At 57.0% G+C, this 41,124-nt stretch carries 44 protein-coding genes; 9 read left to right on the top strand and 35 right to left on the bottom strand.

Going from position 1 to position 41,124, the window contains the following annotated elements; all coding sequences use genetic code 11:
* Positions 1-1,136 (bottom strand): PQQ-dependent sugar dehydrogenase (locus KGA88_RS23155; RefSeq protein ID WP_110661825.1); only part of this gene is annotated, 1,136 nt, incomplete at its 3' end.
* 67 nt (positions 1,137-1,203) lie between these two features.
* The gene (locus KGA88_RS23150) at positions 1,204-1,551 is read right to left on the bottom strand and encodes a hypothetical protein (protein WP_223594539.1); all 348 of its coding nucleotides are present in this window, start codon (positions 1,549-1,551) and stop codon (positions 1,204-1,206) included.
* A 192-nt stretch (positions 1,552-1,743) separates the two neighbouring features.
* Between KGA88_RS23150 and KGA88_RS23145 the strand changes: the two genes are divergently transcribed.
* Positions 1,744-2,604, top strand: a complete 861-nt coding sequence (locus KGA88_RS23145) for a Ku protein (RefSeq protein WP_223594537.1) — start codon at positions 1,744-1,746, stop codon at positions 2,602-2,604.
* A gap of 125 nt (positions 2,605-2,729) precedes the next feature.
* Here the strand turns inward: KGA88_RS23145 and lpxO are convergent, their stop codons facing one another.
* From lpxO to KGA88_RS23130, 3 genes are all read right to left on the bottom strand, one after another.
* The gene (lpxO, locus tag KGA88_RS23140) at positions 2,730-3,629 is read right to left on the bottom strand and encodes a lipid A hydroxylase LpxO (RefSeq protein WP_110661828.1); all 900 of its coding nucleotides are present in this window, start codon (positions 3,627-3,629) and stop codon (positions 2,730-2,732) included.
* 822 nt (positions 3,630-4,451) lie between these two features.
* Positions 4,452-5,561 carry a hypothetical protein gene (locus KGA88_RS31460; protein WP_263296225.1) on the bottom strand — a complete coding sequence of 370 codons (1,110 nt, stop codon included), beginning with the start codon at positions 5,559-5,561 and terminating at the stop codon, positions 4,452-4,454.
* On the bottom strand, positions 5,561-6,472 hold the full coding sequence (locus tag KGA88_RS23130; protein ID WP_223594524.1) for an endonuclease/exonuclease/phosphatase family protein: 912 nt from the start codon (positions 6,470-6,472) through the stop codon (positions 5,561-5,563). The genes KGA88_RS31460 and KGA88_RS23130 overlap by 1 nt, the downstream gene beginning before the upstream one ends.
* A gap of 317 nt (positions 6,473-6,789) precedes the next feature.
* Here KGA88_RS23130 and KGA88_RS23125 point away from each other — a divergent pair, with 317 nt between their 5' ends.
* The 5 genes from KGA88_RS23125 (at position 6,790) to KGA88_RS23105 (ending at position 11,466) form a co-directional block, all read left to right on the top strand.
* Entirely contained in the window at positions 6,790-6,999 is a 210-nt protein-coding gene (locus KGA88_RS23125) for a hypothetical protein (RefSeq protein ID WP_223594522.1), read from the top strand.
* Positions 7,000-7,308: 309 nt separating this feature from the next.
* A complete protein-coding gene (locus KGA88_RS23120) occupies positions 7,309-7,518 on the top strand; it encodes a hypothetical protein (protein ID WP_223594520.1) in 210 nt (69 codons plus the stop codon).
* 113 nt (positions 7,519-7,631) lie between these two features.
* Positions 7,632-9,002 (top strand): ATP-dependent nuclease, encoded by a 1,371-nt coding sequence (locus KGA88_RS23115; RefSeq protein ID WP_223594517.1) that lies wholly within the window; start codon positions 7,632-7,634, stop codon positions 9,000-9,002.
* A 412-nt stretch (positions 9,003-9,414) separates the two neighbouring features.
* The gene (locus KGA88_RS23110) at positions 9,415-9,780 is read left to right on the top strand and encodes a helix-turn-helix domain-containing protein (RefSeq protein ID WP_223594515.1); all 366 of its coding nucleotides are present in this window, start codon (positions 9,415-9,417) and stop codon (positions 9,778-9,780) included.
* 282 nt (positions 9,781-10,062) lie between these two features.
* Positions 10,063-11,466: a restriction endonuclease gene (locus tag KGA88_RS23105; protein WP_223594513.1), complete on the top strand. Its 1,404-nt coding sequence runs from the start codon at positions 10,063-10,065 to the stop codon at positions 11,464-11,466.
* Between the two features lie 151 nt (positions 11,467-11,617).
* On the opposite strand, the gene KGA88_RS23100 is transcribed toward KGA88_RS23105, so the two are convergent.
* Positions 11,618-12,412, bottom strand: coding sequence for a DNA adenine methylase (locus tag KGA88_RS23100; RefSeq protein WP_223594511.1), 795 nt, complete (start codon positions 12,410-12,412; stop codon positions 11,618-11,620).
* A gap of 265 nt (positions 12,413-12,677) precedes the next feature.
* On the opposite strand from KGA88_RS23100, the gene KGA88_RS23095 reads away from it, so the two are divergent.
* On the top strand, positions 12,678-13,040 hold the full coding sequence (locus KGA88_RS23095; protein ID WP_223594509.1) for a hypothetical protein: 363 nt from the start codon (positions 12,678-12,680) through the stop codon (positions 13,038-13,040).
* 89 nt (positions 13,041-13,129) lie between these two features.
* Here the strand turns inward: KGA88_RS23095 and KGA88_RS23085 are convergent, their stop codons facing one another.
* The 29 genes from KGA88_RS23085 to KGA88_RS22945 form a co-directional block, all read right to left on the bottom strand.
* Complete coding sequence (locus tag KGA88_RS23085; protein WP_223594507.1) at positions 13,130-13,324, bottom strand: hypothetical protein; 195 nt, start codon at positions 13,322-13,324, stop codon at positions 13,130-13,132.
* Positions 13,325-13,409: 85 nt separating this feature from the next.
* Positions 13,410-13,835: a cell wall hydrolase gene (locus tag KGA88_RS23080; RefSeq protein ID WP_223594505.1), complete on the bottom strand. Its 426-nt coding sequence runs from the start codon at positions 13,833-13,835 to the stop codon at positions 13,410-13,412.
* Between the two features lie 118 nt (positions 13,836-13,953).
* Positions 13,954-16,188: a hypothetical protein gene (locus KGA88_RS23075; protein WP_223594503.1), complete on the bottom strand. Its 2,235-nt coding sequence runs from the start codon at positions 16,186-16,188 to the stop codon at positions 13,954-13,956.
* Between the two features lie 12 nt (positions 16,189-16,200).
* Positions 16,201-18,738 (bottom strand): phage tail protein, encoded by a 2,538-nt coding sequence (locus KGA88_RS23070; RefSeq protein ID WP_223594502.1) that lies wholly within the window; start codon positions 18,736-18,738, stop codon positions 16,201-16,203.
* The gene (locus KGA88_RS23065; RefSeq protein WP_223594501.1) at positions 18,722-19,180 is read right to left on the bottom strand and encodes an NlpC/P60 family protein; all 459 of its coding nucleotides are present in this window, start codon (positions 19,178-19,180) and stop codon (positions 18,722-18,724) included. The genes KGA88_RS23070 and KGA88_RS23065 overlap by 17 nt, the downstream gene beginning before the upstream one ends.
* Complete coding sequence (locus KGA88_RS23060; RefSeq protein WP_223594500.1) at positions 19,177-20,040, bottom strand: DUF2163 domain-containing protein; 864 nt, start codon at positions 20,038-20,040, stop codon at positions 19,177-19,179. Before KGA88_RS23060 ends, KGA88_RS23065 begins: the two co-directional genes overlap by 4 nt.
* Positions 20,037-20,687 carry a DUF2460 domain-containing protein gene (locus KGA88_RS23055; RefSeq protein ID WP_223594492.1) on the bottom strand — a complete coding sequence of 217 codons (651 nt, stop codon included), beginning with the start codon at positions 20,685-20,687 and terminating at the stop codon, positions 20,037-20,039. The genes KGA88_RS23060 and KGA88_RS23055 overlap by 4 nt, the downstream gene beginning before the upstream one ends.
* Positions 20,688-20,696: 9 nt before the next feature.
* On the bottom strand, positions 20,697-23,501 hold the full coding sequence (locus KGA88_RS23050) for a hypothetical protein (RefSeq protein WP_223594490.1): 2,805 nt from the start codon (positions 23,499-23,501) through the stop codon (positions 20,697-20,699).
* Positions 23,502-23,528: 27 nt separating this feature from the next.
* Positions 23,529-23,852, bottom strand: a complete 324-nt coding sequence (locus tag KGA88_RS23045) for a hypothetical protein (protein WP_103393078.1) — start codon at positions 23,850-23,852, stop codon at positions 23,529-23,531.
* Between the two features lie 318 nt (positions 23,853-24,170).
* Entirely contained in the window at positions 24,171-24,521 is a 351-nt protein-coding gene (locus KGA88_RS23040; RefSeq protein WP_103393076.1) for a hypothetical protein, read from the bottom strand.
* Complete coding sequence (locus KGA88_RS23035) at positions 24,518-25,273, bottom strand: hypothetical protein (protein ID WP_223594488.1); 756 nt, start codon at positions 25,271-25,273, stop codon at positions 24,518-24,520. The genes KGA88_RS23040 and KGA88_RS23035 overlap by 4 nt, the downstream gene beginning before the upstream one ends.
* Positions 25,274-25,285: 12 nt before the next feature.
* Entirely contained in the window at positions 25,286-25,738 is a 453-nt protein-coding gene (locus tag KGA88_RS23030) for a hypothetical protein (RefSeq protein ID WP_223594486.1), read from the bottom strand.
* 4 nt (positions 25,739-25,742) lie between these two features.
* Positions 25,743-26,030 (bottom strand): hypothetical protein, encoded by a 288-nt coding sequence (locus tag KGA88_RS23025; protein WP_223594484.1) that lies wholly within the window; start codon positions 26,028-26,030, stop codon positions 25,743-25,745.
* Positions 26,023-26,211 (bottom strand): hypothetical protein, encoded by a 189-nt coding sequence (locus KGA88_RS23020; protein WP_218495645.1) that lies wholly within the window; start codon positions 26,209-26,211, stop codon positions 26,023-26,025. The genes KGA88_RS23025 and KGA88_RS23020 overlap by 8 nt, the downstream gene beginning before the upstream one ends.
* On the bottom strand, positions 26,201-26,443 hold the full coding sequence (locus KGA88_RS23015) for a hypothetical protein (RefSeq protein ID WP_218495644.1): 243 nt from the start codon (positions 26,441-26,443) through the stop codon (positions 26,201-26,203). The genes KGA88_RS23020 and KGA88_RS23015 overlap by 11 nt, the downstream gene beginning before the upstream one ends.
* Before the next feature lie 35 nt (positions 26,444-26,478).
* Positions 26,479-27,423: a Mu-like prophage major head subunit gpT family protein gene (locus KGA88_RS23010; RefSeq protein ID WP_103393070.1), complete on the bottom strand. Its 945-nt coding sequence runs from the start codon at positions 27,421-27,423 to the stop codon at positions 26,479-26,481.
* A gap of 39 nt (positions 27,424-27,462) precedes the next feature.
* Entirely contained in the window at positions 27,463-27,876 is a 414-nt protein-coding gene (locus KGA88_RS23005) for a hypothetical protein (protein ID WP_223594481.1), read from the bottom strand.
* Between the two features lie 41 nt (positions 27,877-27,917).
* The gene (locus KGA88_RS23000) at positions 27,918-29,273 is read right to left on the bottom strand and encodes a S49 family peptidase (RefSeq protein WP_223594479.1); all 1,356 of its coding nucleotides are present in this window, start codon (positions 29,271-29,273) and stop codon (positions 27,918-27,920) included.
* Between the two features lie 2 nt (positions 29,274-29,275).
* On the bottom strand, positions 29,276-30,886 hold the full coding sequence (locus KGA88_RS22995; RefSeq protein ID WP_103393067.1) for a phage portal protein: 1,611 nt from the start codon (positions 30,884-30,886) through the stop codon (positions 29,276-29,278).
* Entirely contained in the window at positions 30,883-31,104 is a 222-nt protein-coding gene (locus KGA88_RS22990) for a DUF6148 family protein (protein WP_103393066.1), read from the bottom strand. Before KGA88_RS22990 ends, KGA88_RS22995 begins: the two co-directional genes overlap by 4 nt.
* 3 nt (positions 31,105-31,107) lie before the next feature.
* Complete coding sequence (locus KGA88_RS22985) at positions 31,108-33,240, bottom strand: phage terminase large subunit family protein (protein WP_223594475.1); 2,133 nt, start codon at positions 33,238-33,240, stop codon at positions 31,108-31,110.
* On the bottom strand, positions 33,146-33,643 hold the full coding sequence (locus KGA88_RS22980) for a hypothetical protein (RefSeq protein ID WP_223594474.1): 498 nt from the start codon (positions 33,641-33,643) through the stop codon (positions 33,146-33,148). The genes KGA88_RS22985 and KGA88_RS22980 overlap by 95 nt, the downstream gene beginning before the upstream one ends.
* Positions 33,644-33,832: 189 nt before the next feature.
* On the bottom strand, positions 33,833-34,564 hold the full coding sequence (locus tag KGA88_RS22975) for a hypothetical protein (RefSeq protein WP_223594472.1): 732 nt from the start codon (positions 34,562-34,564) through the stop codon (positions 33,833-33,835).
* Positions 34,561-34,908, bottom strand: coding sequence for a phage holin family protein (locus KGA88_RS22970; RefSeq protein ID WP_103393062.1), 348 nt, complete (start codon positions 34,906-34,908; stop codon positions 34,561-34,563). The genes KGA88_RS22975 and KGA88_RS22970 overlap by 4 nt, the downstream gene beginning before the upstream one ends.
* A gap of 526 nt (positions 34,909-35,434) precedes the next feature.
* Complete coding sequence (locus KGA88_RS22965) at positions 35,435-35,800, bottom strand: hypothetical protein (protein WP_223594470.1); 366 nt, start codon at positions 35,798-35,800, stop codon at positions 35,435-35,437.
* On the bottom strand, positions 35,793-38,009 hold the full coding sequence (locus tag KGA88_RS22960; RefSeq protein WP_223594468.1) for a VapE domain-containing protein: 2,217 nt from the start codon (positions 38,007-38,009) through the stop codon (positions 35,793-35,795). The genes KGA88_RS22965 and KGA88_RS22960 overlap by 8 nt, the downstream gene beginning before the upstream one ends.
* Positions 37,999-38,226: a TraR/DksA family transcriptional regulator gene (locus KGA88_RS22955; RefSeq protein ID WP_223594466.1), complete on the bottom strand. Its 228-nt coding sequence runs from the start codon at positions 38,224-38,226 to the stop codon at positions 37,999-38,001. Before KGA88_RS22955 ends, KGA88_RS22960 begins: the two co-directional genes overlap by 11 nt.
* Complete coding sequence (locus tag KGA88_RS22950) at positions 38,219-38,737, bottom strand: phage regulatory CII family protein (RefSeq protein WP_223594464.1); 519 nt, start codon at positions 38,735-38,737, stop codon at positions 38,219-38,221. Before KGA88_RS22950 ends, KGA88_RS22955 begins: the two co-directional genes overlap by 8 nt.
* Positions 38,738-39,063: 326 nt before the next feature.
* Complete coding sequence (locus KGA88_RS22945; RefSeq protein WP_223594462.1) at positions 39,064-39,321, bottom strand: hypothetical protein; 258 nt, start codon at positions 39,319-39,321, stop codon at positions 39,064-39,066.
* A 76-nt stretch (positions 39,322-39,397) separates the two neighbouring features.
* Between KGA88_RS22945 and KGA88_RS22940 the strand changes: the two genes are divergently transcribed.
* Both KGA88_RS22940 and KGA88_RS22935 read left to right on the top strand, forming a co-directional pair.
* Complete coding sequence (locus tag KGA88_RS22940) at positions 39,398-40,120, top strand: LexA family protein (RefSeq protein WP_223594461.1); 723 nt, start codon at positions 39,398-39,400, stop codon at positions 40,118-40,120.
* Between the two features lie 313 nt (positions 40,121-40,433).
* Complete coding sequence (locus KGA88_RS22935; RefSeq protein WP_223594460.1) at positions 40,434-41,021, top strand: hypothetical protein; 588 nt, start codon at positions 40,434-40,436, stop codon at positions 41,019-41,021.
* The last annotated feature ends 103 nt before the right edge of the window (positions 41,022-41,124 follow it).

Genomic DNA, 41,124 nt, shown 5'->3' with positions numbered 1-41,124 from the left:
ACCCTGTACAACCCGCCCGTCTCCTCATCGGTCAACACATACAGATAACCATCGGGCCCTTGGCGCACGTCGCGAATGCGCTTTTTAAAATCGCCGAGCAAGCGCTCCTCGTGTATCACCTTGTCGCCATCGAACTCCAGGCGGATCAGTTCCTCGCTGACCAACGCACCGATGAACACGTTGTGCTGCCAGGCCTTGAAACGATCGGCATCGTAGAATGCCATGCCACTCAGGCCCGGGGACTTTTCCCAGACATGATTCGGAGCAACGGTGCCTTCGGCGGTATCGCCCTTGGCTTCGGGAATCGGTTGGCCGGAGTAGTTGACGCCATGGGTCGCCAGTGGCCAGCCGTAATTCTTGCCGCGCTCGATGATGTTGATTTCATCGCCGCCCTGGGGACCGTGTTCGTTTTCCCACAGTGTACCGTTCCACGGATTGAGCGCCGCGCCTTGCGGGTTACGCTGCCCGTAGGACCAGATCTCCGGACGGACGTTGGCCTGGCCGACAAAGGGGTTGTCCTTGGGCACCGTGCCGTCCGGGTAGATTCGCACCACTTTGCCTTGCAGCTTGTCGAGGTCCTGGGCGGTCGGGCGATCGTTGTTTTCCCCCAGGGTCACGAACAGGTAGCCGTCACGGTCGAACACCAGCCGCGAGCCGAAATGGTTGCCGACCGAGAGTTTTGGTTGCTGACGCAGGATCACCTGGAAATCCTTGAGCGCCGTCATATCGTCGGAGAGCCGGCCGCGACCCACGGCAGTACCGGCCTTGTTACCCTCACCACCCCCTTCGGCATAGGACAGATAGACCATCCGGTCCTGCCTGAAGTCCGGTGACAATGCCACGTCCAGCAAACCGCCCTGCCCCTTGGCCCAGACCGTCGGCACGCCATTGAGCGGTGCCGACAGTTTGCCGTCGGCAGTGACAAGGCGCAGATTGCCGGGCCGTTCGGTCACCAGCATGTCTTTACTATCCGGCAAAAATGCCAGCGCCCAAGGATGTTCCAGTCCCGTCACGACAGGGGTGACTTCAAGGGTGCCTTCTTCGCTTTTCATCGTCTGGGTGGACGCGGCAAGCACAGGGACAGTGGTGACCAATGCACTGGCGCAGAGGGTTGCCAATAAGGTTTTACGCAACATGCAGGATTCCTTTTCCGATGAACATGAGGTCTGGTGAAAAATAGCGGACCGACGTGATGCCCGCTAATTAACGGTTGCCGGTGCCCGTATCTCTTGGGGCAGGATTGGGGATGAATTTCGGTGCGCTGGCGGGTGCTGTCCGGTCGGGATAGCGATTGCCGATGCCGCCGTTGTCCAGGGTCGGCGGGCGCGGGACCGTCACGGTGTTCGGCCCGCGAATTGCCGGGGCGCTGGGTCGAGTGCCTTGCATGCTATTGGGGTTGGCCCGGTTGATCGGGCTGCTGTAAGGATTGTTGTTGGTGCTGCCCGGCAGGTTCTGGGCCAATTGCCACGAAGCAGAGGTGTCGGCCTGCACCAGTGGGCCAAGTCCGGCACTCAAGGCCAGCGCAATGGCGCCAAACACGTATCGGTTCATGGGGTGCCTCTCTACGTCACGTGGATAAGGACTTCGATACCACGCTACGCCCGGGGTTCGTATTTGTTAACAAAAACCTCCCCGGCAAGATGTAACACGACGTTGAACCGGGCAAAGGAACAGCCACGCAGACCACGGAAACTTTTGCCCAAGGCCGCAGGTCACCTGAACATCACTCGCGAGTAGACGACCATGGCACGGGCAATCTGGAAAGGCGCAATCAGCTTCGGACTGGTGCACATCCCCGTGGCGCTGGTCTCGGCAACGTCCTCCCAAGGCGTCGATTTCGACTGGCTGGACAGCCGCAGCATGGATCCGGTGGGCTACAAGCGTGTCAACAAGGTCACGGGCAAGGAAGTCACCAAGGAGCACATCGTCAAGGGCGTGCAATACGAAAAGGGTCGGTATGTGGTGCTCAGCGAAGAGGAGATACGTTCCGCTCACCCGCTATCGACCCAGACCATCGACATTTTTTCCTTTGTCGATGCCCAGCAGATTCCCCTGCAGAACATCGACACGCCTTACTACCTGGCACCCGACAAACGCGGCGGCAAGGTCTATGCACTGCTGCGCGAAACCCTGAGCCGAACCGGCAAGGTCGCTCTCGCCCAGGTGGTCTTGCATACCCGCCAACACCTGGCCGCGCTGATGCCGCTGGAGTCGGCGCTGGTCCTGGTGATGCTGCGCTGGCCGGCCGAGGTGCGCAGTCTCGATGAGTTGGCGCTGGGCAGCGAGGTGACCAGCCCGGAACTGGCCAAGGGCGAACTGGACATGGCCAAACGCCTGGTGGACGACATGAGCGCCGAGTGGGCGCCGCAAGACTATCGGGATGGTTTTGAAGACAAGATCATGGCGTTGGTCGACAAGAAGGCCCATGAAGGCAAGATCGAAGACGTCGAAACCGCCACTGGCGAGGATGAGCGCAAAACGGCGGACGTCATTGACCTGACCGAGTTGCTCAAGCGCAGCCTTGGCAACAAAGGTGCTGGTAAAGCAGCGGCCAAGCCAAAGGCGAGCAGCAAACCGGCAACGAGGAAGAAAGCCAGCAAGTGATTGGCTGGATGTTCCGGCCTCTTCGCGAGCAAGCCCGCTCCCACAGTGGAATGCATTTCAATGTGGGAGCGGCGGTGCGGCGATCCGACTTGCTCGCGAAGGCAGATTACGCCCACACGCAAAAATCAGATCAGAATGAACACCGCCAACAACCCGGCAAAGACCGACCACTTTTGCAGGTAGTAAAGCTTGCGGTTGCGCTTTTTCAGTTCCTTGCCGCGCAGGCGAACCTTGTAGACCTTGCCGAACAGTCGGTTGAGCCCGCCGGTCCTGTCGCCCGCCTCGTTCGGTGCACCCGCCGCCGACATGACATTGCGACTGAACCAGCGATTGAAGGCCGCCGCCCACCGATACTTCATCGGCCGCTCGACGTCGCAGAACAGGATGATGCGATTGTGTGGCGTGGTGTTTTCTGCGTAATGAATGTAGGTCTCATCGAACATCACCGCTTCGCCATCGCGCCAATGATAGTCCTGGCCATCGACATTGATGTAGCAACCGGCGTCGTTGGGTGTTTCCAGGCCCAGGTGATAACGGTACGAACCGGCGTAAGGGTCGCGGTGACGCACCAGCCTGGAGCCAGGAGGCAGTTCGGCGAACATTGCCGCCTTGATCGAGCCAATGCCCTGCACCAGTTCGGTGGTGCGCGGGCAAAGCTTCATGGCCGACGGATGGCTATCGCCGTACCACTTGAGATAGAAGCGCTTCCAACCGGTCTTGAAAAACGAGTTGAAACCGACATCATCGAATTGGTTCGAGCGCTTGATCTCGCCGGCCCGAAGCAAATTCTGGCCTTCGGCACGAATTTCTTGCCAATGCGCCCGCAGTGGGCTCAGGTCGGGGAAGTCGGCCGGGTCGAGATAGGCTTTGTTGGGGATTTTCGAAAACAGATAAAGAAAGCAGTTGATCGGCGCCAGAAACGTCGAGTGATCACTCAACTGGCGACCCAACTTATGGCGCACTTGGCCACGCAGATGGACATACGCGATAGAGACAAGGTAGATAACGGCAATGATCAGTTTCACGGAAATCGTCACACGTCAGAAGTAAACACACTGCGCCCTCCCGGGTCTTGTGCAGCGACTGATTACGAAACAGCGGCCCCCTAGTGCCTTCGAGCCTTTCCGATGGTCGGTGTCCGGCTGACGGACGACATTTTAGCCACGGTTTGTAACCAATAGTTAACCTGTAACTGTGACAATGTGTCCACAAAATCCGTCGGAACCTTGCTCTGGCCTCAACGCTCTATCGCTTGAAGAGCCAGACCAGTACAATCGCCGCCAAACTTTACGCGCCCCCAGGTTGAGAGCGGGAAAAATCCCCTTTCAGCGCACGTTGACTCGGGCCAAGCGCGCCACATGCTGCTGTCCACTTAATGCCAGATGGATCTTCCACTGCCGATCGGGATGAACGTCCCGGGGTCCGATCAGTGGAAACGGGTACTGAACCGGTACTGCCGCAACCCTAGCTACTCTGAATGCTTCGCAGGAAAAACCTTTGATTTCTACAGCTAACATCACGATGCGATCTTAACGGCGCGACTGTGTAGCTCCAAGTGTAGAAAAATCAAGACATTGAATCGCATAGGATCGCACCAACATCCGTGAAAATACGCCGATTGGTATCAGAATTGGTATCAGAGTCCCTCCTTGGACCCGGTGTTCCTCCCCCCAGAACAAGGCCGAACTAAGTATTGAATCGATCGGCGGAATTCACAGAAATCGGCCACCCAGGTTCCAACCCCTCCCCATAGACGTAACCCGCTCGGAATTTCCTTTTAGATCGAGCGAGCCACATCAACGTATCTAGGCCAAGAGTTCCCACAACGGCGACGTTCAAGGCTATTCCTACCTGGACAGGTCGCCGGCTTCATTTTGCTGAGATTCTTGGCTAGCTTTGCCAGTAAAAGGTACTGCGGCGGTAGCGTTGGCAATGGCAGGTTTTGCAGGGGTTTTGGGAACAGCAGGTTTTGCAGGAGCTTTAGCAACAGCAGGTTTTGCAGCGGTTTTAGCTGCAGCAGGTTTTGCAGCGGTTTTAGCTGCAGCAGGTTTTGCAGCGGCTTTAGCTGCAGCAGGTTTTGCAGCGGCTTTAGCTGCAGCAGGTTTTGCAGCGGTTTTAGCTGCAGCAGGTTTTGCAGCGGCTTTAGCTGCAGCAGGTTTTGCAGCGGCTTTAGCTGCGACAGGTTTTGCAGCGGTTTTAGCTGCAGCATGTTTTGCAGCGGCTCTAGCAGCAGGTTTTGCAGCGGCTTTAGCTGCAGCAGGCTTTGCAGCGGCTTTAGCTGCGACAGGTTTTGCAGCGGCTTTAGCTGCAGCAGGTTTTGCAGCGGCTTTAGCTGCGACAGGTTTTGCAGCGGCTTTAGCTGCAGCAGGCTTTGCAGCGGCTCTAGCAGCAGGTTTTGCAGCGGCTCTAGCAACGGGCGTTGCAGCGGCTTTAGCTGCAGGCCTCTTTGCTGGCTTGTTCACTAAGGTTAAACGGGTAGATTCACCATCCTTCTGCATGTTTAGTTTCTTCTGCTCAGCAGATTCTGACGCCCACTTGGTCAACCTATTTACGGTATTACCAAATCCAACTGAAGCTAGGAGCTCGGACATCCCACTAAGGAGATGCGTAGCGCTGCCACAACTTAGCTCCTGGCCATCAAACTTAAGTATGCAGGGATATCCTGTAGCGCGTTGCTTCCAACCCGCTACCTCCTCAGCGAATGTTCCATAACTCGTCTTAAGCGACAGAAAAACCCTATCGTGCTTGAGATAATCAGACTCGACACCTGCAACGCCATCGGTGAATGACGTGATGTGCGCAATTGTAGATATCCTGCGATCTAGTTTGAGCTCACCCGCTGTATACCTCTTCAAATCGGCATTAACCTTATCGAAGATCTCATCGACTTCAGCGATGGCCGCTAGGGACTTGTTGGATTTTTCAACGCCCTTTTGAACAAAATTGAGAAAATCCATTAAACAACCCTCTTCAAATTACAGGTGATGGGATAGTGGTCAGAGAGATCAGCCCATTTCAAGGTACTGCCTGAAATGTTCAAAGCGCTCATGATTTCGACGCCGCTTCCTACAAAACTCCAGCCATCCTTCAGAAACCCCGACGACAGAATGATTTGATCAAACGTCCTCCAGTTCGTCATGTGTTGACCGTCAGTGCTAGCGCACGTTCCTGCTGGCAAGTGGGTTCCTGTTACGAGATCAGTCATTCCAACCAATCGCCAGAAAGGATTGAATAGAGCGTCGCTACGCGACTTCACGTAACTGATGTCCCTGCTCGCCTTGAGTGCCATCTGAATTGATCTACTGAAAGGCTCGTCGTTGAAGTCGCCGCAAATGACAATTAGTGCATCTGGATCATCATCATATATATCCTTGACATACCCCCTGAGCTCTGTAGCGATCTCCGTCCTAATATGTGAGTCTTCAGAGTACGTGCGCAAGCTCTGCCAGTGACACAGAATTACCCAAAGATCGACAGCGCCATCCAATTTGAAGCCTAGCTTCCGACCAACCTTGAGGTGCTTAGCAGTCACATCTGACTTGGCATTGAGATCCACCACCTCGCTCGCTGCAGCGAGTTTCTCGTGCCTGTATACAATGCCATAGTCGTCTATTCTGTTGCCGTCTTTTGAGTAAAGAGAACGAACGGTATAGGACGCATATTTTTGATCGGTTAGTGCGGCGGCGAGGATCTGGCGTTGCAGTTCAAGGCAATTGTCTTCATTTACTTCGCAAAGGCAGAGAAGATCGACGCCGGAGTCCAACATGCTGAGAATTACTGTAACGAATTCCGCCGTCACCGTGCCGGGCTTCGCTTTGGATGCAGGTGCAGATAAATGGCAATTCCACCATGCGATTTTTAGATCCATGACCCTTCCCTACTGCTAATCCCTTCAAGCCGTCGATCTACGGCCATCAAGGTCAATGCGAATCACTGGTTCTATCCAGGCATGAAGGAGATTGCAATGCTTTCTACGACCGATGTCAATTGGCTATATGGCAAGGGTTGACGCTGGGTCACCGCAGATGCATATCTCGCAACCGTTACCAGTATCGTTGATGGTGGGACGGACTATCTATACTGGGTTGATTGTGAACCTTGGGAGACCATTGAAACACCATCTGCGCAGACCGTCACAGCATCGATTTTAGACTGCTAGGCAGAGCTCTCCACGGAAAATTCGCGATGCCAAACTCTGACCTGCTCCCTTCCCTGCTATTCAAGCTCAATGAGAACCAGCTCGCCCTTGAGGCTGCCATCCTGGAGCTTTCGAACTGGGTGGAGATGCGCGGATCGGCCGAAGTCGCCGACAACGTCCGCGGCGCCCTGGACACGATCGACCGCAATGAGGAGTTCATCAAGATGACACTCGCGGTACTCATGACACCTGAGTGATTTCCCGTTACCAGCTCTGGGCCCCGAAGCCGTACCTGCTGAGCGAGACCTGTTGCGAGCCGAGTGAAGCTGGCCCAATGATGGATTGGATGTAGCCAACCACCGCAACCCCAACCCGTCTATCCCATCTCGTTTTATTGCTGCTCTTTGTAGCAACTTTTAAGCAAGCTGTGAGGCAGGCCTGTCACGGGCACTACCGGTTCTTGGTGTGTCGTCCGGGGGAAGTCGCCCCTTGCTTGGGAAAAGGCGGCAGCAAGTCCCCCTGCCAACATTCGACTGCTACGCTGAATGCTTCACGGAGGATTTTTGATGCCACACGCTGACCTGCTCCCTTCCCTGCTGTATAAAATCAACGAAAACCAGCTCGCCCTGGAAGCCGACATCATTGAGCTTACTCTGTGGGTCGAGCAGCGCGGGTCGGGAGACGTTGCCAACAACGTTCGTGGTGCCTTGGTTGCAATCGACCGAAACGAAGAATTCATCAAAATGACTCTCCCAATGCTAATGACGCCCGAGTGACTGCCATCGGCTGTGTCGAGTGCTACCTCGGCGCCTCCCAACTAAGATCGACGTAAGCCCATGCTTATACGCAAAAAGGTCAGGTAGGCGAACCCAATACAAGGATCTTCCGAATGCCATTAGAAAGAATCGAAATTCACGGCTATAGAGGTTTTAAGAACATAGGTTCTCTTGATTTTGCAGTTCCTAATGGAGAATTTGGTAGCGGACTTACAATAATCACCGGACCAAACAATTCTGGAAAATCTTCAATATTAGAATGCCTAAAGGCACGATCCGGTTATCAACCACCTAGCTTCACCACTGGCACCCGTAACATTGCAACCGATTCAGTTGAGATAAAATTCACGATCAACGCAAAAACAGAGACAATTAAATCGATAACCAAAGGCGCTAGCGAAACAACAAAAGAAAACCCAGACCAAGGACTTCACATTTTCATCCTGCCGTCCAGACGCGCATTTGAACCTTATTTCGGAAAAGGTGGCGAGTGGACACGAGAGCAACTAGCTCAAAACACAATACTCGGCCCCCAACGCTCATCAACTTTAACTGGATTCTCAAATAGACTTTTCAACATACTAAAACAACCGGAAGAATTTAACAAAATCCTCACTGAAGTGCTTGGGTTCAGCCCCACATGGTCCATCGACCAAACAGACCAGGGCTCGTACTTTTTAAAGTTTTATAACGGAGAAAACTCGCACTCTAGTGATGGAATGGGAGAAGGGATTGTTAGCGTATTCGCTATAGCGGATGCTCTATATGACTCAAAGCCTGGCAATGTTATTGTAATTGATGAGCCCGAATTATCACTACATCCGAGCCTTCAGAAAAGGATGGCATCTCTTCTTTTTAAATATTCAAAAGACAGACAAATCATTATCTCTACACACTCACCATACTTTATTGATCTAAAGGCGCTAGCTTGTGGCGGTCACCTGGCAAGAGTAACAACAGGGGATGACGGCACAAAAATTCACCAGATCACCAATATATCAAGAACATCAATCGCCAAGCTATCCGGGGGAAACATCTTTAACCCGCATGTATTTGGCCTCGACTCGAAAGAATTATTCTTTCAAGACGATCAAATCATTCTTACCGAAGGTCAAGAGGACGTCCTTCTACTACCTGAAATTGCACATCAACTTGAAAAGAGAATCACTGGTAGCTTCTTTGGGTGGGGCGCAGGGGGGGCTGGCAATATAAAACACCTCTGCCATATCCTAAAGGACCTCGGCTATAAAAAAGTTGCAGGGGTTCTAGATGACGACAAGCAAGAAGACCGTGATTCCTTACAAAAAGAGTTCCCTGAGTATTTTTTTGCGTGCATCCCCGCAAAAGACATTCGCACAAAACCTGCACGGGAAGCAACTGAAGAAGTCCTAGGACTACTTGATTCAAAAAGAAAAATCAAACCTGAATATACAAACAGCACAGCACTTCTTTTTGACGAATTGAACAACCATATGACTTCTTAGCTCATTTAACACCCCCTAAGTCATGAGCCCTTAATCTACGCCCTCCCCCCAGTTGAATAGTTACTCGTTATTAGTTTCCCAAGCTGATAACGAGGGTTCGATTCCCCACCCGCTCCACTATTTTCAAGGCTTCCAGCCTTCCCCGCTTCAACTTGGTGTCTGTTAAGGTGTCTGTTTCTGTTTTTCGCAGATTCCGCACGAACCCAAACAGACACTCGCACCTCGACGATCATCAGCCCTTTTTAGAGCATCCCAAGCCCTAGCGGCGAATTAAAGCGCCACATTTTTAGACGCCCCCCCGGTCTGCTGTCCTTCCGTACCCGCGATTTGTCCAGCCTTAGCAGGACGCACTTTCCTCGTCCGCACCCCTGTGCTTTACTGTATGAATAAACAGTATAAAAGGATTCGTGTGATGTCCGGAAAAATCATCGACCTTGAGCAGATCAGAGCGTTGAAGGCGCTGGGAATTGAATGGGGAGGATTCTCAATAAATGACCTGCCGGTCTCTTTTTCGACAGAACACTGCGCCAAGGCCCGCGCCATACTGAATTGGTCAGTTGAAGCACTCGCATTCCGTTCAGGCGTTTCAGTTCGAGCGATTCGAGACCTTGAAGATAATCGGCGACCATTGCGAAAGGTCACGATGCAAGCCTTGTCATTCGCCTTAGAAGCGGAAGGCTTGGTTTTTCTTCCAGGCATGGAGCCCATGCGCGGACAAAACTGCCGAGGTGGCACCCTGGATCCTAGGACGCGCGACGATTTCCATTTAATCGATTAGCTGCCTTTGCGCCGATCTATACAGTTTGAACGATAGGGATTCGACCCCTTCCGCATACGCTGTGGGCCGCTTAGGGCCTAAAAAAATTGGGCTATGCAGCAACCTCGCCGATCTAAAGCGGCGTCTACCGGTCTACGCCTGCTCTAAATTTACCCTAACCATTTTTTTCAAAAAATGGAGCCGGGCACTCCCCCTTTGAGATTTTCAATCTACGTCTAGATCCGATCAGACAAACATGGGATAACTTCCAAAACCGGCTCTACACGAAAGGAAGTAACCAATATGCAACTACAAAACCCAGAAAAGCTGCAAAGCCTGATTACAGAATACGGAAAAATGAAGAAGCGTGATGGCTACACCCCACAAACTAGGGGTCAAGCGTTCAATGGACTTATCGCAGAGATGTTCACTTGCTGGGGATTAGAAGCCGAACCAAACAATCTTCATGGAGACGGAAAGGGCGAAATCGATATAATCACAACTATAAACTCAAAACATTACATAATAGAGGCTAAGTGGGAAGGAAAAAAAGCTGACTCCAACCATATTGCAAAACTTAAATATCGCCTCGAGCAACGCTTCGAAGGAACAATTGGAATTTTCATTTCAATGAGTGGTTACTCAGCAGAGACCTTAAAAGGATTACCTAAAGCTGGCAGAGTTAATGTCATATGCCTCGACGCAAGCCATTTAGAGGCGATGCTAAGCGGATTCGTACCACCCGAAGAAATGATAACCAAACTGCTCAAAAAAGCATCGCACGAAGGTATCGCGTACTCTGCTGTTAAAGATCTATACCGAAACCAATCCTCGGCAAGTAATGAAATCAAATTTACAACGCCACCAGAGCTAGAATTAGTAACGGAGGCAACACCTAGCAACTTCGGCGTACAGACGGTTCTTTCAAACATTCCATTCGGACAGTATGGCTTAGCGACTCAGAAGGAAAATGAATTAGTAATAACTACCATGGATGGAATCCATCTTGTAGACCTCAACAAAAAAAGCCTTCACACTTTATTAAATTTCCCACTTTGCCAAGGAAGCACACTACTTGACAACGAAGGAAACATATACATCCGTCGTTATGCAGGAATAGCAAAGCTATCAGATGAAAAATTGACCTTTGTTGGCGGTGGTCTGCTACACGGCGCCAACCTAATGCTTCATCCTGATAATACTGTGCGCCTATTTTCATATACATCTGAAAACGACAGAATAGCCAAAGCAATAATTTCCACCCTGGGCGTTGAACTGGGATTCCAAACAAACAGCCACATCGATATAAAACCTTATGACTTCAGTGCTGGATGCTACGCACCCGATGGCGAATTAGTTATTTTTGGAAACGGCGGCACCCTGATGTTTTCGGAAGACACTCGAGAAGTCATCCGTGATTACCAAACCAGCTCAATTATCAATCCTCACGGGATCACCAGGCTTGGAAATGATATTTTTGTTTGCGGAAATGACACAACAATATTTAAATTCAACTCAAAAACAAAAGAGCAAACTCCAGTTTTAGATCTAAAAATCAATGGTAGCTGCCACGCACTTTGCCATAGTACGAATGACGACTTCTACTACTGGGGACACTACCAAACCGCTTCGCAGGATACCAAAGGTTGCGTGCTCAGATGGAGGCTTCCTGAAACCGAAGCTCCATCTACAAGCGAATCCCCATAACTAAATACCCTGAAGAGTTAAACTAGGTGCGTTTCGTATGAAAGCACCTAGATACTTCGAGACCTAGGGTCAATTAATTTCAGGAAATTAAGTCTGTACGGAAGATTTTCATAGATTGCGCTAAACCATACTCAGACCAAAGTTTCTGAATTCAGAAAAGCCCGCCAAGCTCCAGTGGCTTCCAGTTCATAATAACTAACTCTCCACTCACCTCGTTTTTTTTATGGCGCTGATTGCTGTTGCAGTAGCGTATGTCCAGAGTCTCGAAATGGAATCCCTCAAACACCTGCCGAATGTCCGGATGGTCATTGATGCTCACCATCACCTTGCCTTTGCAGCGCCGCATGAAGTCGGCCATCCGCTGGTAATTCTCGAATGAAAAGTCCACACCATAGCCGGCTGTTTGCCAGTACGGCGGATCCATATAGTGGAAGGTGTGGGCACGGTCATAGCGTTCGGCGCATTCGAGCCATGGGAGGTTTTCGACATAGGTACCGGACAGGCGCTGCCAGGCGGCCGAGAGGTTTTCCTCGATTCGAAGCAGGTTAATCGCCGGACCGGTGGTCGCGGTACCGAACGTCTGTCCAGTGATCTTGCCGGCGAAGGCATGGTGCTGCAGGTAGAAAAATCGAGCGGCGCGCTGGATGTCGGTGAGGGTTTCCGGGCGGGTCATTTTCTGCCACTCGAACACCTGACGTGAACTGAGCGCCCATTTAAATTGGCGCACGAACTCTTCCAGGTGGTTCTGCACGACGCGATAAAGCGTCACCAGGTCGCCATTGATGTCGTTGAGGACTTCAACGGGCGCAGCCTGGGGTCGCATGAAGTACAGCGCGGCACCGCCGGCAAAGACTTCGACATAGCATTCGTGAGGCGGAAAAAGTGGAATGAGGCGATCGGCCAGGCGGCGTTTGCCGCCCATCCAAGGAATGATGGGTGTGGACATAGATAGCAAGACCTTTACTGTGTATATAAACAGGTGCTAGGCTCGCCGCGCTTTGTGCACGGAGCAAGAGCCTTGGCTGGACTTGCAGGGACAATCTGCAGGGACGGCGGCCTGGCTGGGTGTTGACGCACCCAGCTCGGTCGCTCTTTTTTCTTTACTGTTGAGGCTACGAAACCGGAACGGCCCAGCAGTTCGTCACCTTGATCTCGCCTAATCGTCACGCCTAAACTACTGTATATAAAACCAGCATGCGTAAGGTGTGACCGTGGACCCGTACGAAACCGAAGACACCTCAGACTGGCTCGGCTGCCCGACTCCGCTCGAAACCTGCCGGCATCAACTCCGGATGTATGAGAACGAATTTGAGGAACTGACTCTGCAGCTGCGCCAGGCCAGGGAAAAGATTTTCAAGCTGATCGAGATGCACGCCGAAGCGGTAGGTGAGCGCGATACGCTGCGTGCACAACTAGCCGCAGCCAAGGCCGAGGTTTCCCGTCTCCACGTCGAAAACTCCGAGCTATCTGGAAAAGTCGGCAGCCTGTTACTCGTTTCCGATCAGAGGGATCACCTCTTTCGTGAGAACCAAAAGCTACTCATGGAGAAGAGGGAACGGCCCTCAGCGCGTTGATGTACGCCTGAAAAGCCGCGAGTGCGATCAGTCCTTGGTCACCGGCGTCGGTGATAGTGCCAATTCTTTGAGCTTGCGCCAGTCCTTCACTAGTTACTCAGCTTGGGCTGCAGGATCACGCGTGCCAACATCACCAGAATGCCCAGAATTCCGTAGGCTGCAGGCGGCAGTACTGCCTGCAGCTGAGGCAGCAGCTGCTCTGCAATACCCAGCGCTGCAATCGCACCGCCTGCCTGAACACTGGACATCTTCAAAGCATCTTTCCAATTACTAATCAGTTGCATAGTTTGTTGCCTCGGGTGTTGGGAAAGGTTTAGGCCAGCGTCTTCAGCGTGACCTGGTAATACGCAAACATCAGTACCGCGGGCCTCACGGCACATCCTTGAAGAAGATGTGGTGGCCGAGCTTCAGCGTCTGCTTGGCGCCTTTCACCCAGGCCGGCGGCTTGGGCATGGTGGTCGCGTAGTAATGGGTGGCGCCGCCGGTGGGGTCCGGCACCTTTCCATCGATCACCTGGTCAGCGGCAATCCGCGCCTGCGCGAGCTCGCGGAAAGGAATCTGCCTCGCACCACTCAGGTAGGCGAAGTTCGGGTCGTTCCTGTTCCAGCAACTGAACTGGTAGGGCTTCTGGCACACACCGGCATAGCCCTCCCCCCACCACGATTTGGCCTTGCCGTCGTTCACGCGGTTGCAGATGGTCCAGGCCACGGCGATCTGGCCGGCCAAGGATTCACCGCGGGCCTCGCCCCACAACGTGCGGGCGAGGATGTCGCGGTCTCTTTCAGTGATGTCCATAGGTTTCTCCAGGCGAAAAAAAGCCGGCAACAGGGCCGGCATTAGGAGGATCGGCAGCCAGGGCTGCAAAGGGGATGGCTTTTCGAATTAGGTGACTCTGGCCCAGTTCGCCGGACGCTTATCTCATCGCAAAAAAAAGTGGTGTCACGACCTCTGCAATCCGGGCGATTGCGGAGCCGCTGTAGTCGTTGCCGGGATGCGTGTTATCCGGCAGCCATCGCTGCGTGAGAGTGATCGTCTGCGACGGCCCACCACTGGCGACCCAAAGATTCGACGACCAATAACCGGTGGTCGTGATCGTCTGCTGCGACCAGCCGAGTACTTCCCATAGGCGCACTATCGGCCGAGACCAATAAGCTGCCGCCGCTTCCTGCGCCACGGACAAACTGGAGTACAGCTGGTTTTCAAAGTGCCCCATGAAGATGATGCGGGCCTTCGGGTTGTCAGCCATGATGAGATCGATCAGAAAACTCACTGCACCGAGATACGTCAGCCGGTCACGACTGTTCGCACCAGCGGTGGCGATGTCGTTAGCCATCGCCCTATCGTTGTATGGGTTGTCGAATACATAGACGTCTTTGCGATTTGCGCCCAGGTGATTAGCGACCAACTTATTTTCGTAACAACAGGCCAGTGCCTGGCTCTGCTGCGTCGGGGTGAGTGTCAAGGGCGGGCTACTGGTGAGCGTCGGCCCTATCGTCGCCCAGTTGTCGATCAGGCTCTGCTTCTCAGCGAGGTTCATCGACAACGAAAACAGCACCGCTTGCCACGGGCTGCCTGCCAAACCAGACGTATCGCCACCCGTCACTTTTGAGCGAACACCTGCGCGCCACGCCGAACCTGAAACAGCTTCATTCGTGACCGTTGCCCCTAGCGCCGAAGCGATCAGCTCCGGGTATTTGCCACCGGCCGTCGTCCCTGCCGGGATTGAATTGCCGAACCATGCGATGGTTTTTCCATGCCAGAATCCTCCAGCTCCCGTTCCAGCCTCAAGGGCGCTGATGCGGTCGGGAAGCCCAGGAACTATCGCCATGCGGCGCAAGCCAACGGGGTTACTGTCATGTCGCGCCGGGGGCTGGCAGAGCGCAACCTTAGTCGCCCCTGCCGGGACTACAACGGGATAATTAACGTAAATGTCTGGTGTTGCACCCGTCGGCGCGCGATTCGAATAACCGATGTAGGCGCCCGCCGAGTCGGTGAAAACGGCCAAGGCCGTGGCATTGCCGATCACCGCGCCGCTCAGGTAGACCGTCTCTCCGGGCGTCACATTGTGCAGCTCATAACCGTAGCCCGCATTGGGGGTAATGACGCCTGTGTTGTAGGCCACGTAATACCCAGTCGTCCACGCGAGCGAAGGTACATCCAGCGAACCCGGCTGGCTGATGGATGGAAGTACGCTGTTGTTGATCGTCGCGGCGGCGGCCGCAATTCTGGCCGAGACGCCGTTGATGTTGCGACGGCGCATGATCGCAGCATCGCTCGGCAAGATCGTGGACACGCACAGCTTTGTGGCGCCTGCTGGCACATCGACGCGCTCATTCACATAGCTGACCGCATTGGCCGACGTGCCCGTGGGACCGAGCAGGTAATAACCGAGATAGCCACCACCCGCATTATAAAAGGTGGCGAGCGCCGTACTGGTACCAAGAATCTTGGCGGTGAGATACACATCCTCCCCGGCCGTCACGGTAAAGCTGTACGTTGTATAGGACGCGTTAGCAGTCAGCCCCCCCGTTGCGATGTTGACGAACTTACCGATATCCGTGGCAACCAATGCTGATGGCGCTGTGTAGTCTGCGACGGCTTCATAAACAGCCCCGTAGCGCCCCATTTTGCTGAATCCGTCATTCAGCAATGAAACCAAGGCGGTGGACGGGTATCGCTTCTTCTCGACCGCCGCGCCCGTGACGTTTTGGTACAGGATCAGGTATTCGGCCGACTCGGGAGACGGCACGCTGAAATAGCGACCGAATGCGGTGTTGCTGATGCCCTCTGAAGTATTGGGGTAGATCCCCGACGACAGCAGGGCCGCATCTCTGGCGACCTCCGCACGGTCGGCAGCGGAGACCGCCGAGCTCAAAACGTCGCCGGGGTCGGTGGTGACGATCTCCCGCAACAACGGCGCCACATACCCCCCGCGACTGATCGCAACGTCTATCTTTCGCTCTTTCGTATAAAAGAACACTCCCGCATTCGCATCGGCATACGCCGGATTCGCCAGCGGCACATTCGTGTTCTCGTCACTGTACAAATTCGCCAGCGTCGAGGTACCGCTGATGTACACGTTAATCGTTGCACCAGGCAGCAGAGCACCGTCCTCAGACCTGGCGGCGAAGAATTGAATGGGTTGCATATTGAGTCTCTATCAAGTGTTGAAGGTAATGGCCGGGGCAAAATTGAGCTGACTGCGGGTGCTGCTCCAGGTGTCGTAAGCAGCGGCGCAAAGGTAGTAGGTAGTGCCGGCGGTCAAGCCAGTGATCTGCCCCGCACGGGACACGCCTTGGTAGCCAACGGTTCCGGCGATGGTCGGATCAAAATCGGCGGCCGTTGAGTACACAAACAGGTAACCGGCAGTGTCTGCAGCGTTGCTGGCATCGCAACTCACATCCGCCGTGGTACCGCTCACGGTGGCCGTTGTCCCACTCACGGCCGCCGGTGCCGTGTTGGTGACCAACAGCGAGGCCAACGGAGCGCTGCCAGCGGCGTTGCGCTCGATGATCTCGACGCGGTAACTGCGAATCAGCGCACCATCGACCAGCGCGTCGTCGCGCTGGTAGGTGAAGGCCGTGCTGGTGGTCGTCACCTGACGCAGCAGCGCACCGCTGCCCGCGTGGCGGATCCGCACCAAGCGATCCTCCGCACGAACCCCTGCCGTCCAGCTGACGGTGAAATACGGCGCTTCGAATGCGCCGACCAATGCCAGGTTCTGCGCCGGCGCAGGTACGACGCGCGCTGGCGACAAGGTGACGCTGTACGCCGTGACGTCCGCCAGATCCTCCAACGCCCGACCGTACACGTTGAACGAGCGAAACTTGACCCACACGGTGCTGCCGATCTGATCCCAGGCATAGCTGTATTTCCAGACCGCGTCGTCCAGGCGTACAAACGGTGATCCGCTTGGATGACTGGTCACCGCCGAGCTCAGCCGCCCGCGTCGCAGGTAGCCCAGCTGATAGGCCCCCACGCCGGTCAGCGTGGCATCGCGATAACTGAGCAGTTCTCCGTCCACCCAGCACAGGGTGGCGCCGCTGTCCGCCTCGGCGGTCGTCGCGGCCGCCAGTTCGTCCGGTGCCGCCAGTTGCACGGACAAGGTATTGACCGTGTCCGGATCGTTGCCGGCGGCCAGGGCGGCTGAAAGCTGTCCCATACGCGCCCGACCATAGATGGTTTCAGCCATCCGATAGCTGTCACCGTCGGCACTGATCCAGATCTCACAGCCACCCCAGTTGGGGTTCGCACCGGCCACGGCGCCCCACACTTGCAACTCACCGGCGAGCAACAGGCTTTCGGGTGGGTTGAACATGATCGGCGCCAGTACCGGACCCGGTGCGGCATTCTGATTGCTTTGAAAACCACTTTTGCTTTGCACCGGGTAATTGGGCGCGCTGCCGACACCCAACAACGCATCCTCGGCGACCACCGCCAACTTGCCCTCTTCGTCCTCCTCGACCGAGATCAAACGGACCAAGCGCTGCTGCAGGTTTAAGCCTGGTTCGGTGATGGTGACCAGATCCATCGGTTCCAGCAGCACATGTTGCCAGCCCAGGGAAAACTGGTATTCATTGCGCACGTACAGCTTGCGCTGCACCAGCAACTGCGCGGCATGCGCGCCGATCGCCACATCGCAGATCTCATAGGCCTTGATCGTCTCCATCGGTCGCGAGCCGAACTGCTCGATGGCCGCCTGATCGGTGCCGCGCACCACATCGGTGTTGTACTCGTGAGCGCGATCGAGGATCTCCAGCGAGACTTCGTTGTAGCTGTCCGCCTGGCTCTTGATCTTGAGTGAGACCGGTGGCTCGCCCTCCTCGGCCAGAAAATCATCATCGGTCAGATCTGCCACTGGCGTGACATCCGGGTACCAGGTGACGCCGTTGCCCGTCACGACCTGATCACCATAGGGAATGACCTTGAGCTGACCGGCCGACCAGACCAACTCGCTGTTGGTCAGTTGCAGCCAGCGAGCGATCGCTTCACTGGCCGGTGACTGCTCATCGAGCACCGGGCTCAACAACAGGTTTTCAGCCAGACAGTAATTTCGATAATTGCTCAGGTCGGCAACCCACCATGGGTTGAATCCAATGCCGTCCAAAGGATCGAGCAGTAACCCTGGCAAGAACTCCCCGGGATTGGCGTCCGGTAACCCCGGCACTTGATAGGGACCGTCCACCTCGAAGGTGTGGTTCTGCACCCCGGCGCTATCGTTGAGCAGATACCGACCGGCATACACATAGGCCGTGTCCGCGTAGGCGATGGCCTCGGCGGGATGCTTGGTTTCGAGAAAGCCCCACACCGGTTGGTCCCGATCACCTCGGGCAAAGCTGAAACCCGCCTGAGCCAAGGCCGACTGAGTCACCCCGTTGATGACCTTTTCGGTAAACACTTCCTTGTCACGGAAAATTCGGTGAACCGCACCCAACGTCCCACGACCGATCGCAAGGATCAGCGCCGCGTAGTAGGTGTAGGTGGTGTCTTTTTGGGTCGCCCCGCCGCCGCCCTTGCCGCCTGACTTCTTCTTCGTGGTCTTCGCCACGGCTTCGAAGTCGGTGTAGTAAATCAGGTTGGGGCTGATGCGATTTCGGCCGGCGATCCAGGCAATCGGCTTGCCGCTGGCACTGCTCTGAATTTGCAGCGCATTGATGCGCGTGGCGCTGGTGGAAATGGTGCTACTGCTGCCCCCCATCGCTGACTCCATATAGGTTAAGTGTGTAATAACGCACCAGCTGGCTGGCCAGCCGTTCCTCGCGCATGTCTGCGTATTCCACGCCGATATCGCGGTAGGCATGGATGACCCGGTGTTCATCGATCACCACCGCACCGTGGCTGTAGGTGCGACCGAAACGCCACACCGCCATGTCGCCGCGTTGCGGTGTCTCCACCGGGTGGCCGTACCGGTCGAGCCAGTCCAGGTAGCGCTCCTCGCTGCGATGCAGGTGCCAGTCCTGGGCATAGGGTCCTGGGTCAATCAAGGGCATCAGTCCGACCGCGTTGTAGACCTCGATCAGTAGCCAGGCGCAGTCGACACCAACACCCAGTAAGTGCTGACGGTGCTGGTACGGTGTGCGCAGCCAGCGTTCGGCCTCGGCCACCACAGCCGCGCGCTGTTGAGCTTCAAGCGCATTCATATAGACGTCTCCGCGACCGGGATGAAGGGCATGCCGCGATAACGTGCGCGGTTGCCGAACTTGTTGGTGCAGGCGTCCAGCGTGCGCGGGCAGCCCGGATAAATCAGGAACTGGTCGCCCGGGACGGGCACCGCGGGCACGCTGAGGATCATCGTGACCGCGCCGTCTCCAGTCTGCCGGCGCACCGTGCGAGCCACACCGGCATTGGCCCCGTTGACGAAGCGAATCACCCCCTGGTCGAACCAGCCTTGCTCCGCCACCACGTTGGAGTTGATCCGCAGGGCGGTATTGCTGCCGGGCTGGACCACTCCCGCTGTTTGGAACAACGCCCGATTCACCCCGCAATCGGCGCTATACACCGTGCGCAGACACGCCGGCTGATACACACCCCGGGGGACTTTGGTATCCAGCAATTCCATCGGCGACTTGACTGTCACGGTTGCTTGCTCACGATCGACAGGATCGACCTCGGCCACCCGGCCGATGAAGCGCGTCACCGTTCCAATCACCGGCTTACTCCAGTCCACCATGAAGGCCCGGGCCAGACTCAACGTAGCACCATCGAAGCCGCCGCCGGCAATGAAGGGCAGCACCGACTCCCCCAGCACCGTATCGCTCAGGCCGGCGGTGAAGGTGACGTTCAAGGTATCCACCTCGATGCCGCGCACCGCCCGCACCCCGGTTCGCTTGATCAGCGGGCCGCTGGCCGAGTAGTTCTGTCCGGCGTGGTAAATCTGCAGGCCGGCATCGGTGTAGCGCAGCACTTGGCCGCTGGCCAAAGCAATCGTGTACAGGTCGGCCATCACGAAGCTGCGCGCCGTGGCCAGGAACTGTTTCAACTCTGGGCTGGCATCGATCATGGTTTGATACTCGTAAAGGCGATGTTCTTCATTTCCCAAATCGTCCGGAACGGCTGTGCGCCATCCAGCGAGTCGGCATCGAAGGCACAGCGGAAATAGAACGCGCCGCTCCACACCAGTGACGCCCCGTTGGGAGGTGGCACGGCAAAAGTGATGCGCCCCAGCTCGTCCACGTTGTAGCTCGAAACCGGTACTCCACCGACCGTCAGCGCATCAATGTTGACGACGCCATACACCGGCTCAGCCCAACTGCCGATGGCACGCGAAAGCTGAAAGGTGACGGTGGTACCGTCGCCGGTACCGAATTGATGAAGTTTCACCAGGTGGTCGGAGCGATCGAAGTACAGGAACTCGCCGAACTGGCCTTTGCGGCTGTTGAAGAAGTCCATCAGCCGCGTCCACTCATCCAGACCCGGCCGTTTGCGCACCGCGTTGTAGCTGATCTGGAACGACCACAAGGGCGCCGAGTAATACGCGGTGGTGCGACGCCGACCGCTGGCCGCCCTTTGCACCCCTGTACTCCACTCCGGTGCCTTTTTCGACAGCAGTGTTTGCCCCGGCATGCGCGGCAACACCCCGGCGCTCACCTCACCCACGTCTGGATAACTGGCGATCCAGCGTGGTGGCCAGAACGGACCTAATGGCATGATTTCCCCCTATGCCTTGATGGCACCGTTGCGCCGCATTTTTTGCATTTCTTCGGCAAACGCCCGGGCATTGCGCCGGATGTCTGCCGGCGTCATCCGACCGCTGTAATCGTTGTAGTGGTAGGTGCCACCGCCACCCAGTTGCCCGTCGCCATTCGCCGCCTGGCGGATGACGTTGGCGTACTGCTTGGGCAGTACCATTTCCTGTTCGTGAAGTTGGGTCATCGGGTTGGTACCCGCCGGAATGTCGTAGCCGCCTTCGGCTGACGCCACGTTTTTCACCAGGCCAAACACGAAGGCGCCGGCCGCAGCAGCGGCAGCGACACCCAGCACGGGACCGATGATGGGAATTGCCGACATGGCCGCGAAGGCGCCGGCCATCGCCTGCCAGGCGCTAGCGATAATGTTCTTCATCGTGGCTGCACCCCAGATCGCCACGGACATGGCGGCACCACCCGCCTCCGCCGCAGTACGCACCCCAACGCCGGCCACCGTCGCACCGGTCTTGGCGGTTTCCCCGAACATCCAGGCCATCACAGGGGCGGTGACCATGTTCTCGATGAACGCGCTACCGATGCTGCCAAATATTCCGTTGAGCAAACCTTGGGTGGACATAGTGCCGGTCAAAATGCCATTCAGGCCGCCAGTCCAACTAGAGCGAACACTGCCGACCATCCCGGTCCAGTTACTCTGAGACTCCATCGTTTGCTGACGGCCGATGACCGACATGCTGTTGCGATGTGTTTGCTCGAGTGCAAGGATCTGTTGTTGCACCTGCTGCAGGGCCACCGGATTGCGATCAGGATCTTGCTCAAGCAATTTCTTGCGCTGCTCCAGGGCAGCCGCTTCGATTGCGTATCGCTGTTGCTCGAACTCGGCCTGCGATTGCAGCAGTTGCCCCTGAGTGATCAGGTTGGCTTGCAGATCCAGTTGGGCCATCTGCTCAGCGTGTGAGATGTCCGCAAGCCGCGCCTGTTGATCAGCCGCCAGCTGTTGCTGCTTCATATTGGTAATTTGCTGCTGCTTCTCGCGCTCAATCGCAACCACTTCAGAGGCCGCCTTGCGATACTCCTCACTGTCCTGCCCGTACAACTGGCGACTGCGATCCAGCACTTGCTGAGCGATCTGCAATCGGGCGTCCATGTTGTTGCGGTACATCTGAGCCTGCGCCTGCAGGTCCGCAAACGCTGAACCTTCGTCCTGCTTACGCAAATTGGTCAGGGCGCCCAAATAATTGCGCTGCACGCTCAACCGCTCGGCAGCACTGAGATCGGTGCGCTGCAGAACTGCCTGCCAATAGTCGACTTCTTTCTGTAGGGAGAACTGCTGGAACGTCCCCTGCTCAGCCTGCTGCTGGGTATGCGCAACCTTCTGCGCGTCCAGGACTTCCGCCCACTGACTGACCCGCGACTTCGAAGCTCCCCCAGCTGTCGGCGAGTCCAGCTTGGCCGGAGGTGGTGGTGTGCTCCCCTTCTCCAGCTCTTTACGGTGCTCAATGGCAGCCGAATAAGCTGTTTCAAGTTTTGTCAGACGCATTACCTCCAGGCCGTAGGCCGTCGGGCGTTGCTGCGCCTGCTGCTGGGTAGAAAGACGGGTATCGCCCGTGGCTGCCATCTCGGCGACTTTACGTCGCTGCTCTTCGATTCGAGCCAAACGCGTCTTCATGCCGGCATCGACCTGATCGATCTTATTGGAGGTCAACTGCATGGCTTCCAAGAGCAACCGCTCTTCCTGCAAGGAGCCCTCCAACTGCGCTTTACCGCCGCCACCGCGCGCACCTTTGTTACCCAGGTTGTCCAGCATGGCCTCAAGACGCTTGACGTTCCCGGCCACCTCATCAACCGTCACGCCCGTGCCCGTCAACCCCTTCAACACACCGGTGAACCAACTCGCTGTCTCGGCCAAGGTTTTGTTCAGGCTGATAAACGCCGGCTCAAGAATGGTACCGAGGGTGACTTTGAGTTCGTTACTCTTGGTGTCCAGTTCGGCCTGACTGCCCGTCAACCCTTTGGATGCCTTGTCGGCATTACCCACCTGGGCTTCGGTCTCTTGGAGGATTCCGTTTATTTCGCCAAATCGTTTTTGAGCATCCGTTAATTTGTCGCGGGTGGTACCAATGGTTTTCGCGTATTCCTCCCACATTTTTGCAACGTTTTTCGTGACACCGGCATTGTCGACCAAGGCAGAGTTTTCATTCTTGAGACCTTCGGTAGCACCGACTACGGCCTCAGACATGCTGAGGTTCGCCTGCCGGTTAAATGCAGCTGCATCTTTCAGACGGCTGATCACTGCCACCGCCTGATCAATGTTGTAACCACGACTCAGCAGGTTCTGCAGCGACTTGGCCGCATCACTTACGCTGATCAATCCGTCAGCCGACAGCTTTTGAGCTTCCTCCATTGCCCGACCGATACCGACGCCAGCATGGTTGGCCACAGCTTCCAGGCCGCGATAGGCCGACTGCTGTTCGAGCAGCGCCGCCTTACTGTCACTGACAAAACTCTTGATCGCAACCGCCGAAAATACCGCAGCCATTGAAGCGCCCAAAGCCAGCATGTCATCTTTGATTTTGGCTCCGACAAAGCCAAAGGCATCATTGGCCGCCGAACCCAACCGACTGATCTGGGTCTGACTGCCCACCATATCGGTGTTGATTGCCCTCAACTCGCGATTGAAGGTACCTCGCGCATCACGCATGTTGCGCTCGATGCTTTCTACCGCACGATCAAAACCCTGAGTACCAGCAGTAAACTGGTACGCGATGTTCCTATCCATACCGGCACCCAAAATGCAGACAATAAAAAACTCCGCCATGGCGGAGTTTGTTGGAACAGCTTTAAATCACTTACTGCAAACTGCCTGATAAACACCTTCAAAGGTTGATGGCGAATCGGCTTTAAAACGAACACTGCTCCCGGTGCTGAAGAACTTTTCAAACCCTGCGTAACCGCCATAACCATTTTTAGAATTCACTTCACCGCAGATAATCGTGGCGCCGTTTTCCAGTTTATGCGGTTCAAGTTTCTGAAACTTCGCAGCATCAGGATCCTTCAAGCGTGCACGCACCAGTTCGCGCGCTTTCTCCTTAAGCAAATACACTTCCGCGGTCTCGGCCTGGGCCGCTCCAGCTGCTAGCAACAACAAAAACAAAACTCCATTACGCATAGGTAGCCTCCCTGTTAAAAGTCGGAGAAGGCTACCGATAGCTGCTATCAGGGTCCAGTTTCTAACTCAATGGACAAAACGCATCCAAAGCACCGCGCAAGTGCTCTGGCAGTTCGCTACGCATATCCGCGGCGAGTGCCGCCATGTTGGTAGCCAAGTCTGGGGCACCGGTGACCGACTGAGTCGGCTTGTACCCTAGGTACCCTGCCACCAGCACATGAACGGGCGGATGGTGATTCCAGTAGTCCGTCATGTGGCCCACCATGACCATGTCCCAATCACGCCGAAGCGTGACCGGACTCTGGCCTGTGCAGGCGATCAGGTGTGCGTAGAGCTGGCCCCAGTCGAGGGGGCCAGAGCTTCCCCCGACTCGTTCACGGGTTGCGCCTCCATCCCTGAGGCGCTCATGACCGCGTCCAAGGCGGCACGCATATTCTTCAGGTCCAGAAGGCTCGCCACTTCAGAACGATCCATGTCCGGGTAGTTGCGGCGTAAGGCGGCATGCGTGGCGTCAATGACGGTGGCGATGCTGTCCTTGTCCATTCGACCGGACATGACGTTATTGATGCGATCGAGCAACTGTTCCAGATCCCCCAGCGCCATTGGCGGTATCACCAGTGTTTTGCCCGGAAACGGGAACTCAACACCAGGTACGTTGACGGGCGTCATTCGCTGGCACTCCAGTAAACGACTTCACCGAACTCATCGGCGTAACCGGTGAATTCGAAGTCGGGGATGGTGTAGTCATCCTGCTTGGTCGCAATCCCCAGCTTGTTGCTGACGAAGTTCGGAACCCGGACATAAATCGATTTGCCCTTGTACTTCAGGTACAGCTCGCCCTGAAACACTGGCATATCGCCCATCGGCAGGTTACGCACGGACAGACTTTTGCCGGTGGCCACCGAGTAGCGATAGTCGATAAACACCGGGGTATTGGCGTCCGCCACCGCAAAGCCGTACTCACCGGTCGTGGCGTTGTAGGTGTACTGGCCTGAGACTGGCGCAGTCAGGACGCGTTGAAAAGCCACCGCCCCACCACCGCGTACACCTAGGTCACCGGCCAACAAACCATCCGCTGGTGGATCGACAATGATTTTGCCCGCTACGGGAATCGGCGTCGGTGTGGTTGCGTGATGCACCAACACTTGACCGGGCTGCAACTGCTGGCCAAACACCAGGGCATTCCATTGCGAAAGACTGATCTGCGCCGCCTTGGCCTTGCCGGACAGCTTGCCCTGACCACGCGCCGCATCGACCGCGAACTGCTCGCCGCCGAACAACTCTTTCGAATCGAAGGACAGGTCAATCGACGCTTCTTGCATGATGCCCAGCAGGATGGGGGTTGGTGCTGCCAACGCATTGCCATAGGCGTCCATCAGCGGGGTGGCATAAAACAGCCCGCTACCGAATGCAATTTGCATGAGAGGTATTCCTCAATAAATAGTGGGTCCCGACAACAAGTCGCCGGTGTTGCACAGATAGGTGAAGCGGTAGCGCACCATGCAGTTGCCCGCGGTGTTGTCGCCGTCGTCCTCGATCCAATCGATGTAGAAACGTTGAATGCGGTCAGCCTCGGGAAAAGCGTCCTCCTCCATCAGGACCGCGTGCACAGCAACCTTGACCAGATCCGCGACCTGGTCCCAGGCATCGCCCGTGGTGGTGTCCTCGCGAGCGAGGATTTCCACCGACAGCTCAAACTGGTTGCGGTCCACCGACTGGCTTTCGCGTTCGGTGGTTTCCAGGTTCGGACGAATCACAATGGCCGGCGACATGTCCCGGGTGATCGCTTCCGTACGACTGCGAAACACCCGGTCGCCGGCCAACGTACCGCCGCCAAGAATCAGCACCTTCGCCCGATCGACGATGCGCTCTTGAATGGAAGGCATAGGGTTAGACCTTGGTGAGTGAAGCGAGACTGAATGCCCCGTCATCGATCATCAGCCGGTCGCGCACCCTGTAAGACACGCCACCCACACTGATTAACTTGCCGTTGACGATGCACAGGCGCTCAGCCTCGGCGGTGATGATCAGGATTTCGTAGTAGGTCGACTGACTGTTGATACCGGCCATGGTGCGGATCTCATCCGGCATGTCCCGCACCGCCAGGAAGGGCTGGCCGTCGACTAGGCCACCCACATTGAAATCCTCGAGGAAGGCCGAAAGGTCTTCCTCAAACATCGCCTTCAGCCTTGGCCGGACCGGCTTTTTTGGTCGACTCGGCGGGAGAAACTTCGCTCAGCTGGTTACGGAAACGCTCCGCAACGTCGACCGGCAACTCGATCGTCCCACCGACTTCGACCAACTCGTCGTTGGGCTTGCGGAATGAACCGCTGAGCACTCGGTAGGATTTATTCGCCATTGCCGCCCCCTGCATCCTTTTCGACCTTGGTGACCTTCTGAGCCAGCGCCTTGTCCGGCTCACCGGGGATGACAATCACCTCCCCCTTCTTGAACTGGACCGGGCTGATGATCTCGTAACGGCCTTTCTTGAGCTCCTGCAGGCAGTGCGCTCGCGCACCGGCCTGAGCAGCCGTCAGGATCAGTTCGCCACCGAACAAGGTGATGTTCTGATCGACTGTGTATTTCGGCATGGTGATGTCCTCGAATGAGGTGCAAGCCCGAAGGCTTACACCAGTTGGTTCAGGACGGCGTACTGCCAGCGCCCGAAACCGACGTTGCGCCAGGTGTCGACGCCGTATTGGTGCGCGTCGTTGTCGAACTCGTACTCCGAGCCTTCGGCCTTGGCCTTCATCACCACGTCGGTTTCCTGCTGACGAATGAACGACTTCAGGCGCCCATCGGTGCGGAAGGTCACGAACTTGTCGGTCCAGGCATTCAGGCGGACGTTACCAATCACCCGCACGTTGACGTTGTCCGGCATGACGATCTCGCTGATGTTGGTACCGCGCGGTACGGTCAGCGCCGACTGGGCCACGCTCAGCAAACCGAAAGGCACCATCACCAGGAACTCGCGGGCCAGTTCGTTGATTGGCTCGCCCTGATCGTCCTTGAGGCTGGTCAACTGGGTGACCGACTTGGCCACTGCCTGCTGAAACTCTTCAGGGCTCGGGCGCGAGGGGGTACCGTGCAGCGTGGCCGCCAACTCGCTGATGTCCGTGGTGATCTTGTTCGACTGCGGGCCGCTGTTGCCCTCTTCGTGGTCGGTATCGAAGAAGTACTGGCCGTCGTAGCAGATCTGGCTTTCGCCGTTCAGCACCAGAGCCGACAGCAGACGGGCCCAGTGCGAGTTGGTGCGATCGGCCAGTTCACCGAGACGAATGCGCAGCTGCCCGGTTTTGTCGCGGCGCAGCTCCTTGACCAGGACCTCGATCGTCGCTTCGTAGTGCAGGTTTTCAATTTCGAGGTCAGCGCTCACAAAGCCCTTGGCGTGGCGACCGCCGATCCACTCACGCAGCGTCGGTACCGCGCCGATCCACGGATAAGTTTCCTTCGCCTGGTCGGAGTCAAAGAGGTTGGAGATCAGATCGATCCAGGTCGCTCCGGCGTTTTGTTCGAGCAGCTCGTAAAACGTGCCAATGACGGCACGGCTGGAAAGTACTTCAGCACCCATGGGTGTATCTCCTGATGAAAGACTTGGTAAACCGGCGTGTTACGCGACCGGGACGTCCTGCGCGGCGAACTTGACGATGCCCGCACCACCGCTGACAAAGCGGTGCACGTGGCCGATCCGGCTATTACCCGCAGCAGTGAGGACAAAGGTGCCGCTGTCACTGGCGTACACGGCCTTACCGATATCGGTGATGGCCAGGGCCGCGACCGGCAGTTGCACCTTGCCCGCTTCACGCAAGCGAACGCGCGCCTCGCCGGCAGCCCCAGTGCGGTTGTCTACGCCGCGGTCAGCGAAGCCGACGAACAGGTCAGCAGCCGTCAGCGGACGCGCTAGGCCATTCGCCGAATTGATGCCAACGGCCGAGCCTTCGAAGATCTGCACGCCGGAAGCGACAGCCAGATCATTGATGTCGCCCGTCTCGTAAGCGCGGGGAGTGTCGAGAGTAAGAGGCATGAGGATCTCCAAAGCCTAAAGGGTGGTGGGTGTGGTCCGGGTTACTTCTTCAGGACTTTGATCAGGCCCTTGTCTTCGGCTTTGCGGTACGCGTGGTACGCACCGAAGTCGCCGAACTCAGCCCGCAATTCCTTGTTGCCGTCCCAGGTCGCCTTGGCTCGCTCCTCGAGCGGCGCCTCGGGATCTTCCTGATCAGCCGCGGCCGCCGGGGTGTCCGGTGCGGCTGCGGCAGGGACTGGCTTGGTCGCCGTGCTGCGGATATCCGCCAGCGCGGCAGTGCGCTTGGACTTTTCGGCGGTGATCACCTGGCTGGCTGCTTCAGCACCAGAGGTCTTGCCGTCGAACTTCAGGGAGGCGATCAACTCTTCATGACCGGGAAGGCCGGCAGCCTCGACCGCCTGAATACGTTCACACTCAGCTTTCGCACCGGCGGCGTGAGCGGAATGCTCCAGCGTCGCCAGCAACTCGGCGTGGTTGGCCGCCAGGTAAGCGCGATCGATGGTTGGCTTATCGGCAGCGGTCGTACTTGGCTGGGTTGCGGTGGTTGTAGTCATAGAACGATCTCCGGAGTTGCTGCCGTTGAGTTCGGCAATCAGGGTTTCAAGGGTGGATTCACGGTCTGCCATGCCCAGGGCAACAGCGTCGGAACCGATCCGCATGTCGCCCTGGCCAAAGTCGGAAAGGACGGTATCGACGTCAACACCGCGATAGTTCGCGACGTCCTCGACGAAAATGGTGGTCAAGCGATCGACATGGTTCTGGGCCAACGCACGGCCCTGCTCTGTCGCAAAGTCGGGACGCTTGTTGGGGCTCTGGCTGCTGACGATCTCGACGCTGCCGTCATCCTTGTTCGTGCGCACCGAGAGCACCGTGCCGATGGAGCCGACCGCGCCGGTGCGACTCATGACGATTTCGTGGGCTGCCGCCGCCATCCAGTAACCCGCGCTGGCGGCATTGCCCGACACGTAGGCGACCACCCGTTTCGGGGATGCCCGGATCATCTGGGCGAACTCGGCGATGCCGCTGGCTTGGCCGCCGGGCGTGTCCATCACCAGGATGATGCTGTCGGTGCGCGGGTCATCCACCGCCGCGGTGAACTCCTTCGCCAACACGTCAAGCGAAGTCGCGCCGGACATGGCGGTGAACAGGTTCGCGTAACGAAACACCGGCCCGGTGACCGGGACCAGCGCGACACTGCCGCGCTGGGTCACGTTGCGGGTGTTCTGAAGTGGCCGCCCCTGCCTGGCCTCTACAGCCTCGGGGCCATCGTTTTCACGACGGGCGATCGCCGCGATGGTGTGCAGCATGTCCGGGGTGATCGCCCAGGGCTCGCGCGACACCAAGTCGAACGCCGTCACCCGATGCGCCGGGGGAGCGTCGGTTGGTTTATCGGTCATGGTCAGGTCCGTTCGGGTAAGTCGGGGTTTTGCGGCAACTGGTCTTCAGGTTGAGAGGCCGGCGTGGCAGATAGGCCGTCTTCCATTCGACGTTTCACTTCCAGCGCGCGCTGTTCGTGGTTTTCTTCCCAGTCGCTGCCGTCGTAGAGCATCGATTCCTTGGCCAGCGTGCTGACGCCAAGATCGACACGCGCTTTGGCCGCGTTGATGTCCTTGAGCGGATCCACGGTGCCCGGACCATCGCCGACCCAAATCGAACCGCAGTAGGCATACCGCAGCAACGGATGGTCGAAAAAGCCGGGAGCATCGATGTCGCCCTGAGCAACAGCCTCTTCCAGCCAGTGCTCGTACACCGGCTGACAGAAATCGTTGCCCAGAAAATCACGACAGCCACGGATGAACTGCCAGGCCTCCATGACAGCGGCGCGCGCGGCGGTGTAACTGGCCGTGAAGTGCTTGATCAGCACTTCATAGGGCAGCTCCAACGCCATGCCGATCTGGCGCAACATCGCCAATACAAACGGATCGAACGCCAGGTTCGGACGCCCGGGCGCGGCCGAATCTATCGATGCGCCTTGATCCAGCTCGGCGACAATGCCGCCGCTAAGCGTGCCATCCCAGCCACCGGCCGCACGATCTGCAGGACGATCACCGCCAACCGGCGTGTTGCCGGTCGCAGCGGAGGCCAACGGGCTGAGATCCCCGCCAGGCCCGGGCTTGATGAACACCGCGAAGAACGCCGACACCACGGCGGCTTCCAGCTCTGCATCGGTGTAGCGATCAAGCTGCTTGAGCTTCTCGATCACCGGTGCCAGGTACGGGACTCCGCGAGGCTGACCGACACGTTTGCGCCGATACAAATGCAGCAGCGCCCGACCACCCCGTTCATTGAAGAAGGGTCGCTCATCCCACTTCCGCTCTCTCACACCCAATGCACCCGGGTGGCTGCGTAGAATGTGAGCCTTGATCGGCTCCCCATCGGCATCACGCTCGATGCCGGCGGTCAGCGTTTCGGTATCGGCCTTGTTGTCCGGGTTACACACCCGATCGCCTTCGATCAACTGGATGCACGCCGAGTAGTGCTGACCCGGGCGTTCTTTGTGGGTCAACAACGGAAAGACATCACCGCTGCTCAACACCGAACGCCACGCCAGGTCCTGCAAGCCATAAAAGTTCTGTTCGCGGGTGATGTCGCACGCCGTGGTTTCGGCCCATGACTTGAACAGCGACTCGGTGTTGCGCTGCCAATCACGTGCGGTGTCCTCATCCCAGCCGAGGATCTGCCGATTGACCACCGACTTCAGGGCCAACCCAGTGCCGACCGTTTTGGTCACCACCGTGTTGATCGCGCCGCCGCCGATGGGGTTGTTTCGCTCTAGGTCGCGGCAGCGTTCCCGAAGAGTCGGCAGATCGGGGAGTAGATCGGCAGCTGCACTTCCTGCCGATGGATTCCAGGCACTGAGTGAGCGTTTGCGTTTGGAGGCGCCGCTGTAACCCCCCATTGCCGTCATCGTCATACGCGCCTGCATACGCTTGGCGCCGCTCTCGGGGCTAAACCAACTGATTGCCCGATCCAGCAACGTGGGCTCGGGAGCCTTGAGCGAACGACTCATAACGGCGTGATCCCGCGCAAGACAATGCCGCGAGGGCGACCGCTGGCCAGTCGATCCACCTGGAGCTGCCAGTAATCGATCATCTTGGTGATCTCTGCCGCGTCGGCGTAGTTCAGCTGACGGGTGCCGATGCGATAGCTCTGCTTCTGGCTGACCTTCATGCTTGCGTCGAGCCAGGCTTGAAGCTGGCTTTGCGCCTGTTCCAGGGTGATGGCCATAGATTAATTCCTGCGTTGAGAGAGCACGCGCATAGCAGTGCGGCGCCCAGAAACAACTCTCCCGCCAGAAGGCGGGAGCTCGTTGGGTTCAGCGGATGGTTTCGGTACCGGGTTTTCCGACACCGGTGCGGGATCTGAATCCGGCTCGATGTCCGATTCCGGTGGTGGCGAATCAAACAAACCGCCTTGGCGGATCTGAGCATCCAGAGCCGCCCAGTCGTGCTCATTGAGCAGGTGCGTTTTCAGCGAACGGGCCGCATGCAGCGCGTAGGTTTCGCAGTCCGTGGCTTCGTTCCGCTCGCCGGCCTTTTTCTGCCAGACCTTGCGGTAGTGGTGCCGCCGGCTGGGAGCCTTCACTTCGGCGGTGATCTGCCGGAAGTAGTCGGGACGCACTGTCTTGTAGAAGTGCATCCGACCTGGACCGTCTCCAGTCAGCGGCAGTCGCCCCTCAATCCACAGATCCTTGGCCCGGGACGTACCGACGATGTAAGGACGCAGGCCGTACTTCGAGGCCTTTTGCTCTTTGTCGGTGTCCACCCCCTGACGAGGCGCACTGAAGATTTCTTTTCGTTCATCATCCCGGCTGTTGCCTCGCTCGCTGGCCCCCTTGATTGCCGTCACGCCGCGTTGCTGATGCTTACGGCAAAACGCATAGGCTGCATCTTGTGTAACGGTGCCGTCCGAGGTGTCCAGCGAGACCGCCAGGATTTTCAGCTTCGCACCACAGGCATGGGTGATCGGCGAGAACAGCAGCTTTTCCAGGTCCAGCCAAACGCCCTGCCCTGGCAACACCACCTCGCCGTAGATCTCACCCCAGTAGAGCAACCATGACTCCTCGCCACGGCCCCAGGCGCGAAGAACGACCGCCAGGCGATCGTGCTGCACGTCGACACCTGCGGTGATCACCAGCCCACCCATGGGCACGAACAGCTCCGGGTAATCCTCGGCCCGCTCCGCCAGCTTGTCGGCTTCGGGCAGATCCGATTTGTACTCGTAGGCGCGACCCTGTTTCTGGTTGACGAACTTGATCAGCAGCGACAGGTTGCCCATGGCGGCCTGGTGCTCGGCGTTGAGCTGCTCGCGCACGATGTTCGCCAGGCTGGTACCAGGCAGGCACGCATAGAGTTCGTTCAGTTCGATGAACCCGGCACGGCCGGCAAAGGGTTTGGTCGCTACCCAACCGCAGAATGGATCACCCGCCTCGACGGCGTTGAACACCGTGTTGCGGATGTTCTCCTTGCGCTGGTAGTCGTCCCAGATTTCCCCGCAATGCGGACAGGCATAACCAGCCGTGTCGGGATCCGCACGACCATAGATTTCGTGCGGCTCGACCCCTTCATTGATGTCCAGGTATTTGATATGGGCGAAGTCCAGCACATGAGCCTGGCCGCAGGTATGACAGACAATCGGCAGCACTCGGCAATCGGTCTGTGCTAGGCGCGCCTCGGTCTTGCTCGCGCCTTTGATCGCAGGGGTTCCACCGACCAGCATTTTCGAACCCGGGTAGCGTTTCCCACGTTCTTCCAGCAGGGCGATCGCATCGCCCTGCCCCTTCACGTCATCACTGGTATCGTCCGGTTCTTCAACCACCGACAGTCCCACGGATGAGGTCGACTTCACGTTGCCGGGGGAATTCGAAGCCACCAATTTGAGGAAGCCGCCCGGGAAGCTCTTATGGTCCCAGCGGTTGCCGGAGGACCGGCTGGTGTCGACCGGCATCAACCGATTGACCTCGCTGTTCGCCATCACGCCGTGCTTTAGCTTCTCATCGTGGAAGTTCTTCCCGTCCTTTTCCTTGGCAAACAGGATCATGATCGGCCGGGGCAGGAACTGGACAAACTTGAACAGGTACCCAATCAGGAACCAGGTCCAGCCGATCTGCGCGGCTTTCATCAGGTCTACTTCGCTTACACGCGGATCATCCAGCGCCGCGGCCACGCCGAGGAAGTACGGCGTGTAGTGGAAGTCGTACAGGCCGTGCAGCACACCGCTTTCAGCGGGCAAGTAAAACTCCGTGCTCAAGTACTCCGCCGTGGGCACATCACGCGGCGGGTTGAATTTCCCCGCTGCTGCCAACAAGCTCCGCGCCAAGTTTTCGCGCGTAGCCTGCAATTCGCTCGGTTGTAGGTCCAGCAACTTTGGCCACCACAGATCGATCAACCGTGAGTTTCTGCACGTTCTCGATTTCCTGAATTAATCGTTCAACGCCGCCCAAGTATTCCCGATTAGCAAAGGCCGCCCAGTCGGACAGCACTCGCTCCGCTTCCATGCTGGGGATCAGCGACCGCAATTTCTCGTGATACAGCAGACGCCCGTTCGCCGCCTTGACCCGCCCTTCGTCAATTCGCACGGCGTTGAGCTCTTCCAACTGGCTACCCCCTCGCCCCGCTGCCTTGTTGCGCAGGTCGCGGATGTACGCGGTCCGGATCTCATCCAGGTTGGCCGCCTGCCAGTCATTGATGCCCAACCCCTTCAACACATCGCGGGCATTGCGCTCGCTCATGTCCAGGTGATCGGCTATCTCGCGCTGTGTTGGCATGGTCATCTCCAAGGACTGGACAGGAAGCGGAACCCCCTATGTCGGGTTGAATCTGCAAAAAGATCGGGGTTCGAATTACCCCAATCTCTCAGGTCGCCGGAAGGACCCATTGAAAAAGGGGGTGAGGCCTCGATCCGTTGCCGAATCGCCCCAAAATCGGCCGAAAACGCTGAAAAATCGACGAAAGCCTCAGTCGCGAGCCATCTCGCGGGCCAATGCCCGGCGAAACAGCGGTTCGAACTCGGCAGCGGCGACGCGGTTGGCCACACCGTAGAAGTCGAAGCGACGACGATAGGTCGGACGCTTAACGAAGATCAGGATGGGCCGCGCACCGTTGCCAATGCGTTGCCAGATACCCAATGGGCCAGTGCCATTGCCTGGGCGACCCGTAAAGTAGTCAGGGGCATTGCGATTGCGGCGTTTACTGCGAGCCGTGCGGTTAGCCATGAATCCCGATACACGTTCGGCAGCACCGAGGGCGGAGAGTATTTGGACGATCTGCCCACGACTGATGTTGCCGTTGCCATCCATTCGAGCGCGTCGGCCTGGCACTGCGTACATGTCAGCAGGCATCAGGCCATAGTGGATCAGCGCTTTCTCGAATCGCTTGTGCGGACGATTACCGCCGTCCATATGCACCGGCAAGTACTTCGATGCCGCAACACCCGAACTGGCCTCATCCTTGACCCACACGCGGGCGAACAATCGGGTGGCTGTGGCACTTCGCTTATAGATCGAGTTCAACGTCCAGCGAGTAGGACGATCAAACACACGGGCAATCTCTTCCTTCTCTGCGATCTGCACCCGTTCGGCGGTGAAGGTCAACGCCTTGGCAGCAGCGAGCGGCACCTTGGACCGACTCAATCCGCGCATGCTTTTCACGATCTTGTCGATGTTGTCGCGCATCTCAAGGCGCATCATTGCCCTGGTTCGCCGCCAGTGGTTGACGACTCGCTGACGCCCAGGCGCTTAGCAGCCCAGCGCTCGTACAACCCGATAGCGACATCGGCGCCGGCCATGGCGGTCAGGCAACCCAAGCTACCCGCCGCCCAGATCGACATGCCTGCTGCGATCATTAACATCATCGCCGAAACCCCGCAGGCAATGCAGGCACCCGACCGAAGGGCCAGGCGTCGCAATAACACCCAGCCCCGCGCCCCATCCTTGTCCGCCCGCCACATCTCGCCCGACACGCCACCGACCAGGGCCAGGACGATCACTAACCAGATGGGCATCTCTGCCAGCGCTTGCTGCTCGTTCGTCATCGCCCTACTCCATAAACGCAAAAACCCGGCGCAATGGCCGGGTTTGGTGTGTGGTGCCTGCCGCTCTCTGCGGTCGCACCTATCGAAGATGGGTACTTTTTACAGGTGGATTCCGGTGGCAGCAACCCCACTTTAATGCCACCCGGTGAATAAGTGGGTAACGCAGGGTGAACGCCTAGCGAATGTCGGCGAATACAACACCTCGGCTATCGCTTCTGTTGTACCGTCCTACCTGTCCCACCATTCAGAGTGGAAGTAGGACAGCTACAACCCCTTAAATTCGGGGCTCTGCCCTACTGTCCTACCTTACTTAACTTTTCCTTGTGTATAGAGAGAAAGCTAAAAGCACGCGTGCGCGCCATGGGCGCGACTACGTGCCCGCTATGCTTACGTGTGCATGGTGCGGGCAAAGGTTGGACAGTAGGACAGCCCAGCAACGGCACGGTCTGTACTTGTCCGACCGCATTAAATGGCAGTCGGACAAGGCCGGACAGTAGGACAAGGGTATGCGGAGTGACACCAGGGGTCATGCAGCCTTCCCTATCAACAGACCTGCGATGTGCAGGTGCGCTTCATGCAGACGCTGATAATAGGTATCGCGACTGCAACCGCAGTGGGTGTACTTCTGCGACAGAAAGCTTTCGTGGTTGCAGTAGTGCTCCCACACCACCACCGACAGCTGCGCCGGCAAATGCTTGTTGACGATCAACTCAATATCCGCCGACTCGTCCAGCAACACCCGACTACCCCGTGTGCCGCGTATCAGCTCCCCCTTGCACTCCATCAACATGGCAATCATGTTGCCGCCACTCGCCCCACCATAGGCTTCGGTCATCGGCGAATGCAGATCCTGCGCCCAGAGCTTGAGCATTTCATCAATTCGCTTAATCAAAGCAAGGCTCCTCTATCACCGTCTGCTGCAATGCAGCCGCACGTGCCCACGTTGCAGGCTTCTGATAGGCCCACTGTCGGACACCGCTTTTTGCCAGCGCCGGCATACGCTTCTTCCGCCAGCCCAGCCGGTGCATGATCGCGCCGACTCGCATCTGTTCAGGCTTACCCCAATGCCCGAAATCGAGCTTGAGCGCCTGGGTCAGAATCTCATTGCCGGTAGCGGTCTCGCCGATCTGCGATTCTTCCAACCAGGTCAGGATTGGCCCTTCCCACTCGTCCACCACAAAGCGCTCGTCCTGTGCCTCGGCGAACATCCATGACTCGTCCTTCGTCACCCACCAGATATCGCCAGCCTCGAAGCAAAACACCGCCTCGGCCCACAACTGGTCACGTATCTCGCGCAGTTGTTCCAGGTCGACCTTGTTGCAGAACACCGGCCAGTAACGGCGGTTGCCGGTGGCGTCCTTGAGGTATTCCTCTTGGTTGGTGGTACCCACGAACACACACTGGCGTGGCACATCGTTTGTTCTGCGGCCGTAGCTCTCGCGATAGGTGTCGGTGGACGCCGAGAAGAACTGCTTGGCCTTGGTGCTCTCGGCCTTGTTGAAACTGTCCAGCTCCCCCAGCTCGACAATCCACTTACCGCGAATCGCCTGAAAACTGTCCTTGTCGCCGAGGGCAAAAGGCGTGTCCATAAACCACTCGCCGCCGAGAATACCCATGGCCGTGGACTTACCTTCACCCTGCCCACCTTCGAGGATCATCACCGAGTCAGCCTTACAGCCCGGGCGCATCACCCGAGCCACAGCCGAGATCGGCCAGCGCTTGCCAACTTTGGCAGAATACTCACTAGCTTGAACGCCCAGTACATCGGTCAACCAGCCTTCCAATCGAGGCACGCGGTCCCACTCCAGCTTCTCCAGGTACTCGCGCACCGGGTGAAAAGAATGGTCATGGGCAACCACGCTGACCGCTTCTATCACATGGGACGCTTTGACCCGCAGGTTGTATTGCTGCGCGAGCCACTTCATCACCCGCATGTCATCGATGTCGGCCCAATCGCCGGCACCGCCGCCAAAGGGTGCGGACCGCAGTTTGACGATTTTGGAACTGAACACGCTATAACCGATAACGCCGGCCCAACGTTCGTCATTGCCCAGGATCAGCTCGACGTTTTGCATGTGTGCGATCAGGGAGCCGTTTTCGGTGCGGGCCAGTTGATCCTTCCAACCACCAGCTGCAGGAGGTTTGACCACCGCCAACACCTGGCGGCGGACAGCCTCCAATCCTTCGGCAATATGCAAGTCGTTGAAGTCGGTCCACTTGATCTCACGCTCGCCCGAGAAGACGGGCCCGACCACCTGGCCACCGACGATTAACGCCGCGTTGTTGGCCTTTTCTTCACCTGGGTTCCAAGGCTCACCGTTGGGGCGTTTGGTTTTCCAGTCATCGTCCCGGCAGAGAATCAATGGGCAACCGGGGAAACGCTCGCGCATGGCCTTGGAGACCGAGAGTAAGTTGCCCGCGTCGAATGCGATAGCGACTGTCAGCGACGTTGCCATGTGCAGGCTAGCGCCCGTGGCGTAGCCCTCACATACCAGCACCGGCTCCCCCGGTTCAGGGTGCGGACCAATCAAATGAAAAGCGCCCTCTTTCGACATGCCGTAGGGCCAGTAGACCTTGTCACGCCCTGTATCTTCTTGGACTGTCGGGAAGATCACCTGCAGACCGACGATCTGATCCCGCACGTTGCACATAGGCACTAAAAATGCGCCGGTACGAGGCGCATAGCGGACCTTGAAGCCAACGATTTGCTTTCGATCCAGATAAGCGCTCTTGCCCTTCTCAGGCATGCGCTTGAACAGCCCCGCAGCACGGTTGGCCGCACGCCGTGCAGCGTTGGCCGCGATCTCAGTAGCCTTGCGCTTTGCCTCTTCCTGACGAGCGCGCATAACTTCGCGCTCTTCGGGGCTCATACGTCCAGCCTTTACCTTAATTTTCTGGGTCTCGCCGGAACGCCAATCACCGAAGCTGCCAAAGATCAGCGTTTCGTTTTTCTCGGTCCGGTGCTCATGGACTACATACCAGCCGTTCTTTTCCTTACCCTTGTCCTGGGAGGTTTTGCAGCGGGTCAGTTTGCCGAATACCAACGGTTGCTCAGGTTCGAGGCCGTAATCTCCGAATTGCCCTAAAACCTCATCGAGCATGGCGGGCCTCCCGCGATTCAACAGCGGACTGACAAACAACACACAGATCGCAACCCAACAGGGCAAGTCGGCGAGCCTCTGGGATAGGATCGTCGCAATTTACGCAAAACAGGAAAGAATGCGCCGCCAACACAGGTTTGGCGGCGTTACGTGCAGCGAGGGCTTGATCCAGACGCTCTTGCACCAGGTCATTCGCAAAGTCAGCAATATCAGCCATGGTCAACACCCCGCGTTGCCTGATTGACGTACGTGGCGCGGTTGAACATCCCCAGAAGCCCTTGAATCCCGCGAAACACCTGCAGGCGAATTTCGGCCAGTTCGCGATCCGTCACAACGCCGTCGCCAATGCTCTTGGCCCAGGTATCAGCCAGATCGGCGACCTGTCTGAAGTACTCTGCAATGCCCGTAGTCAACGTCTCAGGCATATCGTTGGTATAAGCCTCGGCCAACTCCTGCCAAGTCGTGTCGCCGACCAACGCATGCACTGCATCGAGAATGCGGCGATCTTTGGTCAGTTCGAGAATCTCACCAAACTCCTGGATGTTCACAGAGTGGCTGGGATGGGTGGGAGAGAGTTTGTGTTGCAGCGTGGTGGGGTTCCTGCCGGTGGTGACGGCAATAGCAGCGGCGCCACCAGGATAGTCCCGGGCAGCATGGTAAAGCGCTAGATCGAGCGGCAATATTTCCCGCTGTGCCCGGTCGACTGAACTCAGAGCGATTCGGCTCATGGCATTAATCCTTGTAAGTTGCCAGTGCCGCGCGACATGCAGTGGTGATACATTTGCCGCGTGGCTTGAAAGGGCCCAAACGCCGGCTAGATCCGCAAGATCGATACCGGCACTGTGCCGAGGCAAACGATCCGTCGTTCACCTCTGGCGCAACAGCTGCCCTATCTGTGGTGGAAAAGGCAGCAACCCGAGGCATCCATGCCTTGGCAACGCGATAAAGATTGGCGGTTTTGCATGTGGTGTGCCCGCCTACCTTTATTGCGACCCGACAGCACTGTGGTGGTGTGTGCCGGGAGGAACTGGGCGGCCCTTGGGTCGCCTTTTTTCTAATCCGCTTTTTGTGGAGCGGACTTTCCCAACAACCATGCAGCCTCAAAGGGGTTACCTTTTTCAACCGCAGCAGCAGCTAAAAGCTTTGCGTACTCTGTTTCACCGGTGTAATCCGTGCGTGGCAGTGAAGCTGCCAACCGCCATTTGTTAAGAGCTTGATAGCTCCTACCGCAAACTTTGGCCGCCGCACCGATTCCTCCTACAGCCTCAAAGGCGAACGCAATAGCGTTAGGGAAGTTTTTCGGGTCGAGCATATGGACCTCCTTTCAACTGTCGGTTGATATTAAAGTTCAACTGACAGATTAGCAACCCTCGTGTGATCATCAACCTATGATTGATAAAGAAACCATGCGCGACATGTTCGCCGAACGCCTTCACGCAGCCCTTGACTCTAAAGGCGTCCGCCAGCGAGGTAGAGGCGCTGACATCATTCAGCAATTGAAATCTAGAGGGGTCACTAAAACCGCTCAGGCCGTTAGTAAATGGCTTAACGGGGCCGCTATACCGGAGCTAGACAGTCTGACCGTATTGGCGGAATGGCTTGGGTGTCGTCGGGAATGGCTTGAACATGGCGTGATGCCAGTTTTCCCTAATCAAGTCGGCTCTGTGGGTAATGAGAAAGCAGGAAATGTCAGCCCTGTTGTCTCTGATATGTCCAAGGTTCCACTTATTTCCTGGGTTCAAGCCGGTGCTTGGTGTGAGGTTCCACCCAGCATTGAATCTATTCATGCAGAGCAATGGCTTCCATGCCCCGTCAGCATCAGCAGTTCGGGCTTTGCATTGCGGGTAGTAGGCGACTCCATGACAAATAACGGGCCAGGACGAAGCTATCCAGCAGGTTGCATCATTTTTGTCGACCCAGACCTTTCGATTAACAATGGTGATCGTGTGATTGCTACGTTACCGAGCAGCAATGAAGCAACCTTCAAAGTCTTCGTGAAGGACGCAGGAAAGCATTATTTGAAGCCCATCAACCCTCAATATCCAATCATCGAAATGACCGAAGAGATGCAGATATGCGGGAAGGTGGTCGGTGCATTCACCCCAGAATGACAAGTACCATCACTCCTCGCCTAAAAATCTGACTGGTTTTCACTCAAGGAAACCAGATAATTTCACCTGATGGTTGTTGACTTAATTCAACCACTGGTTGATATTTGCCTCACTCTCCCACCACAGAGCGAGGCAATACCATGCACACCACAGCCACCCTGCACGTCCATCCGGCCGCTGCTAACCCATCCCGCATCATGGAAGTCCGCCGCCTAGCGCAATACCTCGGATGCGCGTTCATTCCCCACAAACCCAAGCTTGCGACCCGAGCCGCACCCGCACCGTTTGATCCGAACGGCGGAGGGCACGCAGCATGAGCAAGTTCAAACTCGACAACCGCACGCTGCAACTACTCAATGCCCAAGTCAATCTGAGCGAGACCTTCAATCACACTCTGCGGTCGACGCCACAGCGCGAAGCACTGGCGTTTCGCCTGAAGGTTGAACGCAGCACAACTGACACCCTCTTCACCGTAGAACTGGGCAGCGAGCGCCACACGCTGACCTTGCAGAACGAAAAGAAGATGCACCTCAAGCTGGCCGACTTTATCGAAGAGATTGCCAACGGCCCGCTGGATCCCAGTAACACAGCCGATCAAGTGAGTATCCCTCACGCTAACCGACAATATGCGCGGTTTGATGTCGAGAACAGGCAGAAGGTGTTCGAGCTTGTGCGTACCGGCGGCTCACTGAGCCTCGACATGGGCTTCGAACTCCCCTTGCATGTCGCTATCCACCGCACGCAAACCCGTCCCGGTGTCACCACCATCATGAGCATCGGCGTGAAGCGCCCGCGTACCAAGTGCTTCACCGTGTGCGGCACCGATGTCGAGATCTACGAGCAAGTAGCCGAATCCATCAACCACCTGGCTGCTGTGGTGTCGGCGCTGATTGAAAACTGACCCACCCTGCCGATTGAAAATTGACCCAGGGCGGATTGCTGATTTTTGCTTCAGCAATTGTGGATAAGCTTAGCAGTCGTGTCCCAGTGCAGAGGCGCCGAAC

Source organism: Pseudomonas sp. A-R-19, from assembly GCF_019956575.1.
Taxonomy (GTDB): Bacteria; Pseudomonadota; Gammaproteobacteria; order Pseudomonadales; family Pseudomonadaceae; genus Aquipseudomonas.
Note: the sequence above shows the minus strand (reverse complement) of the source record. Positions and strands in the feature narration are given on the sequence as shown.

Coding starts and splice junctions, on each gene's coding strand:
- KGA88_RS23150 (WP_223594539.1), bottom strand. CDS start 1,551: ATGAACCGATACGTGTTTGGCGCCATTGCGCTGGCCTTGAGTGCCGGA.
- KGA88_RS23145 (WP_223594537.1), top strand. CDS start 1,744: ATGGCACGGGCAATCTGGAAAGGCGCAATCAGCTTCGGACTGGTGCAC.
- KGA88_RS31460 (WP_263296225.1), bottom strand. CDS start 5,561: ATGGATTTTCTCAATTTTGTTCAAAAGGGCGTTGAAAAATCCAACAAG.
- KGA88_RS23130 (WP_223594524.1), bottom strand. CDS start 6,472: ATGGATCTAAAAATCGCATGGTGGAATTGCCATTTATCTGCACCTGCA.
- KGA88_RS23125 (WP_223594522.1), top strand. CDS start 6,790: ATGCCAAACTCTGACCTGCTCCCTTCCCTGCTATTCAAGCTCAATGAG.
- KGA88_RS23120 (WP_223594520.1), top strand. CDS start 7,309: ATGCCACACGCTGACCTGCTCCCTTCCCTGCTGTATAAAATCAACGAA.
- KGA88_RS23115 (WP_223594517.1), top strand. CDS start 7,632: ATGCCATTAGAAAGAATCGAAATTCACGGCTATAGAGGTTTTAAGAAC.
- KGA88_RS23110 (WP_223594515.1), top strand. CDS start 9,415: ATGTCCGGAAAAATCATCGACCTTGAGCAGATCAGAGCGTTGAAGGCG.
- KGA88_RS23105 (WP_223594513.1), top strand. CDS start 10,063: ATGCAACTACAAAACCCAGAAAAGCTGCAAAGCCTGATTACAGAATAC.
- KGA88_RS23100 (WP_223594511.1), bottom strand. CDS start 12,412: ATGTCCACACCCATCATTCCTTGGATGGGCGGCAAACGCCGCCTGGCC.
- KGA88_RS23085 (WP_223594507.1), bottom strand. CDS start 13,324: ATGCAACTGATTAGTAATTGGAAAGATGCTTTGAAGATGTCCAGTGTT.
- KGA88_RS23080 (WP_223594505.1), bottom strand. CDS start 13,835: ATGGACATCACTGAAAGAGACCGCGACATCCTCGCCCGCACGTTGTGG.
- KGA88_RS23075 (WP_223594503.1), bottom strand. CDS start 16,188: ATGCAACCCATTCAATTCTTCGCCGCCAGGTCTGAGGACGGTGCTCTG.
- KGA88_RS23070 (WP_223594502.1), bottom strand. CDS start 18,738: ATGGGGGGCAGCAGTAGCACCATTTCCACCAGCGCCACGCGCATCAAT.
- KGA88_RS23065 (WP_223594501.1), bottom strand. CDS start 19,180: ATGAATGCGCTTGAAGCTCAACAGCGCGCGGCTGTGGTGGCCGAGGCC.
- KGA88_RS23060 (WP_223594500.1), bottom strand. CDS start 20,040: ATGATCGATGCCAGCCCAGAGTTGAAACAGTTCCTGGCCACGGCGCGC.
- KGA88_RS23055 (WP_223594492.1), bottom strand. CDS start 20,687: ATGCCATTAGGTCCGTTCTGGCCACCACGCTGGATCGCCAGTTATCCA.
- KGA88_RS23050 (WP_223594490.1), bottom strand. CDS start 23,501: ATGGCGGAGTTTTTTATTGTCTGCATTTTGGGTGCCGGTATGGATAGG.
- KGA88_RS23045 (WP_103393078.1), bottom strand. CDS start 23,852: ATGCGTAATGGAGTTTTGTTTTTGTTGTTGCTAGCAGCTGGAGCGGCC.
- KGA88_RS23040 (WP_103393076.1), bottom strand. CDS start 24,521: ATGACGCCCGTCAACGTACCTGGTGTTGAGTTCCCGTTTCCGGGCAAA.
- KGA88_RS23035 (WP_223594488.1), bottom strand. CDS start 25,273: ATGCAAATTGCATTCGGTAGCGGGCTGTTTTATGCCACCCCGCTGATG.
- KGA88_RS23030 (WP_223594486.1), bottom strand. CDS start 25,738: ATGCCTTCCATTCAAGAGCGCATCGTCGATCGGGCGAAGGTGCTGATT.
- KGA88_RS23025 (WP_223594484.1), bottom strand. CDS start 26,030: ATGTTTGAGGAAGACCTTTCGGCCTTCCTCGAGGATTTCAATGTGGGT.
- KGA88_RS23020 (WP_218495645.1), bottom strand. CDS start 26,211: ATGGCGAATAAATCCTACCGAGTGCTCAGCGGTTCATTCCGCAAGCCC.
- KGA88_RS23015 (WP_218495644.1), bottom strand. CDS start 26,443: ATGCCGAAATACACAGTCGATCAGAACATCACCTTGTTCGGTGGCGAA.
- KGA88_RS23010 (WP_103393070.1), bottom strand. CDS start 27,423: ATGGGTGCTGAAGTACTTTCCAGCCGTGCCGTCATTGGCACGTTTTAC.
- KGA88_RS23005 (WP_223594481.1), bottom strand. CDS start 27,876: ATGCCTCTTACTCTCGACACTCCCCGCGCTTACGAGACGGGCGACATC.
- KGA88_RS23000 (WP_223594479.1), bottom strand. CDS start 29,273: ATGACCGATAAACCAACCGACGCTCCCCCGGCGCATCGGGTGACGGCG.
- KGA88_RS22995 (WP_103393067.1), bottom strand. CDS start 30,886: ATGAGTCGTTCGCTCAAGGCTCCCGAGCCCACGTTGCTGGATCGGGCA.
- KGA88_RS22990 (WP_103393066.1), bottom strand. CDS start 31,104: ATGGCCATCACCCTGGAACAGGCGCAAAGCCAGCTTCAAGCCTGGCTC.
- KGA88_RS22980 (WP_223594474.1), bottom strand. CDS start 33,643: ATGCCAACACAGCGCGAGATAGCCGATCACCTGGACATGAGCGAGCGC.
- KGA88_RS22975 (WP_223594472.1), bottom strand. CDS start 34,564: ATGATGCGCCTTGAGATGCGCGACAACATCGACAAGATCGTGAAAAGC.
- KGA88_RS22970 (WP_103393062.1), bottom strand. CDS start 34,908: ATGACGAACGAGCAGCAAGCGCTGGCAGAGATGCCCATCTGGTTAGTG.
- KGA88_RS22960 (WP_223594468.1), bottom strand. CDS start 38,009: ATGCTCGATGAGGTTTTAGGGCAATTCGGAGATTACGGCCTCGAACCT.
- KGA88_RS22955 (WP_223594466.1), bottom strand. CDS start 38,226: ATGGCTGATATTGCTGACTTTGCGAATGACCTGGTGCAAGAGCGTCTG.
- KGA88_RS22950 (WP_223594464.1), bottom strand. CDS start 38,737: ATGAGCCGAATCGCTCTGAGTTCAGTCGACCGGGCACAGCGGGAAATA.
- KGA88_RS22945 (WP_223594462.1), bottom strand. CDS start 39,321: ATGCTCGACCCGAAAAACTTCCCTAACGCTATTGCGTTCGCCTTTGAG.
- KGA88_RS22940 (WP_223594461.1), top strand. CDS start 39,398: ATGATTGATAAAGAAACCATGCGCGACATGTTCGCCGAACGCCTTCAC.
- KGA88_RS22935 (WP_223594460.1), top strand. CDS start 40,434: ATGAGCAAGTTCAAACTCGACAACCGCACGCTGCAACTACTCAATGCC.